We start from the raw sequence: 57,671 nt of genomic DNA, 5'->3' as shown, positions 1-57,671 counted from the left end.
TTTTGTGAGTATTTGAATTCTTTTACGAGGCTCTTTTACTTTTAATACATTTCGAATAGAGGGCTTATTCTTATTAATATGATGTAGAAAACTCTTATATCGTGTTCTTCCTCCTGTATAAATCTGACGCATTAGTTTTTCATTCATGTCTTTAGATATTTCTTCGTTACGGTATAAATAATCATAAAAATTTGTAACTGTAGTAATGGTTAAGTTTACTGTTTTTTCAGTCTTTTTGGATTTCACAGGAGTAATAGACGCTACATTTAAACTAGTATACGGATGACGTAACCAGCCAACAAAATCTGCCAAGTCTTCTAATTTTATTTCTTTGTAATTTTTTTCAGTTTCTCTTAAATATAAAAAATATTGTTTTAGGGCATAACAATATGTCTTTTGAGTATTCCTACTTTTACCTGTACTATCCAAATATTTGAGATATTTTACTACCGGAACAATCGGAATCCCTTTTTCATCAATTAACATGTATTTTTTACTGTTCTCAAGCAAGATCTCTTGTACACGCATAGAATTCCTCCTCTAGATTTTATGCTAAATCTAACAATTATTTTTACACCTACCTTATAGAAGATATCCTCCAGCTACAAAAACTCCTTACATTTTAAACATAACATACTAAATTACTAACATATAGTTAATCATTATATGATGTGATAAAAAAGAACAATAGACTTTTATATTAAACATACTATTCGCTTTTTATTATAGTAGAGTTAACCATTCGCAGCGATGCCAGAGCAATTCGCTGGTATCCGTGAAATTATTAAAGAAAAGACGAAGGTAGAACGACCTACATTAACTCAGGATGAACAAGAACGAATTGAGAACATGCTCTTATGTTCATTAGTATCAGAAGAGGAAATAATGATTACATATTATGAGGATGGTTATTTGCTCTCTAGTTATATGACCGTTGTTGATATTGACCCGTCAAATAGCGCTGTTGTATGTACAGATGCTTTTTATAACAAGATGAAATTGCAATTCGCTAATATAGTAGATGTAAAATAGAATAAAATGCTATACTCACGTTTGGATCATTATTATGAAAATACGTTAGTTTTTCAGAGTGAATTTTAGGTTTTTGTTATACTTAAATTTATATATAACAAAAATAAGATTTGTTGTGTTAAAATGAAATGGATATGAAAAATTGCTGATATATGTATTTAGTGTAAAAGTAGTGTTAGTAAAGTATTGGTGGTTCAAGTCAAAGAAAAAAGACATCCATATGATGTCTTTTTTCTTTATATATATATGAATAGATGTTATTAGGTTAAATAAAATCTTTAATGTAATTAGCTATGTCACTAGAAAACAGTGCCATAATTGTAACAACTATATACATAGCAAATAACGATTTTGCTTTTTTCCTCTCATCTGCTTGTTCTTTTTGAAGAGTGATATAGTAAAGAGATGTTAATAGAGTTCCAATAAAGACAAATATCAGGATTATTCTTTGGAGTATGACAGCTTGTTCTTCAGCTATTTGCATAAGAGTTTCAACGTCAGCTTTTAATAATATGTTCAGTCCAACCATTACATATAAAACTAATAAGGCTAATTTAAGAAAAGTTAATTTTTTCATTTTTATAGTGTTCCTCTCTCTTAAATTGTATCGTGAAATACTTTTAATATGGTTTATAACTGTATAAAATAATTCTTACTTTACTAAGTGTTGCTGAATTTCTTTAATTAAAAGTTCAGCCCCTTCAGGACTAAGAACAATTTGTCCATTAGCTAATGACATGTTTTTTTCTGAAATATCACCAGTTATTGTACAAGCATCATATGACTTGTATTTTTGTAGTATTATCTTTTCACCTTCTACAAATATTTCTATAGGATCTTTTTCTGCGATTCCTAATGTTCTTCTCAATTCTTTCGGTAGAACAATACGTCCTAATTCATCTATTTTACGTGTAACACCTGTTGATTTCATGCTTTACCACCCTTTTATTTGTTTTTTAAATCGTTCAGTTCTTTTAATAAATCTTCATGTTTCTCACATAATCTATATACATCTAATAACAATTGTCTACCATTTATTGCTCCCCATTGATTAGATATGTTAACACCATGCAAACATTTGATTAAATCTGGATTCAATATGGCATTTTTTATTTCATCTATACTCATTTTCATTTCTTCTTTAGGCATTTGCTCTTTCTCCTTCGGATCTATCTATCACATATGGACAGACGTACTAAATGATGTATTTTGGGTATCATTTGCATTTAATACTACAATTTTATCGATAAGATTAATTGCTTTATCCAACGAAATGTTTTTTTCATAACATTTATAGCCTAGTTCTAATGTTAAAAGTGTAGCTTCACTTAAAAGTGATTGTTTTTGAATCTCCTCAATTTTTTTCCCTCTTTTACGAAGATTAATATACTGTTCTATCGACATAATTTCATGCTCCTCTCGCTACAATTACATATCTAAATTACTATTATCATCTTTTATTTCGTTTTCTCTCTCTTTAGCTTCTAACATAAAGTTAGCATAAATCATTATCTTTTCTAATCCATCTTTCGTTGCATTATAATCTGTGATATAACGTTCTTTTCTTCCTGGACTCATATATTTGTTATTTTTCATTTCGTTTATTGTTTCTATATTTAAGATTTTTCCCTTTCCTTTTAATTCGTTCACGAGTTTCAAATTAATAGCTAGGCCTATACTCCAAAGAATCAAGCCGATAACGAAAGAAAGTAATAGATGTACTGAAAGAGAATTATCAATGATCATGAAATAGAGAAAATAGATAATTGAGATTGTCCACAAAAATGGATTGTAGTACTTTTGAATTTTTTTATATTTTTTTATATTTATTTCGTGTTGCTTTTTTCTCATTTCAAGATTCTCTAACATGTAAAAGCTCCTTTTAATTAGTTAACTAAGCTTTTTTTCAAGCGTTGAGTATAAACATTACGTTTTCACTCTATTTCTATAATTTTAATTGTAATTAGACTGCTCAGAATTACCTTCTTAGTTTATTGTAGATGTGATTTGCTTAAATTCCTTAAAACCTATAACCCTATCATTTGGATCATATGCGTAAGCTAATTTATAAATCCCTGTATTTGTGGTCACCTTGTAATACTCCGTTTTTGATACTGGTTCTATTAAAATATCTGTAATAGGTAATTTGAGCTTTTCTTTTAGCAGTTCCTCTTGTTTTTTTTCGTTGTACGCTAACCTTTCATTTTTTTGTTTAACCGTTTGATCCTGTTCAATTGTTTGGAAGTACCCGCATACCATTAATCCTATAAAACTCCCTACCATTACAACTGATACAACAATTTTTGCAATCTCAGGTAGATTAGAACCGATAATGATTATAGCAATTGAAACAATACATATAAACAATAATAAAAAAGTTACGAATTGTAATGCTGTCAACTTAACTCAAACCTTTCCATAAGCCACTTTTCTCTAATGCTATTTTTGATTAGTGATTGTTGCAAGTTTAACAAAAAAGCTATTCGCAAATTCATGGAAAAAGTAAATTACACCATAAGCCAATAGCAAGACACCTACCGAAAAACAAATTAATACAATTTGTCCTTTCCAATTGTATTCGCCTAAATGCCTAAATTTAAAAGATACAGCTAGTAAAAGAGGGCTTATAAAAAGTAATGGTATAGTGAATTTATTTAAGGGAATACTCCCTCCAATGAAGCTCCCTAAAACTAATCCACAAAATAAAATTGCTAATATCATTGGTTTTTTTATGCTCATTGCAATCTGTCCTTTCATCTGAATATATTTAATAAATTGATTGTTTTCAAAGTAAATAACAGGAGAACTCTCCTATATTAATTAGTTAGAATCGGGGTAATCTTTTTGATGATCATATTATCATCCATATCACGTGTAAAGATAACTCTAAATACCCCTTTTTCACTGGTTACCTTCGTATAATCCTCATAATCTTCGACTAATAATTTATCGCTAGTCGTTCCCAGTTCATTTTCTAATAGTCTATTTTTATCATCTATTTGCTTTTGTTCAAGGTCTCTCAAGTTTATAGCAAGTACTGCAAGATTATGATCTGCATCTTTACCAGAGTAATATAACGATATGGAAAGAATAGCTACCGTCACTATTATAAATACTGTAGGTAAAGGATTTTCGTGAATAGAACTCAAATCGTTATTTATACCGAATAATAACATTACGCCAGCAGTTATAACGAGTGAAATTGCTAGTATTGCTAGTGTTTGCATACTACGTTACCCTCCCATAATTATTGTATTCGCTCAAAACAACGACATAATTTGATTCAACAACTGGAAAACTGTAAGTAGAAAAAACAAGAATTTTAAATAGAATTAATTTCTTTAATCTTTTCCATCATCATTATTGCTTGTAATAGATGAAAACAAAGCAACACCCATCGCCTTCTTATTACTACTAGAATACCCTCTATATGTTGATTTTCCAAAAATCATCCGTTTCATTAATATCAAAGTAATTAGTAATACAGATACACAACCCACTATCCATAAACAAGACCAAAATAAATTAATCAAATCATTGAAATTATTCATTTAAATCCCCCATTATTAGTTAATTTATGTTCATAGTCTATTTGCTTTAAAAAGAGCAAGCAGCAAGAAGAATCCTAATAAGCATAAAATTGTTATATTCAATGAGATCCCTGTGTAATGACCAATTGTTACCGTCAAATTATTATAAGTAGGTTCAAATTTATCTTTAAACATAAGTAAAATTCCCGAACTAATTAAACAAATAATTGCTCCAGTTAATCTAATTATGTCTGGAGCATAAAGCTGCTTAGTTTTTAGCCAAAGAACAATAATCGTTGCTAGGGTAACTATAGAAAAGATAAAGATTGATATGATAAGAGTTAAAAGTCCCATCGTGGTAACCCCCTTTCGTTTAATTATAGTTCATAATCAATAAATAAAACTTTATATATTGATTATATAATGAACACAGATATTAAACAACAATAAACTTCATGAAGTTTATTGTTGTTTAATTAAATTGATAGAAACTCTATAGTAATGCTATTATATAAATATGAAAAAGTTAAAGGGTGTTCAATATGACTAAAAAGAAACATTATAAAGTAGTGAATAGAAAACAATTATCTACAACATTAGCCAATGATTTGAATGAAAGATTAGAAAAACTTAAAGAGGATACAAATATACCTAAAACAAGACTATTAGACCAGGCAGTTTCACTGTTATTACTCTTTCAGTCTAATTCTACTAATGCTTTCATTAGTGAAATGAACGAATTAAAAGAGCAAAAAGGGCTTAATAGTAGTGAACTCACAGATTATATTTTAAATAGTCTAAAGAAGGACTAACATGGTTTTATCTAGACTGCTAAGAAACAATCTATGGGTATAGTACTAATTGCATCAAAAGTATAGGCACGTTATAATAGTCACCTAATTACATATAACGAGGTGTAGAAAATGAATAAGACTGAATTAACAAAAGTAGTAGCAGAAAAAGCAGAACTTACACAAAAAGATGCAGCTGCAGCAACACAAGCTGTATTAGATACAATTACAACGGCACTAGCAAGTGAGGAGAAAGTTCAGATTCTTGGATTTGGTACATTTGAGGTTCGCGAAAGATCTGCACGTACAGGACGTAACCCACAAACAGGTGAAGAAATGCAAATCGCTGCTTCAAAAGTACCTGCTTTTAAGGCTGGAAAAGAATTAAAAGATGCAGTGAAATAATTACATATAATGAAAAGGGTTTGATATTCATATCAGACCCTAATGAGACTAACTTAGTTTTAGATATAGAAAAATTTAATTTTCCTAATAGTATTTGAGATGACTCTCCTGATTTGATAAAATCTTAATATATGTAAATTTGCATGTATAAATGTTTGTTTTAATGTTATACTAGATTTAACCAAGAAGCATCCAACAAATTATGATTAATCACTACATTTTCTTTCATAGTATGTCAACGTAAAAAAAGACACTTTCTATAGTGTCTTTTTTTACGTTACTAGATGAATAGATGGATTACAACTTATATTTGGCGATTTTTTATCATATATTATATGATGCTATTTATTATATATTTAATAGCATCCACCATGCCTTGCTGAAACTTATCACTTTCGGTTGGAACTTTTATACCAATTGGTGTTAATCCCCTATGAGATAATTGTTTATTCTCACGGGGATGTAAATTAGGCACAATAATAAAGTGCTGACCGCCTATGCTATTGTGAATGTCCCTATATATTTCCTTAAAATATACATCTTTAAAAGAAAATCCAATAAACAACAAGAATTTACCAGACATAATTCCATTTAGGAAGTCTTTTGTTTTTCGATCCGTATACAAATCATTATAATCATTTTTCGTAACAACCATTGTTTTAGGCCTTTCTGCCATACCGTGAAAATGAACAACTTGCTTTTTACCTTTATTTAAATGATTCTGTAGATTTTCTATATCTTCGATTATCTTAGGAGAACTATAACCGTCCTTCTCTTTATTCCTATATACATCTAATGCATTATCATAATTTGTAGTCAGTATAAAACTAGAAGCCAAATTCATAATATCCCTAATGTTATGCTTACTTTCATCTACTTGATTATTAAAATCGCTGTCTATTTTATTCGTTATATATGTTTTTATTTTATCCTCAGTATTTAAAGTTGGTGAATACTCAAGTATTGTATCTACAGCACCTAGGAAATCACCACTATTAATTAAACCTTCACAGTACTCTTTATCTATTGCTGTATGAAGCTTTTCTTTCATACCCCAAATTAATCCATACCAATCCGGAAGACCAAGTGGCTTTGAGACGCCTGCTCCTAAAAATGGGACTATCTTATCGACATTTTCTTTCAATAACAAGTAGTTATCCATATATTCCTCTTGCAAATACTTTGTTAGCATTTCCTCTTGTTTAGAATTTACCATCTGTATAAACTCCTCTCTTAATTCAAATATTTCTTTAATAAAATGGGATGGACTTTCATGGATTTTCTGCTCACAGAACTCACAATCTTCGTTTAAATCTTCTACAACATCATGTTCTTCATGTTTTAGACATTCATAGGCATAACTTTTTTCAAATAAACTTTCTTGTAATAAGTGTTTCACAAGAAAGTTTATTTCTTTTTCGTTTAATTTTGCATGATAAAGATCTTCTTTTGAGAAAGGTTGCATATTAACTGTGTTAATTAAAGTTTCAAGTAAACTTAAAACCTCTTCTTGCGACTTGAGTAATTCCTGTTTAGCGGTAATGATTAAGTTCTCCAATGACATGATATATAAACTCCTTGCCTAGTGATTTTTTCTGTAAAAATACTATTCTAAAGGATGTCTGCTTAGCATAAATTGTAGTCTGTGAAACCAAACAATTATCTGGGTTAGTATTTCTAAAATCTAAAAACCAAGAAATAGACCATTCTTCTAAATCAGATGATTTTTCAAATTCAGTATAGAGGCTATGAAATAAATCTGTATAGGCAACAGGAATTTTAGATCCTCCGGATTGTGCAGCCCCTTTACTAAATTTACTGGAAATAAATTTTATTCTTGTTGGATACCCTTTTAGAGGTATCTGTTTTGCTATTTTTACTATATCCTTTGTTTTATACTTTTTGCTTATAAACGCAGAACATAACATCGATTGTATTTTCATTCCAAGCGGAGCAGTATTAGTTTTAATAAATGCACTATCATTTGGGAATAGTTTTCTAAGAATAGTTTGGACGCTATCCTTTACCTCTTCTTCTGTAGCTTTTAAAACTTCTTCATGGATGTCTCCTAATAGATTATGTAAAAGATTGGAACATAAATTATACATTCCTTTCCTATCTGACTTCACATCTATACTTTCTAAATTAATTAAAGGTTCAACTATCAAATTTTTAACAGTTGAATACAAGCGATTAAAAGATTTTGGATAATCATCATATTGATTATTCTCATCATTTTTTTTAGATTCTGCCTCTTTTTCATTCTCAATATCTTTTATGTCAGTTAAATTTCGAATCATTGTTAAACAAGTACCATTTTCGAAATTAATATCTATTCCCGCTATAAAGTATCCTATCCTTGTTCCTCTAGGTACAACTTGAACAAATATAAATCTAGCAGTTTTCACCTTATCTCCATTAGTAGTATAGTCATAGCCTGCAATAAATTTAGTACCTAAAGCCTTTATGTCTAACATATCCATTAAATAATACTTACCATCATTCATTTTAGAGAGTAGTGCTTGCGGTATTCTTGTTTCGTTATTAAAACTTTCTAGAATTCGCTTTACTTTCATGTTAAAAGTCGAAACCTCTAACGTGTTATCTGTAACATTAAATCTATCTACAAAAATATTTCTTAATCTACTGTACATTATATGCTCAAAAAATATAGTGTTAAGTAAATACCTATCTTTAGGATTATTTCTAATTACTTCTTCAAAATACGTACTCAATTTCTTTTTATCTTCAATTTTTATAGAAGAACTTAATTTTTCATTCGCTTCTTCTATAATCTTAGAAGAGTCTACAAATTCCAAAAACTTGTGGCCAGTAAATACATAATTTGTCGTCACTTAATTCACCTTCTATTTATTGTTATATAAATATCCTTATTTTAAGTACATATCACTAAAGACAGATCCTGTACCAGTTACTTTACATACTATATTTTTTTGTAAACCATCAATTGTTTAATACTCAACGGAAGCATGATATGCATTATAATATTACTTTAATGTTTTTAAATTATTTAAGATAGAAACGAATCCTAAGACTTTTTGTATTCCCAAAATCCTCATTTCAACCGATTCTAGAAATTTTATAAATTCATTCTTAGTAAACTTCCTTTGTATAATTTCTAACTCTTTTAGCTCTTGCAAATTTTCGACCTCATCAAATCCTTTATGTAATGTAAAGTAAAGGACTCCACCATCTTTAAAGATTTCATAAATTGAGTGTAAGGTACTTTCTAAGTGCTTATTATATTTCATGGAATCTTCACTTTTATTTACCATTGTTAGGCAATCAAAGAAGCGTAGTTTATTCACTATCAAGATATCTTCCTCTATTTTTTTATATGCTGGCGTTAAATCGTAGTTAGAATACTTCTGTAATCTTTTTTCTTCAACTTGTTTTTTTCGCATTTCCTCAGCATCCGGTATTATAAATATACCTTTTTTTATTTCTTTAAGTACACCTTGCTTTTTTAAAGCTAACAATCTTTGTTTACTAATTTCAAATCTATCCATAATATCTTTTGAATCCATCGTATATTGTTTAACGATTCTTTCTACAATCTCTGAGCTATTAATTTTTAGGATTAATGCAAGTTCTTCCAGATCAATAAAATTTGTCATTACAGACCCTCCCGTTTACAAAGTAAATAGATGCTTACTGAATTGTACTATGTACTGTTTACTTTGTAAATAGGTTTAAAAATAATATGGTACGTGAAATTTTATAATCTAGTGCTTTTGTTGAAAATTTATATAGTATTTTATATGGATTATATGTTAAAATATAAGTAGAAAATTTGTTTCCATTGTTTATACTCTATTGTACGTAGCGTGAAGGACAAACCTTACGCCCAGTTAACTCGGGCGAGGTTTGTCCTTTTTTTTACTTTAAGGAGGAATTTACTATGAATAAAGTCTACAAAATTGGAGCAATTGTTACTACATTATGCGTTGCTTGTATCGCTATCTTTACTTTAACTAAAAATGAATCTGTTAACCCAGAGACTGTAACACCAAACAAAACAATTGTATCAGCTGCAGAAACAAAAGGATCGCCCGAAAATATTAAAGATATTTCAAAAGAAGAATTAAAGCAAAAAATACAATCCCATGAAGAGTTTATTGCGTACTACTATCAACCAACTTGTCATTATTGTAAAAAGGCAGCACCAGATATCAATAGTATGTCAAAAAAGCATGATAGAACCATCTATCGTATTGATATCTCTACGCCAGAAAATCAAAGTGCCTTTCAAGAGTTCGATATTCCTGGCACTCCAGTTGTTGTAGCTTATAACAGAGGTGAAGAAATTGAACGCCTAGAAGGTGCAGTGTCAGCTGCTACATATGACGGATTCTTTGCGAGACGTAATTCGAGCGCTAGTTAATATAGTGCTCGTTTTTCTTTTTAAGAAAGGGGAATTTACATGCAACAAAACGCCCGTATTTATTCTTTAGACGCAATAAGAGGTATAGCCATACTATGTATCCTATTTTCTAATCTACCTACTATGACGGGACTAGATCCCTTTAACCAGGCCGGTTATTCCGGTACAGATAAAGGGATTCGTTTTTTAATAGATTTGTTTATACAAGCAAAATTCTATACTATTTTTGCATTCTTATTTGGGGTAGGATTTTTTATCTTTATAAAAAACGCGGAAGCAAAAGGATATTCTATATATAAGCTATTTAGCCGTAGATTGTGTATTTTGCTACTCTTTGGTTTACTCCACTTTATCTTTCTATGGTATGGAGATATTCTACACGCATATGCCTTAGCTGGTTTTATCCTATTGTTCTTTTATAAGCGATCTACAAAGCTTATCTTTATAGTTGGCTGCATCTCTCTATTTGTTAGCTATACACTACATGCTATTTTATTTATACAAGCAAGTTCTTCTATTTCTGCCGTACCTAGTTACTATCAATATATGTTTACAGGCAACACTACCAATCACACTGTAAATCTATTTACACATTATTCACAACAAGTAAAAGCTCGTCTGTTCTTTTTAATAATCGAGGAATTTCAACAATTACTAATAGGAATTCCGGAATATATAGGCTTGTTCTTAATTGGTTTATGGGCTGGTAAGAAAGATATTTTTAAAAGGGTACCGGAATTAATAAAGGAAATTAGATTTATCCAGTGGAGTTCGTTATGCATTTCATGTCTTCTCTCTTGTCCTATTATCTACTATTTTATAAAAACGGATGTCTATTACTCTCAGGATATTAAACTATGGATTCTATTTGGAGGGAAAACGCTAGCTATATTCTATGTTTGTACTCTACTTAGGGTTTGTGAGAATAAAAAATATATAGAGCAGCTGCAACCCTTTATGAACGTAGGCAAGTATGCTTTAACGAATTACATTAGCCAAAGTATACTAACTCTTGTCATTCTTTCGTTGAACTTTAAAGATGTCTCACAGGTATATTACTGGCAATTATGTATCTTCGGGATTTTAATTATCTTTGCGCAAATTATATTCAGCAAAATTTGGAGTAAATATTTTCGCTATGGTCCCATTGAATGGATATGGAGAAAAGGCATTTACAAAAAATAACCTATTTTTCACCAGTTTCATGCAATTGACTGAAAAAAATGATAAAATATCATATGAAAGATTAAAGATATATTTGTGATTGTAAAATGATGTTATTAAAATTAAAGTGGTTCAAGTCAGAGGAAGGCACCTTAGGTGTCTTTTCTTTATTAAAATATGTATTTTAACAAAGCTTTAATACTTATGTATTAGATAATAATATTATTTAGTAAACGGCATTTTTGGATATAAGAGCCAATAAAAAAAGCCCTAACAGGGCTAAATAATTTTCTTCATACCACATTGACGACATTCTCTTAGAAAGATGAAATCTTTAACGGAACTCTTGAACGCGGTATTGCCACAGTTATCGCAACGGCCGCTAATCTTATCTGGCAGCTCTTTGTATGTGTATATTTTACTTAGATCGTAGTGTTGTTCAGGTTGTTTATTTTCCATTCGTTTCACCCACATAGCAATTTGAATTAGTATAGCTAAACCATAATAACACGAAGTGTCCGCATAGTGGATGCTTTTTATTTTTTAAAGGATGTTTGTCCCAGCAGAACCCTATAGAAAAAGCTCCCACAATTAAAATGAGAGCTAACTTCATGCAAAAAATGTTTAAAAATAATATAGTACTTTACGAACTATGAAATAAAACTTTCCTTAATCCTTGCTTTAGAACCGTATAGATTTTTTCTTCTCAATAAATCTACCGTTAAGTTTTCCATTAAAACAAATTCTCCATTGATTAGTAATTCTGCTAATTCTATTGGATACTCGTTTGAACCTTCATCTAAAACCAACCCTTTATTTCCCGAAAGAAATATATAACCATAAATATACCCTTCTCTTTTTCCTGATTGAAATTCACTCATTGTAAAATACCTCCTTATATCTATTTATATATCTAAAATTATTATTTTAATGCATTGCTTTATTTTTCGACCAGTGGAATTAAACATCTTTATTGTTACTAATCACCACTTGTTAAAATTTTACCTTCATAAAAAATATTAAAAAATGTTTTCAAGTGCTACATTAAGCAAAGAAGGAAATTTATAATTCGCTTGTGTTTCCTCCAAAGAATCAGCAATTCGAATTGTTCTTGTTCCAGCCTTCTTCCCTGCACATATATCGGTTTCTTGGTCACCAATCATATAACTACTCGCTAAATCAATATCGTGCCTTTGAGCTAACTGCAGCAGCATACCAGCCTCTGGTTTTCTACAGGGACACCCATCTTTTGGCCGATGGATACAGGCAACAAATTCATGTATATGAGCATCGACGTTTTCATTAATTAATTTTTCTTGCATATGTTCATGTATTTCTAAGAGCTCTTCTTGAGTCATATAACCCAATCCGACGCCCGCTTGATTTGTTGTTACTAGGACCATATATCCCTTTCTATTAAATATAGCAATTGCGTCAGCTGCACCAGGTAGCAGGTAAATATCTTCTGGTTTATTTACAAATCTAACACGATCTGTAAGTACTTCATAAATTCTGTTGTCAATATTTAAATTAAATTTGTAAACTATTCAATTGCATAAGCTCTATAATTTTCAAAAGTATAACTAACAAATTTAAACTAAATTGTTTAGGAAGGTTCGTACCCATGTATAGTTACTTTTGAATCATTCACACTAAATTTCATGTGAAATTCAAATGAAAAAGGGAAATAAATTCGTTTCTAAAAACAAATAAAGATTTTTATCAAGACCTCACCCAAACAATTAAACATTTCCAGAAAACATCCAATATATAGCTTTTCATCCTAAAATGCATACTTTTCTAGTTTAAGATTAATTAGAAAATTATATTTCATTACAACTATAAATCCATCGGAAAATTATAAATTACATTCCAATTAAAATACTGATTAATAAGCAAGAATACTATATTCTTCTCAAATTACCTATACCTATATTTTCACTATTTTATTATGATATCAACATTTATTTAAAGAGGTTTATACAAAGTGAATAAGTGGAACTTTTAGAAAGGGAAGACGTGCTTTCGTTTTCTCTTTCTAAATTCACATAATTTTCAAATATTAAAACCTAAATGTTAATGTTTGATATATAATGAAATCAACCCGTAGTTAGAGTGTTTGCTCCGATTCAAATTATGAGATAGTTTGTTTCACTTTTTTATATTATCCACAAAAAAACTTGTAGGGGTTCCTACAAGTTTTTTACAATACTAATATGTCTGCCTCAAAAATCAAATGATTAAGAACATAATTCAATGGTAAAAACCACATTTAAAAATAAACATCCTAAAAAATTACAATAAGTTAGATCTTTCAGTTAATCTTTTATTTATTTGAATCATTTTTTCATCATCTTTCGGTTGCCTTAGCCAATATAACCATTCAGGTATTAATATTGACCTTATTCTATTATAAATAAAAATTGCATCTTGATATTCTCTACATGCACTTGCATTAATCTCAGATAAATTCCCAGTATCAAATTTGTTAATAATACTATTTCCTAATGCCTCTAATTTATTGGATTGCTTCTTCAATTCATCGGATGTTTTAAAACCATAAATTAATATAGACATCGAAGGTAATAATATTTTTATGATATATTCTTGCATTGACATATTCACAAAAAATCCAAATGCAATAGTTAAAATTAGATATAACCCAGAAACTGCAAATAATAAAATTGAAAAATTACGTTTTAATGAAATTGCCCACATCAAATTACTTCGTTGAGCTAAAATTACATTAACATAGAAGTGTTTTGAAGATAATCCCCCATACCAGTTTTTTAGTTTTTCTTCATCTCCTTTAAATTCAGATGAAAAATCCCTAATGTCCTCAGGAGAAATTTGATTACCTACAAGCACATTGTTCCATCTTATATTAAATAGGTTAATATCAAATTTTTCTTGTATCTTAGCTCCTTTTTCAATATAACCACTTTCTAGCTTCTCGATTTGATAAGCAATTAACAACCATATGGAACCTATTACTGAGAACCAGACACCAGCATTCGATGTTCCAGTGCTCCCGCGATTAAATAAATAAATACTTATTGAGAGTATCGGAATAAATATACTAATACATATTCTTACCGCATAAAATGTTTTTGACTTGTTATAGCAATATCTCATTGCTCTCAAGAGCTCTATATTTTCTTCACTGTTTTGCTTCTCTAACACCCTTACACCATCCTAATCTTCATGTGATGGGAACTCATCACCAAAAACTTTTTTCCAACATTCTATAGCTTCTTTATGTTGTCCTAAATTCTCATACCTTATAGCCAAATCTATGTTTTCAAAGCATCCACTAGCTTGGTTACTAATGGAAAACTTAATATTATAATCCAATGTATTTAAATCCCCTTGTATCCCTTTGGGATCGTAATGACTATTGTATATAGAGGTTTTTAAGTATTCGAAAAATCCTCTTAGCTCTTGTTTCATGCCGTTCCAATAAAATTTATTTTGAAAATAATCCAAAACAATATTTTCCATTAAGTAAGAAGATATTTTTTTAGAACAGTTAGTATTCCAGTACTTTATAACACGAATAAGACCTAATACATTCCCATCAAATTTTTGGTTCGTTTCAGTCGCTCTTTCATTATCAATTCTGGGATCAGTTTTTTTCCAGTTTCCACTACCATCTGGTATAATATAATAACTTTTTCCATAAGCATTCTCTGAAGTAATAAAAGCTGGTACAATATCAAAAACCCAATCATAAGTTGAGAGCTCTAAAGTTGTTGCTTCTTGTCTTCTATGAATTTCTGCTTTTTTGTATTGTGGAATTATTGATAAACTACTCTTAATCTTTTCTATTACTCTAATTGAATTTAGTGTACCATCATCATTAACTAACTTCCTTAACTTATCTGCATCCTCCGGGACGTTTAATACTATTTTATCTGCGTATTCCGTATACGTCGTTCCTTCACCTGTAAAAACTAGCATAAGATCGATATCGTCAAGTGGACGTATTTTTGTTCTTCTTCTAAAAGATCCAAAACCAATAATTTCTTTCCCTGCATAAAGCTTTGGGAAATTTTCAACAACTTTAGGAAAATTTTTTAAATTCCCATACAACCAATCTCTACTATTTCTAGCAATTCCAGTTTGTTCGCTATCTAAGTCCACAGAATTTTTAATAAAATTATCGTATGCACTATTTGCTGTTTTTACCAATTGAAAAATCCCCTCTTCTTCATTTATTAAAACTCTCCACTAATATGTATATTGGTATATTCATATTAATTTATTGCTTTCCATTAGTTTACAACTTATTTATAAATTATGAAACTCTATTTATAGTAAGTAATAAAAAGCTTAATTGTAAGAAGAAGTAAATTGCAAACCAGTAAGAATTTTCCCTATAATGCAAAAATTCTTACTATATATCCTACGAATAATTTTTCTATATTGTACTTAATTCTTTAAATAAACATCTTGGAAATACATATTTGCTTATAAAAAGGGATAAAGATTTTGAAAAAGAAGCTGATGCTTATTTTTTGTCTGTCTATTTTATTCATATTATCTGGTTGTCAAAAAGAATACAACGGAAAATAGGTACAATGGAGCGATACTATAGAAAGCTTTAATACCGACAAACTTGAGAGGAATAATATTCCATATAAAATGAAGGGTAATAAGGTGCATATTCCAGAAGATGCATTTGTAATCATGACTAATAAACTCCATATACTTTTCCTTTCCAAACATACCTCTTGTATATAGCTTAATAAATCAGTTTGCATATTGTTTTTCAGATACATGTTTGAGTTCATTAATGTACAGCGCGTATTGATTTTTATAACAAGCTTGAGAGAACTATCTCTATCAACAAAGTTCCATCTAAATTGAAAGTAACTACTTTCACCATTCTTTCCCTTTTATTAAAGAGTACTAAAAAAGGGCCGTATGCCCCTATCTAACAAGTATTATTTATAAAACACATCATTAGCAGTAAAAAAACCTAAGGAAATGTAAAGAGATCTTCCCTATAATCTCATTCGACTATTAAATACAAATTATGTCTCAACTCAGTATCAAATGCTATCTTACTCATTAACGTATTTCCCTATCACGGTTGCTGGGACCATTCCACTCATTTCACTATATTTTCAACAACAATTCTTCGTTACTAAAAATGTAAATATCACCGTCCTCTGAGATTTTAATCGCAATTCCTAAATTTGAGGCATATCTAGCAGCCTTTGTTCCTGTACCAAATGTATCTTTATATACCACATTGTTAGGCATTTCAATAATCTCTCCGAAACTCACTATATTCATATGGCCATCAATTACCATTGCACCATCAACTACTGAAATAGTTTCTAATAAAAATTTATCTATCTCTGTAACACTCAAATGCCTTTTATTATCTCTAATAACATTTAAAAAGTCTCTGTCTAAATTATTTTTCTTAAATTTATTCTTTACCAAAAATTCTTCAGCATCACTATATGTTAGATTAGTGTTATGTTCATTTTGAAGTACAATAATAAAAATTGAACTACTTCCTTTTTTCGATAACATTTCAATAACGTTTACTAATTTTATTATAGAAGCTGTCATTTTCAAATGAAGCTCTTTGTAACAATCGGCCCCTAAAGAATACAATAAATCTAGCGTTTTCGTAAATAAAATCCTCATTAATGAAGCCAACATTAAACCATAATGTTTCAATTTCCAATCCCCATTGTCATAACTAAGAAAAAATTCTTTATTAAGGAATACATCCATTTTTTTGTCTGAAAGTGAAAAATAAATATAGTTTAAACGTTCTTGAGTTCTTAATCCCTTAGTATAAGCTATCAAAAATTCTTCTGATTTACGCATTTCATTTTTTAGGTCCTCATTTAACTCATGTCCCTTTCTTGATTTTTTGAAATCATCAGTTAAATTCAAAAATGTTTTTCTCTTCATCTCATTTATTGTCCAGTTATTAAACTGCGATTTGATTATATCTGACAAGCTTTTCCCTTCATTTTTTTTTCTTATCATTGCAAACACTTCAAAGTTTTTATTAACTGCCACTACTAACGATTTGTTATCTATTAGTCTTAGAAAGGGTTTTTCATCCAGAAAGAATTGTTGAATAGGCTTTCTATTCTCAATAGTTTTGATTTCCACATTTAAATTCTTTATTTCTTCAATTGTTAATTCTTCATCGAGACAATATATTACTCCAATATTCACCGAATTTCCTTCATAAGTTTTAGTTCCAATATTTTTCAATGAATTTATATTTTCCCAAAACTTATACTGCTGTGTGGGACTTAGACTAAGATATTTTTTATCAATTAATATTAGGGATAATTCTCTTTGAATATTTTGCAGTATATTTCCATTAAGCATACCTGTATCACCGACTGATTTTTCTAAAATCTCTTGAACAATTTTAATTATTTCCATTGTTACTCTATTAGTTACCTGAGGTATATTTAACGATAGTTTACCTTTAAGATTGTAAAGTAAATTTTCTTCCTGCTGATTAATTGGAAATTTAATATCCAATCCAGAATATTGACTTATCTTTTCCCCAAGTCCTTGAAAAAAATCCTCAATTTCTTCTACCGAGTTTTTCTCTTCAAAACTTTCCTTTTCATTTTTATCCAATATTGTCCCTCCATTATATAAATTTAATTTAATTACATTATAACCATAAAATGTAATTAACACATCATTTTAAAATATTGATTTGTACATTATTCCCGTCCCAATCTCATTTTTGGCCTTACATTAAATGTAATCGATTTTTAACTCCTTTTTTAATCAGGGCTCCATATACTTCTACTTTTAATCGTATCCATGTGTTAGATTCAAAAATATTTCAAACCTTGAAAATATATCATAGGAACGTATAGCTTTTTCTATATCATTAAATTCCGCACCTATCGGTATACCGAAACCCATGCTACCGTAAGAATTTTTTCTTATTATTTTATTTTCCATAATTAATGGTGATACATAACTATCTTTACTTGTCATGCCCCCATTTTTTACATATTCAATATGATTTCCCAATTTTAATTTTTAAAATTGATTTTATCAATCTAAAATATCAACCTACATCCCTTGTTGAATAGCATCAAACATCAAAATTTTTCTTGATAACTCCATGTCAGTAAATCCCGTTAATTGATATGGTTTATCCCAAAACTTTTTATGATTTTCTTTAGCAATATGGGTAGCCACTTGACTTTGACTATTTTTGAGACTTTCTTAAAACAATCTTCTTCCAACATTTTCACTTAGATCAGTAAGCATTTTTCTTAAATAAAAAAATAAAGTACCCGAAACCGTTACACCGAACATCTTAATTACAATTACAATTTCCATTTCATAGATAATGTGCATGCATCTGTTTTAAATTGCTTATGTTCTAAGGGATGCTTAAGGGCTACATTATTATTATGAACATTATCAATTTCTAACCATTCATCATTATTATCGGCTTCATCAATCCAAAGTAGATAGACGAGGAAAATATACAAGAATTCTGCTTTTCATAGCCAATTCCGTATGTTTCAAATGGGTTTAAAACAAGGTTCCTTAATTCAATATATCGAATACTATATTTATTCAAATCCCATAGCGGGCTTTGAATAAGTACGGTTTCATTTAATTATTAATTAACATTTTTTTATATAAGCCGTACTCCATCAACTTTTTTATTAATTTTCAGTCCGTGACTAAAATTATTCATCTTAAACACTTGAAATGATATTTACTATTTTTTTGTAATTTACCATTTTGATATTAGTGGCCAAATCCTTTTATTATCGTCCTCAGAAAGAGATGCAAATTTGTGAATTCCTAAATAATTAAATACCCTCTCTACTGGTTTAGTATTAGGCGGAATACTGTCTACCTGTACCGCCAGGAATTCTTGAGATGCAGATATGGTACCTTTTATTGAAATAGCTTTAGAAGTTTCAGTTAGACTCTCAAATAAATTAATTTGACTTTTTTTATTTCCAGTCCCATTCTGAAATTTCAATAACCCTGATTTCATACAATATTTAATCGTCATTTTTTTAATCCACATAAACTATCCATCCCAACACACTTTTTTATAAAAATACTTCATCACAAAATATAACAATCAAAAGTACCCGCATCTTAACTACATGCGGATACTTTTGTTACTATATTTTGCTGTAAATAAGAATCATCTTACATACTTCATATGGAAAGAGAAATGCTCATGTAAGAAAGTGGAAATAAAGAAATAGCTATGATCATAGCCCTCCATTTTTTTATAAGTTACCAGTTGACTATTTTTTTGAGCATTCTCTAAGAAAATATGCTCTTCCAATTGTTTTGGATAAAACTCGTCTTGACTACCTTGCATAATAAGAATAGGTGGAATCGTATCTTCTTTAATTAATTCTGAAGCATCCCATTGTTTCCAAGAATCTTTATCTTCACCTAAATAAGAAGTGAAAGCATTGATTCCCCACGGAACTTGACTAGGGGTTAAGATTGGCGAAAAAGCAGAAATTGCTTTGAATCTCTTAGCATTTTTCAAACCAATCACTAAAGCCCCATGTCCTCCCATTGAATGTCCCATTATACTTTCTTCACCTGAAAAATTAGGTACGATAGTCGAAGCAATGGATGTTAATTCATCTACTATATAGGAATACATTTTATACTGCTTTGCCCAAGGCTCCTCGGTAGCATTTACATAAAAACCTGCTCCTTGTCCAAGATCCCATGCTGCAACATCTGAAACGTGTTCTCCACGCGGTGAAGTATCTGGCATGATTACTGCAACTTGATGCTTTTCAGCCAAACGTTGGAATCCACTTTTTTGACTAAAATTATCATCTGTACAAGTTAAACCAGATAACCACCATATAAGCGGGATTTTTTTCTTTTCTTTATTTGATGGTAAGTAGATACTAAATTTCATATCACATTGCAAAACTTTTGAATAATGACTATATTTACGTTGTTCTCCTTCAAAAGAACGATGTTGTTCAATACATTTAAGACTCATTATCTCACTCTCCATATGTTAAAATCGTACGAATGGATTCACCTTTGTGTAATAAATCAAATGCCTCATTGATGTCTTTGAATTCTAAATGATGAGTAATAAACGAATCTAAATCAATATCACCCTCCATATAATCTTCAACCATTTTTGGAAGCTCAGATCTTCCCTTAACCCCACCAAAGGCTGACCCACGCCATACTCGGCCTGTTACTAATTGGAATGGACGGGTATGAATCTCTTTACCAGCACCAGCTACACCGATAATAATACTTTCACCCCAACCCTTATGACATGCTTCAAGAGCGGACTTCATTACTTCAACATTACCAATACACTCGAAGCTATAATCCACGCCTCCATCTGTCATTTCGACTATAACTTCCTGAATTGGGCGATCATAATCCGCAGGATTCACAAAATCAGTCGCTCCCATTTTTTTAGCTAGTTCCCATTTTTCGGGATTTAGATCAACTGCGATAATTCGGCTTGCTTTCGCTTGAACCAGTCCTTGAATAGCGGCTAATCCAATCGCTCCTAAACCAAATACCGCTGCCACAGCTCCTTCTTCCACTTTTGCAGTGTTGTGTACCGCACCAATACCTGTAGTCACACCACAACCTAATAAGGCAACTTTATCTAACGGAGCATTTTCGTCGATTTTCGCTAAGTTAATTTCATTCACAACTGTATATTCACTGAATGTACTAGTCCCCATGTAATGATAAAGTGGCTCTCCGTTATAAGAGAAACGAGTTGTTCCATCAGGCATTAAACCTTTACCTTGTGTTTCTCGTACAGCACTACATAGGTTTGTTTTACCAGAACGACAGAATTTACATTCTCCACATTCAGCTGTATATAGTGGAATCACGTGATCACCAGGCTTTACTGAAGTCACTTCAGCCCCTACAGAAACAACCACACCAGCACCTTCATGACCTAGTACAGCGGGAAATATACCTTCTGGGTCATCACCTGATAAGGTAAAAGCATCTGTATGACAGACAGAGGTGTATAATATTTTTACTAATACCTCTTTTGCTTTTGGCTCTTCTACATCGATTTCTACAATTTGAAGTGGTTCTCCTGGTTTAAACGCAACAGCAGCTCTACTTTTCAACTGAATCCCTACCTTCTTTTTTTATTATTTACATTACTAAGATTACACTTTATATTTTTAATTACAATACTGACAAATCTGTCACTATAAACATTTTTCGTGGTAAAAAGTCGGAAATTATGGTTATTCATTATAAGGACAAAGAATTTTTCAATGGACACGATTTAACTTTATCTGTAGATAGGAGGAAGTTGGAAAATAGCAATTATATGGATTTTGTTACACCGTTCACCTTTAAGATTAAGTGAGATACAAAAAAAATTTCTTGATATGAATCAATGCATGTTAATCCGACGATTAAGAGAGTTAGAGGAAGATAAAATAATTACTAGGTGTGTATATCCTATAGTACCTCCAAAGGTTGAGTATGAACTTAATGAAATAGGTTATTCCTAGAACCCGTAGTAACTGCCATCTGTGATTTGGGAGATGAATTTAGTGATTTTGTAGAAAAAACAACTAATAAACCACTGGGGGAATAGCTCAAGGTATTTAAATCATTGCTACTATCTGATATTTTTGGCATATAAATTGTTCGGTCCTATATTTTTATAGTACCTATAATAGTTAGTATTCCTCTGCAAAGACCAGAAGTTTTATTTCCTAAAAAACTCTTCACATTATAAAATGTTAATTTTGTTGCTTTCATTTTTTTATAAATATTATTCTGGGAATATGGACAATTTAACTATGTAGATGTCTAGAAGAAATTAGAAAATGAATGATTCGGAACACCAAACGAAAATGAGTGCCACTGAACACACTGCGCTATGGGCTTAATATATGGATGATAGCTTGGCGTGTTATATTTTTCGCTATTAAATAATACACAGAACAGCAAATTTAATAATAGTAAAACTAGTTCTACTGGATGGTTAACTAAACGAAGACCTATTAATACAACTGAAATTAGTGGAGTGTACTTAAATATTCAAAAAACAACGTTGAAAATGGTGCTTGAGTTAGGGTTAGTCAAATTAATTGCTCTAAAGAAGTAAGAGATTATATGAGAAAAAGGATGGCTAGAACAGCCTCCAATTGCAGTTGACCGTAATGACTTGACTAAAAATTAAAATGTAGTGGCAACAAGTTTAATAAATTCAATTTGATTAACCATCCTGTGTTTAGAGGTGAAACATTTGATTATAAAAAAAAGTTCGGATAAAAACATAAAAAAAACAGATGAAAAGTCAAGCAGCAATATGCATTCAATAGAAGATTTGCTTGAAAAAGCAAAAAAATCTCATGATTTTTATCAAACGCAGCTAACGAAAACTGAGGGGTATTTACTTATATCGTATTATACTTCAATAATTGATCAGAAAAAATTAGAAGAGCATATTTTCCCGATCTTTAGAGCTCCATTTTACCAAAGCAATAATATTAAGAATATTAATGACATACAAAAAATAATCCCTATCGAAGATATTATAATAACGGATGATATTGGTTGTATTAAATCTAAATTGATGACAGGGTACGCTATCATTCAAATTACTGAAAAAGATAAATGTTGCGCTCTGGTAAATATATCTAATACAAATGCTGGAATGCGTGTTCAAAACAACGTTGAGAATGAGTATAGTGTGATTGGGCCAAGAATTGGTTTTATTGAAGATATTACAACTAATTTAAATTTGTTACGACAAACTGTTAACACGCCAGATTTAATATTTAAAGAAATTCATATTGGTACAATTTCGAACACTAAAGTAGTGGTCGCCTATATTGATGGGGTAACAAATGATGACTACGTTCAAACAATGATACAACGTTTAGAAGCTATAAATTATGATGTAGTTTTTGACTCTTCTCAGCTCCATCAGATAATAGAAGATAATTCCAATTCGCCTTTTCCTCTTTTACTCCCAACAGAGCGTATTGATAAGGCTGCATTTTCTTTAGTTAACGGTCAGGTAGTTGTATTTAATCATGGTTCGTCTTACGCGATTACCGGGCCATCCACATTACTTGATTTTTTCACATCCCCTGAAGACTACTACTTTCCCTGGGTATTAGCTTCATTTTTTCGTGTTATTCGGATATTAAGTGTATTATTCTCAATTTTTGCAACACCAATATATATTGCAGTCTTAACTTATCATTCTGAAATGATACCTAGAGTATTACTTAGCACCCTTGGGTTTTCTCGTCATAATGTTCCTTTCCCTCCAGTGTTAGAAGTGATTTTTTTGGAACTTACAATCGAACTTTTAAGAGAAGCAGGCGCAAGGTTACCAACTAAAGTTGGCCAGACTTTAGGGATAGTAGGTGGTATTGTCATTGGTCAAGCATCTGTGGAAGCTGGATTAACTAGTAATGTATTACTTATTATCGTAGCATTAGCAGCGTTAGCTTCATTTACAACTCCAAATTATAAAATGTCTAATAACATTCGATTTTTAAGATTTCCGTTAATATTTTTTTCAGCTGTTTGGGGTGGATTAGGAATTGTAATAGGTATTTGTTTTATACTTACACATATTACGCGACTAGAATCATTAGGAGCACCCTATACAGTTCCGTTATACCCTTTAAGGGTTAAAGATTATTCAGATACCTTTCTTAGGCTACCATTAAATAAAACCGAAAAAAGAAAAACTTATTTACGTCCAAAGTCTATTTGGAGGTATCATCCTAATCCTGAAAGAAAAAAGAAAAATGATTTTGATGAATGAGTAGTTATTGAGGTGAATAATGAAGAAGTATTTTTTGGGAGTATTTTGTATTAATTTGTTTTTAGTTGGTTGTGTTAATCAAAGAATTATTGATCATGTCCAAATTATTCAAGTCCTAGGCTACGATTTAAAAGAAGAAAAAGTAAAAGGAACAGTTGTGTATCCAACTTTCGAAGAACAAGGAAAAAATATATTTCATACATTGAGCACTGAGGCGGAAACTTTTGATAAAGTACTTATAAATTTAAATTCTAAATCCTCCTACCCGATTGATATAGGGCAACTACGTACAATTTTATTTAGTGAAGATTTTGTTAAGGAACAAAAGATCGATGAAATTATCCAATATTTAAGTAGAGATCCTATTATAGGATCCCGGCTTCAAATGGGGATTACTGAAGGAGATGTCGAGGCAGTTATAAAATCTAGTATGTCAGAAAAGGTCTCTGCTCACTTCTACGACAAAATCAATCAAAACATTAAATATGCGGGATTACCTAAAATGAACCTTCATATATTTTTGAATGATTTTTATAGTGAAGGAAAAGATCCTTATCTACCTTTTTTTATCTTAGAAGATGGGAGAGCTAAAATTGATGGAATTGCATTATTTAAAAAAGGAAAGTATATAAATCATATTAATTTGGAGCAGTCCTATCTATTAAGATTATTAGATTCTCCAATCAAACACGGTAGTTATGAGACGAAAGTGGAAGATGATAATAAAGAAGGGAGAATTTTTTTAAGAAGTTTAGATTCGAAATCGAAATATAAAATCAAAAACGAAAAAAATCCTGTAATAAACATCAAGCTATCTTTAAAAATTCAGGTTAAAAAGGTTCCCAAATGGATTGATTTATCCAAGAAAGCAGATGTTCAAAAGACGGAGAAACTATTGGAGGCACACTTTAATAAACAAATTGAACAGTTGATTTCAATATTTCAAGAATACGAAGTAGACCCGATTGGGCTTGGAGAGAGACTCAAGGCTAAATCAAAAAACTGGAATTATCAACACTATTTAAGTTTTTATCCTCAGATGAACATTTCAGTTGATACAAATGTGGATATAGTTCAGACAGGTTTAGATGAGTGAATGTCCCATAAGGAGGATGACTGTGAAAAACGTTGTTAATGAACGATTTATGGTATCAGATTTTTATGTCTTTTTTTTAATATTCTCTAACGTCATTGGTATTGGAATTTTGAACTTCCAGAGAGAAATAGCAAAGGATGCCGGCTATGATGCTTGGTTATCAATAATCTTAACAAGTATTAGTATACATATGGCAATTTGGTTGATATATAAGATACTAGAGGCAGTTAACAATGATATAATTTTTATTAACCAGTATTGTTTTGGAAAATGGATCGGGTGGCTATTTAATTGCCTTTTTGTTATTTATTTTTTTTCATTGGCCATAATTGTTTATAGAGTATATATTGAAGTTGTACAAGTGTGGATGTTCCCTTTAATGAATACATGGCAAATAGGATTAGTATTTCTAATCTTGATTTATTATATTGTTTCAAGTGGATTCCGCGTGATTGCAGGCATTTGTTTCTGGGGTACAGTCATCCCGCTATTGATCCTTCCCCCTCTTAATTTATTTGCAATTGATTACGCTGACATCAACCATATATTACCATTGTTTAACCATTCCTTAACAGATATATTAGGATCTTCTAAAACCATGTTTTTTCAATATCTTGGCTTTGAAGCAATACTAATGTTTTATCCTTTTCTTAAAAAACCTGAAAAATCAAAAAAATGGGCGCACCTGTGCGTATTTTTCATTACCTTACTATATCTTTATATTGCTTTTCTGACATTTTTGTACTTCAGCGAAGAATATCTTAAGCATACCAATTGGCCTTCAATATCAATAATGAAAATAGCCGAGTTCCCTATAATTGAAAGGTTTGAAATTGTTGTAGTTTCAATTTGGTTCCTATTGGCTCTACCAAATATTTGTATTAAATTATGGGCTGCGTGTAGAGGTGCTAGAAAAATAACAAATATTAAACAAAGAACTTTTTTAATCCTTTTTTTGATTTTAATGTTATGTATAGGGAATCTAATCGAGAATAAAGACCAGATCCAAAGTCTTTCGCAACTATTTTCAAAAGTCGGATTATATCTTATATTTTTATACTTACCTGTACTCTATCTTCTCATTAAAATAAAAAAGAGTACCATCTAAATTGAGTTCTTTCGGTCTAATGACACAAAAGTTCGCATGGATTGAATAAAATTAATTTAGCAACTGGTATAATTATTGGTGTATGTAATCTTATAAATTGTTTAAGCCTAACGGAAGACAATCAAGGAAATACAATACTGGAAGATGGACGTATAATTTTAGATATCGAATATTCCTTAGGAGATTTGTGGTAGAGAACTATATTTGGGAAATTTCCAATAAAGAACTGTTACCCAATTTTAGGATGAAGCTTTTCCCCCTATCATCAAATAAACACTAATAGATGTAAAAAAATCTAGCAGAGGTTTAAGTTTAAAATCCCCTTAGTCATCTCGAGTCCACTCAAACAGATTATATTGGGGTATCGTCTGGAAAATGCGGATTAATAAAAGGCATAACATATTAGTCAATATAAAATGTGTTATGCCTTTGCTTGTTCAACTAAATCACTTTTTCTTAACTTTGTTAGAAGTGCCGGAATCAATTTAGAAATGTGCTTAGCGTTGTAAATTTGAAATTTTAATAGTGGTACCCCTAATTTGACTGATTTTTTAATAATTCGGGGAATAAATAATGTATGATATGCATAGTTAAACGTCGGGACTCTCCTTTATATGGATAGATGTGCATATACATGGATGGATTAAAGTTCGCTTCAATAATTCCGTAAGCATTTTTATTAGTAGCAGGAACTTCGGTATTTTCAATAATTAAATCGATACCACAAATTTCAACTCCAAGTGCGGATACTGCATCCACTGCTATTTTTTTATAATCATCAGGAATGTGATCTGTCACATCAATCGAGTCTCCACCTGTACTAATATTAGAGTTTTCACGTAAATAGACGATTTCATCATTCTCTGGAATTGAATCCGTTCCATATCCTTGAGCTTTAAGCATAAGGTTCTCCAATTCACCTAACTGTATAGTTTCTAAAGGTGTCCTATGGTCTCTTCCTCTTAGCGTGTCACGATTCTTTTGCACGACTAACTCTTCGATTGTATGTTTGCCGTCACCTTTAACATTCGCAGGAATTCTTAATAAAACAGCATAAACTCGATTATTTAATACAAAAAATCGATATTCTGTTCCATTAAGAAATTCTTCTACTAATATAGAAGAGTCTTCTTTAAATGCTAATGTAATGGCTTGTTGATAATCTTTGTAACTGGCGTCTTCTTTGAAAATTGATATTCCTAATCCATAATTTGTTGTTTTCGGTTTCACAACAAAAGGTTTGGTAGCAAAGAAATCATAGGAACGTAAAGCCTGTTCAATCGTCTGAAATTCCTCACCTTTCGGCACACGGAATCCATGTTGTTGAAGAATTTTCTTTGTTACTGTTTTATTTTCCATAATTAAAGTGGATACATAATTGTCTTTACTCGTCATATTCCCATTTTTCACATATTCAACATGATCTTTTAATTTCAGCTTCAAAAATTGATCTTGTCGATCCAAGATTTCTATTTGGATCCCTTGTTGAATCGCATCAAACATTAAAATCTGAGTAGACAACTCCATGTCAGTAAATCCTGCTAATTGATAGGGCTTATCCCATGATTTTTTATAATTTTCTTTAGCAATCGACGTAGCCACTTGACCTTGACTGCTTTTTTCACTTTCTTTATAAAGTCTCCCAGCTAAAGTCTTACTTGGATCCATTAACATTTCTCTCAGTTGCACAAATAACGTCTCTGAAATAGTCAAATTTAAAGTTTCTGCTAACTGTTCCATCTCATTAATCATATTTTTAGCTTCTATTTCAAATTGTGTATGCTCTAATGGGTGCTCAAGAGCCACTATATCAGTGTAAAAGTCGCCCATTTTTACCCACTCATCACAATTTTCTCCTTCATCTTTCCATAGTAAATAAATTAAGAAAAGATGGAGAAATTCCGCTTGTTCATAGCTAAATCCATACGTTTCAAAAGGGTTTAAGTCTATATTTCTTAATTCAATGTAACTAATACCGTGATCCTCTAAATCTGAAGCATGATGTCCGCCTCTTAAACGGACAGGTGAATAAAATTCTCTTTCTGCTGACAGAAGCCCTCTTTTAACCATCAAAGAAAGATCTGATACATAGTTCTGTATACTGCTATATGACACTTGAACATCATTGGAATTGGTATAACCATATTTACTGCTTCTAATGCTTCTTACTACCTCTTTCAACGAATCTTCTTCAAAAAAATTCTTTTCACTACTAGGAGAAGATCCATAAAAATAAGTGAATAACCATCGATGGTGTAAATAGTTTCTTGTGGCTTTTAGATACATCTCTGTTTTAAAATGCTGGTAATCCTTAATCTCCGATTGCGCATTAAATAAAGCCTGAATTAACTCATCGCCAAATTCAAAGTTAAAATGAACACCACAAAGCATTTGTTTACGACGGCCATAAGAATTCGATAAAGTTTGACGATATTGAACATTCTCAGCATTTTTCAATTTTGCAATCACAATATCTTCGTCTTTTTCTGGTAACTGTGGTGGCATGCTTAATGGCCAAAGCATTTCATTCTTACCCATAGAACGATAAGCAACATCATGTATTGCTGCTAGGTAATCAAACAGTTCCTCTAATGTCTCAGTAACAGGTGTAATTATTTCCATCTGTAATTCTGAAAAATCACGCTGAATATATGGATGATCATCTCGCAGCGAAATACTTTTAGGATGATCTGTTTTAGCTAAATTTCCCGATAAATCTACTCGTTTACTTTCTTTTTCAATCCCATAACGGGCTTTTAATAAGTATGGTTTAACACGGTCATTGACTAACATTTTTTTGAAATTCAATTTAACGATACCCCCAATTAGCTTACCCATGCTTCAAATAATTTCTTATTTTATAGATAATAAACTTAAAAATATAACAACATGCAGTTATCGAAAAATACCCACATTCAATTACAATGTGGATATTTTTCGTAAAAAAGAATTATCTTAAGTACTTCATATGAAAAGCAAAATGTTCCTCTAAGAAAGTAGCAATAAAGAAATAGCTATGATCATAACCCTCTATTTTCTTGTAATTTACTACTTGATTATTTTTCTGAGCATTCTTTAGGAAAATTGTTTCATCTAATTGTTTTGGATAAAACTCATCTTGAATTCCTTGCGTAATGAGAACAGGTGGCATACCAGCTTCTTTAACCAGTTCTGACGCATCCCATTCTTTCCAAGAATCTTTGTCTTCACCTAAATAAGAGGAAAAGGCTTTTATGCCCCATGGGACTTGACTAGGACTTACAATAGGAGAAAAGGCAGAAATCGCTTTGAATCTCGCAGCATTTTTCATGCCAATTACTAAAGCACCATGACCTCCCATTGAATGACCCATTATACTTTCTTCTCCTGAAAAATTAGGAATCAATGTTGACGCAATAGCTGTTAATTCATCTACGATATACGTATACATGTGATAATGCTTTGCCCATGGATCTTGTGTTGCATTTAAATAAAAACCTGCCCCTTGTCCAAGGTCCCATCCTGCATCATCAGCAACATATTCCCCACGTGGTGAAGTATCTGGAATCATGACTGCCACTTGATATTTTTCAGCCAATCTTTGAAATCCACTTTTTTGACTGAAATTATCATCTGTACAAGTTAAACCAGATAACCACCATATAAGAGGAATTTTTTTCTCTTCTTTATTTGATGGTAAGTAGATACTAAATGTCATATCACATTGTAAGACTTCTGAATAATGGCGGTACTTACATTGTTCTCCACCGAAAGAGTGATGTTTTTCAATAAGTTTAAGACTCACTTTTTCACTCTCCATATGTTAACATTGTACGAATTGACTCACCCTTATGGAGCAAATCAAATGCCTCATTGATGTCTGTAAAGTTTAAGTGGTGTGTGATAAACGAATCGATATCGATTTTACCATCCATATAATCTTTAACCATTCCTGGAAGCTGCGTTCTACCTTTTACGCCGCCAAAAGCAGAACCACGCCATACTCGACCTGTTACTAATTGGAATGGACGAGTATGAATTTCTTTACCAGAGCCTGCTACACCGATAATCGTGCTTTCACCCCAACCTTTGTGACAACATTCAAGAGCAGACCTCATTACTTCAACATTTCCAATACACTCGAAGCTATAATCTACTCCTCCATCCGTCATTTCAACAATGACTTCTTGAATTGGTTTATCAAATTTAGAAGGGTTTACAAAATCAGTTGCGCCCATTTTTTTAGCTAATTCAAATTTATCCTCATTTAAGTCTACAGCAATAATTCGGCTTGCCTTCGCTTGAACCAGTCCTTGAATAGCGGCTAATCCAATCGCTCCTAAACCAAATACGGCTGCCACAGCCCCTTCTTCTACTTTTGCTGTGTTGTGTACCGCACCAATCCCAGTAGTCACACCGCATCCAAATAGACCAACCTTATCAAGCGGCGCCTCTTGGTCAATTTTTGCCAAAGAGATTTCAGGAACGACTGTATATTCACTAAATGTACTTGTTCCCATGTAATGATAAATAGGCTCTCCATTATAAGAGAAACGAGTTGTTCCATCAGGCATTAAACCTTTACCTTGTGTTTCTCGTACTGCACTACATAGGTTTGTTTTACCAGAACGACAGAATTTACATTCTCCACATTCAGCTGTGTATAGTGGAATCACATGATCACCAGGTTTTACTGAAGTCACTTCATCACCCACTGAAACGACAACACCGGCACCTTCATGACCTAGTACAGCAGGAAATACACCTTCTGGATCGTCGCCTGATAATGTAAAAGCATCTGTATGACAGACAGAAGTATATAGTATTTTTACCAATACTTCTCTTGCTTTTGGCTCTTCTACATCGATTTCTACGATTTGAAGTGGTTCTCCTGGCTTAAATGCAACAGCAGCTCTACTTTTCAATTGAATCCCTTCTTTCTTTTTTCTAATCTTTACTTTTCCCATGATTACATACTATAATTCATCGTACAATACTGACATTTTTGTCACTATAATTTTTAAATAATTATTTATGAAGGAACTTGAATAATATAAAGGGAAGTTGTAAAAAGGTGTCGATGGAACAAAATTTTGATTAATTCAATTTGACTCCAATAAAAAGACTGATGAAAGGAGGTCTAGAGCCATTAGTGACTCGAATGAAAAATTTGCTTGAAAGATCTGGACTATGCACATTATTGTCTTTTAAAAAATTTGAGGATATAAAAGAGGGATTTGCGAAAAGTGAAGCTAAGGCCACCAGCTTTTATTAAAAAAATTACTTAGCGCCGTTCACAGACAAGTATGTTGACATATTTACAACGATCCAAAATTTATCAAAACGCCAACAATGGGCTTTAATAGTCGTAGAAAGGATAATTCCACTAGAAGATTCGCTGGTACGGACTGAAACTTCAATAGGACTGCTTTGACTTCATTTTTATTGGAATCAATTTCCCCCTGGAAACCCTTTACACGATGGGCAGTTTTGATTCGAGGAAGTTAGATTGTATCAGCAGCAAATATTCTTCCTATCACAATTATAATCATGAGTGAAAAAACTCGGAACTCGTCATCGTACTGCTCTCGGTTTAACTATGTTAAGTCACGCTCTAGTTCTTGTTATTTCTGAAGAGACAGGTAAACTTCCTTTTCACTAGGTAGAAAACCGTATCCGATAACTGGTTTTAGATTTAATAACTAATTAACAGAAAGTCAAAAAGCACTTTAGGCCTTTATATTGTAGACTAAGATGTTACTTCAAATCATTATATATAAAAAGACTTTATCATTTCTTGGTGAAGTCTCTTTTACGCGTCTACTAGTATGCTTCGATATAGGGTGAAAATCTGAAATAGGGATAAATCCATGAGTGAAGTATTGTTAAATAGGTATATTGTTGAAGAGATTACTCTAAATACGAATAAAAAAGATGTAAAACCTAACCTTTCTAGAAGATACAAACCGTCATAAGCTTGATATATTTAATTATGACAGTTTGTATATTAGTTTTTTGGTGAGTTCCTTTTGGTTATTCAAATTAACATTTTTGCTCCATTGCTGATGAAGAGCTCATAATATAGTAACCGATAATTAGTACCAGTATGGCCGAAGCGTAAAGAAGTGTATCAATCGGATTTTCATGGTAGACGATGATCAGACGAATCATAGCAGTAATACCAATATAAAGAAAGTATCGTAGTGGAAAGTGATAATGTCCTTGGAAGTATTTTGTAATCATGGCGATAAACTCAAAATATAAAAAGAAAATTAAAATGCGATCCAGAAGCTTGTATTGATTCTCAAAACCTTCGTTAAATATAGAAAACTGAATGAAATATATTATTTCTTTTCCAAGTAAAACAAAAAAAATAAAAGCTAATAAAATCAATGCTATATTTAAAGCAAATTGAAAAATGACGGGAACCGAAAATTTCAATTTTTTGTTTTTAATATATTGTGTCATGATAACACCTCTCTAGATTAATGGAATGTAATTAACTATAAAAATAGTTGCAGTCGCTCCTTCTTAGAACGGCTGCAAAAAAGCGAATTTTATAAACCTTGTTTTAGTTAATTGCTGATCTTTATTTAGAAGGGAACATCTTGTCCATAAAATGAGGTTACATTCAGTTTCTTTCGTTTCTTCTACAGATGTTTCACACGGATTAGTACTTGTACATAGATTCTGTACAGCGTTTTCTGCCTTGTTGACCATACATTAGAATCCTAAAATGCTGGATCAGCACGTGTCCTGATCTAAAAATAATTAGGCAAGCTACCTGTACAAAATTATAAAACAGCCGCCTATTTGATGAAAAATCAATAAACAGGCGGCTATTTATCATGCGTACCAGCAAGATTTACTTTTTACATTTCGGACTTACACTACATTAAAGTATAAATTTTTATTCATTTAATGTGCCATTTAGTTTAGCAGCATTAATAGAAATTAAATCCATTAACTCAGGTGATAGGACATCATAGGTAGGTAATCCAATGTTATTTAAATTTTTTCGTATATCGGCCATTTTTGAAGCGGGAGTACCCGTTTCGATTACCGACGAAACAAATGCAGCAAATTGGGGTGCAGACCACCCTTTATCCTCTGATAATTCTGTATGAACAAAATCCAAACCATAAAATGCATGATCTTTATTTTCTATACGACCAAATAAATGTGCTTTACACTCTTTACAAAAATGTCTTTGAATTGCTGCTGTTTTATCAACAATCTCTAACTTATGGCCGTTACTAATGACATGAACTTTGTCACGAGGTACTACAGCTACTATAGAAAAAATGGATTCTTCTGGTTTCCAGCACTTAGAACAACCACATGCATGGTTGTGCATTGTTTGCGAATCTACCTTGACTTCTACTTTATTTGATTCACAGAGACACTTTAATGTTCCTCCTGCAAAGTCTTTTACTACTGGATAATCATTAATCCCGTTATCTAATCTTGGATGTAATTTAGTGGTAGTCATATGTCGTTATCCTCCTTGAATATACTCATTATTTTTCATATGTTAACATCGTACGGATTGACTCACCCTTATGGAGCAATTCAAATGCCTCATTGATGTCTGTAAAGTTTAAGTGGTGTGTGATAAACGAATCGATATCAATTTTACCATCCATATAATCTTTAACCATTCCTGGAAGCTGCGTTCTACCTTTTACGCCGCCAAAAGCAGAACCACGCCATACTCGACCTGTTACTAATTGGAATGGACGAGTATGAATCTCTTTACCAGAGCCTGCTACACCGATAATTGTACTTTCACCCCAACCTTTGTGACAACATTCAAGAGCGGACCTCATTACTTCAACATTTCCAATACACTCGAAGCTATAATCTACTCCTCCATCTGTCATTTCGACTATAACTTCTTGAATTGGGCGATCATAATCCGCAGGATTCACAAAATCAGTCGCTCCCATTTTTTTAGCTAGTTCCCATTTTTCAGGATTTAGGTCAACAGCAATAATTCGGCTTGCCTTCGCTTGAACCAGTCCTTGAATAGCGGCTAATCCAATCGCTCCTAAACCAAATACAGCTGCCACAGCCCCTTCTTCTACTTTTGCTGTGTTGTGTACCGCACCAATACCTGTAGTCACACCGCATCCAAATAGGCCAACCTTATCAAGCGGCGCCTCTTGGTCAATTTTTGCCAAAGAGATTTCAGGAACGACTGTATATTCACTAAATGTACTTGTTCCCATGTAATGATAAATAGGCTCTCCATTATAAGAGAAACGAGTTGTTCCATCAGGCATTAAACCTTTACCTTGCGTTTCTCGTACGGCACTACATAAATTTGTTTTACCAGAACGACAGAACTTACATTCTCCACATTCAGCCGTATATAGTGGAATCACATGATCACCAGGTTTTACTGAAGTCACTTCATCACCTACTGAAACGACAACACCGGCACCTTCATGACCTAATACAGCAGGAAATACGCCTTCTGGATCGTCACCTGATAATGTAAAAGCATCTGTATGACAGACAGAAGTATACAGTATTTTTACCAATACCTCTTTTGCTTTTGGTTCTTCTACATCGATTTCTACGATTTGAAGTGGTTCTCCTGGCTTAAATGCAACAGCAGCTCTACTTTTCAATTGAATCCCTTCTTTCTTTTGTTTTCTAATTTACTTTTCCATAATTACATATTATAATTCACTAGACAATACTGACGTTTTTGTCACTATAAACAAAACCCTAATAGAAAGAATTGGTGATATATGGTTATTGATTATAAAGAAAAAACTTTTTTCACTAGCAAAGATTTGGCTTTATCCGTTATAGGTGGACGTTGGAAAATAGCGATTATATGGTGTTTGCTCCAACAGGCTCCATTAAGGTTAAGTGAAATACAAAAATACCTTCCCGATGTCAATCAACGCATGTTAATTAGACAATTGAGAGAATTAGAAGAAGATGAAATAATTACTAGAGTTGTATACCCCGTTGTACCTCCTAAAGTAGAGTATCAACTGAGTGAAATTGGTTTACTTCTAGAACCCGTTGTAAACTCTATCTGTGATTGGGGAGATGATTTCAGAGAATTTTTAGAGAAAGATTCTAATAAAAAATCAGTTGAATAAAATCTAAGTTGATTCAAATTGGCAAGAGGATATACAGAGGCTGTAAACAATCCATTTCCATAAAAATCGATACAAATGTTAGGATAACGAAGGAATCGAATAATAATACTCAATTTTCTTATGTATACGATATACACTCAAAAGAAGAAGAAATTCTTAAATGATGTGTTTGAAACATCTAAAAAACCACGAAGCGCTTTCATATCAAGGTGTTTCGTGGTTTTTTCATTTTCTCAACCCTTCTCTTCCCCTTTTCTTTTAAGTGTATTTTTCTATAAATCAATTTTCTTATTGAGCTTTATTCCATAAATAGAAGTGCAAGAGTTTCCAGAAGTACATTAATGCATAAAGAATAAAGGATGTTTTTCGTCATTTTTTAGCTGGAGCAACCTATGAAATCCCTCAGTTTTTTCGTTCATTAGCAGAGAATACGGCAGAAACTTTCATCGCACAATAATACAATTAACAAGTTTATGAGCGTAACATGTGGATGATCCCTAATCCAAAAAAATCTCATTGCAGTACGCTGAAAAAAATTAAATTGAATCAATACAAATGTATATACTTAAATTTACTGGACGATACTATAATGAAATTTCTGAGCAAAACCGACTAGGAGGTAAAGAAATGAAAGCAGTGACGTACCAAGGGGTAAGAGATATGCAGGTTAAAAATGTCCCAGATCCAGTTTTAATAAAAAACGATGACATTATCGTAAGAATCACATCAACTGCGATCTGTGGTTCCGATCTCCACATTTATCAAGGCGCATTACCAGCTCAACAAGATTATGTAGTTGGTCATGAGCCAATGGGAATTGTTGAAGAGGTTGGCCCAGAGGTTACACACGTGAAAAAAGGCGATAGAGTTGTATTACCTTTCAATATTGCTTGTGGTCATTGCCAATATTGCCAACAAGATATGGAAAGTCAATGCGATAATGCCAATACTGACCCTAATCCTTATAATATAGATACGGGCGGGTACTTCGGTTTTACAGACCGCTACGGGGATTACGTCGGAGGTCAAGCGGAATTATTACGTGTACCATATGGGAACAATATTCCCTTCATTATTCCGGAATCATGCGAGCTGCCCGATGAGTCAGTATTGTTCCTATCTGACGTATTACCAACAGCTTATTGGAGCGTCGTACATGGTGGAGTAAAAAAGGGTGATACTGTCGTTATTCTAGGCTGTGGACCAATCGGCTTAATGGCACAAAAGTTTGCTTGGATGCATGGAGCTAAACGTGTTATTGCTGTTGATCGCCTACCATACAGATTACAAAAAGCAAAACAAATGAACAATGTGGAAACAATTAACTTTGAAGAATTCACTGATACCGGACTATATATCCGTGAACTAACACATGGCGGAGCGGATGTGGTTATCGATTGTGTAGGTATGGATGGTAAAAAAACAATGCTTGAATCTATTGAACAAAGTATGATGATGATTGGGGGGACACTAAGCCCTCTCAAAATCGCCTCAGATGCAGTCCGTAAATGTGGTACAATTCAAATCACAGGCGTTTATGGTTCCACATACAATCAATTCCCTCTCGGTAATATATGGGAAAGAAATATCAATTTAAAAATGGGCCAAGCCCCTGTTATACATCTCATGCCAATGTTATTTGAAAAAATTACATCCGGCGAACTAGATCCAACTCAAATTATTAGTCATCAAATCCCATTGGATCAGGCAAGTGAAGCTTATCGAATTTTTAATGACCATGAAGATGAGTGTACTAAGGTTATTCTCAAACCATAAATATAAAGCAAAGTCGTGTTTGAAAGAACACGACTTTGCTTTATATTTCAATGATATTAAAAGAAAGTGGGATTACTTACATGAAGGTACTTTCAATGATTCAACCATGGGCTAGCCTTTTTCTGTCTAATGAAGCTCACTATGAAACAAGGACATGGAATACTAAATATCGTGGTTCATTGGCAATTCACACGAGTAAAAAGATTGATAGTAATGCTTGCAACAATGATATAATTCATTCTATACTCAGCAAACAAGGATTGAACAAAAACAATCTACCAACCGGTAAGATTATTGGTGTATGTAATCTTATAAATTGTTTAAAGGTAATAGAAGACAACCAAACGAGTGCAGTATTGGAAGATGGACGTATAGTTTCAGGAAATGACTACTTTTTAGGGGATTTTAGGGTTGGGAATTATGCTTGGGAAGTTTCTAATAAAGAAATGTTAATAAATTATATACCCGCTAGGGGGAATTTAGGCCTGTGGGATTATGATATTAATTCATTGTAGCCTAACTATAGGATAAACAAGCTACGCATTCTCTACCTGTCCTGATTGTCAAGTGACAATATTGTTGTTTAATAATAAATAAAGCCGTTTACATAACAATTAAGTTGTTATCATTTACAATAATTGCTTAGCTTTTTACAGCTAGTACATCTACCTTCCCTTGCATATTTAGCAAGGGTTTTACAATGTAAATTATATAGTTATTAAAATTCCTACATACAAAAATTAAACAACTTTATTTTTACAAAAAGACTATTATCTAGCATAATAATGCCAATCCATCAAGTAAATATTAAGCATCTTTATTGTCACTGTACACCAATAGAAAATTCACTGTTTAGAGCAACTTCTAAGTACATACCTAATGATTCATAAAAAATATTGAACTTACATTTCTTTTCTCTAAACCTATATTTTTCAACTCTCTTTGTAGTTCCTTGAAAGTTCCCTTTATAATACTTGTAGCAATCCACACTGCTATATTCATTCATGCAAATTTAACACGTGACATGATGTGTTAGTTTCTCTATCCGCTTTACTAATCAAAAAGTCTATTTTTTCTGTCGTTGACTTCAAGAATAGCGAAATCCCTATGCTATTCTTGAATCTCATACTATCTTTCAGGAATGCCAAATTTCTATTTTAACGACTTATACAAAGGGATAACAATGATAAATATATCGCCATAATGGACCACCATTCCATTATTTTGAATGCCTACTCTAAATCAATCGTTTAAAATTCCTTTCAAGCCGATATATCCCTGCATATTACTTATAACGATTTATCGTTTTTGCTGCCCACATAAACGACGATATATATCCATCGTAAATATAACCATAGTGATTTCATTACGGCTAGAGTAATAAGTGTAAATACTCGTTTCCTGATAATCTGCAATAAAGCTTTTAAGACATTATAGCAGCTAGCTCAAATTAAAGGAATTGGAGTAGAATTGCCCTTACAATCTTCCCAATTAAGCATACTTCGATATCCTAGCTATAGATATTCGATTAGCTAAGACATCTATCGCTCCGAACGGTTGTTGATTTGTAAGTCTGTAAAAATGAACTAGGACAGCAGCCACTACATTAATACATATAAAACTTCTACTGTAAATATATCCCAAATAACCAGTCGAAGTTTTTAAAATTATGACCACTAATATGTATTAATTAAGACAAATCCCATTGACCGAAATCCATGTTAAAAGTTTATTAATAACAGATAAGTGTATTGCACTCCTTATAAAAACGTCTTTAAAACACAATATCAATACTACATAAACTTTAATAGATATCGGCCAGTAGAAGTTAGAACGTCTCTTTAAAATAGTCTCAACAAACAAAATTTATATTTTTAATAATATTCATTCGAAAAAGACATAGCTACACGTAACGCTTCGCCAGTACGTGATCCCTTGTTTTGAATAGAATCCGATGGTATTCCCGCGTAACAGATGCGGCCTCCATATTTACCCGCATCTGGACCCATATCAATCAGCCAATCTGCTTGTGAAATAACGGTTAAATTATGCTCAATCAACACTAAAGTATTCCCCTTATTTACCAAATCATTAAATAACCTAAGCAACTTTAATGTATCCTGTAAATGAAGTCCGGAAGTTGGTTCATCCAAAAAATAGATTTGACCAGTATTCTCCAACTGAAATGCTAATTTTAAACGTTGCAACTCGCCACCAGATAAGGTAGTCATTGATTGACTTAGATTTAAATAATCAAGTCCTACCTGTTTTAAATTATCTAGCTTTTTATAGATATTTGGAATGTCTTTAAAAAAATCCAAAGCTTCATAAATCGGTAATGAAAGTACTTCATAAATATTTTTTCCTTGATATTTATATTGGAGAGCTTCTTTGCTATATCGTTTTCCGTTGCAAAGTTCACATGTTTGAGTCACAGGATCCATAAAGGCCATTTCTGTAATTGTCACCCCTTTCCCTTTACATTTTGGACAAGCCCCTTTTCCATTAAAACTAAATAGTTGTATGGATACATTATTATCCTTCCCAAAGAGTTTTCTAATTGGAGATAATATATTTAAATAAGTTGCTGGTGTCGACCTTATATTTATACCTATGGAGTCTTGTTTTAAATCAATATAAAGGTTCGGAGAAACCTGCCGTTTCACGGCGTTAACTAAAGTACTTTTTCCCGAACCTGCAGGACCTGATATTACTGTCATAATTCCAACTGGAATTTTAACATCAACATCATGGACATTATGAGATTCAATATGATTCACCTGAATATATTCAGAAAAAGATCTTGTTTTTTTGAATTTTATGGGTTGTTGAAGCATTCTCCCTGTTATGGTATCCGATTCTAATAACTCTTGATAACTTCCAGTAAATGTTATATAACCTCCGTAAGTCCCAGCTTTTGGTCCCATTTCTACAATATAGTCAGCCATTTCTATGATGCTAGGATTATGTTCAACTAATATAACTGTATTACCTTGTTCTTTTAGTTTAGTTAGTGCTTGTTTAATAAGGATAATATCATGTGGGTGTAACCCAACACTAGGTTCATCAAAAATATAAACTAAATCAGATAATGAGCTGCTTAAATATTTTGCAATTTTTATTCGCTGAGCCTCGCCGCCTGATAAAGTGTCTGTTCCACGATTTAGGGATAGATATCCTAAACCAATATCAATTAATGCGTTTACTTTTGATAATATTTCACGCGTTACACCCTTGGCTATTGGTTCTGTGATTTTCTGAATAAATCCAACAAGATGAATTAAATCCATGGAACAGACCTCTGCAATATTATATCCATTAATTCGGCTTGTTAATGTTTTTGAATTTAACCTTGCCCCCTTACAATTCGGACAGTTTTTTTTAGTAACAACAGCTTCAATTGCTGCTTTGTGATGTCGACCTTCAGCGCTTTGAATAATGGAACGTTTTATCCTAGGTACCAAGCCTTCATATAACGCAGTTTTCCCCCATTCTTTAGGAGGGTTTTCTAATTTTTGACGCGGGGCATGCATAAACATTTCAAATTCTTCTGGAGTATAGTCTTTAAGTGGTTTGTCCAAATCAAATAAACCACTATTGGCGTATCCTTCCCATCGCCAAGTTCCTGGTCCAAAACTAACGAAAGTAATAGCTCCTTCATTAAGTGACTTGTTCTTGTCAATTAATAGGTCTTCGTGAATCTCATCGATATATCCTAATCCTTGACAGGTAGGACACATCCCTTGAGGTAAATTAAAAGAATAATGTTCAGAATATCCAATGAAAGGTTTGCCAATCCTAGAAAACATTAATCTTATTAACGAATAAATTCCAGTATAGGTTGCTAAAGTGGATCTAGCACTTTTTCCAATCGGTTGTTGTTCGACCACAATTGCTACTGGTAAATGTTTAATATTTTCCACATGAGGTTGACCATATTTCGGTAAATATTGTTGTGTAAAACTTGGAAATGTTTCATTTAACTCCCTCCTTGATACTGCAGCTAGTGTATCAAAGACAAGTGATGATTTCCCCGATCCTGAAAGACCAACAAACACTGTCGTCTTTTTCTTTGGTATCTTTAAATGAATATTTTTCAGATTATTTTCTGTAGCATTAATTATTTCAATAAAATTATTTTCGAAAGCATTTAACATGATATACCCCCTTTTTATCCACCAATATAAGTAAGTAGAAATGTCTCTTTTTTAGTATCAATATTAGCATTAGCTTTTTTAGTTAGTGTACGCTTTCTTATCTTTTGTAAACAACATTTTTTTACAAAAATAAAATATTTATGTAACATCATTATCCATTCTAAGCCCTCTCTTCTTTTAAAGTGGCACTCATTATTAATTCACTAAATGGTTCTTATTTCAAATAAATACATCTGTAATGGATGGAATATACTCTTATCTAAAATACTACCGATCATCTGCGCTAGAAATACTAATATGATCCCCTTTAAAATCTATATGATTGCATTTCTTGATAATTAAATTGATAGCTTGGAATTATTAATGATTTATTTATTATATATAAGAAAATAGATTATTTGTGTTATTATATTTACCTCTCGTCTTTTATTAAATTTACGATTTTATAGAAACTTAAGTATATAAGACAATTTGTATTAATCTCCTGTGTATATGTCATGCTTTCTAAATAACAAACTAAAAATATTCTTCAACATATATTTTTTAAACGACTTCTTGATATGAGGAATGCCTTCCCAATACTCTTTCTCTTTCTACAATTGACTCTCAACAAAATTCCATTCGCCTTTAAGATCAATAACATGCATTGAAAAACAAATTCTTATTTCTTTAACTTAGGACTTCCAATCCTCCTATTGCAACAAATAATGGTATTGTAATAGGAGGATTTACAATTTTCCCATTATCAAACTGATAAAATAGCCAGTACAAAGAGTCACCTCTCTTTTTCAAAAATAAAGATTTTATTGGATTCCATCACCATTAGGCAAAAGTCACATATATTATCATGGATTGTTATTCATAGTTATGGTCGGAGCACCCTGGTCAGGTGCTCTTTTTTTACCCATTTAATAAAATCGTTATTTCAAATGAACACTTACTTATCAATTAATCACCTCTTTTTTCAAAAATAAAGATTTTATTGGATTCCATCACGATTGGGCAAAAGTCACATATATTATTATGGATTGTTATTCATAGTTATGGGCGGGGCACCCTGGTCAGGTGCTCTTTTTTTACCTATTTAATAAAATCGTTATTTCAAATGAACATTTACTTATCAGTTAAAATCTTTCTATAAATTGTATAGAGTTCCATGGGGAATTGTTGATATATATAACCCATCTGCTGAAATCACTATAGGATTGTAATATCCAGTAGATGCATAATGTTGTTGCATATGAGGATACATATAAGGATACGTGTGTTGTTGCATATGAGGATGCATTTGTTGTTGCATTTGTTGTTGCATTTGCATTGCATGATGAACAGCGTGAAGAGTACCTTGCGCTGCACTATATGATATAGCCGTGGTACCTGCTTGAGGACGATACCTTCTAATTAAGCCATTAATACCAGGATAATCCATAAATATCCAACCCTCTTTCATTTGAATTACTACAATTTATGTTATGACGATGGTTTTCTAAGTGTTAAATATAGAATCTAATTTATTTTTTTATTACCTACCTAGTAAGGGTTTTATTTAAACTCGTACATACAATACAATCGTAGTCACCTATTTTCATCATTAGCCTTGGCCATAGAGCGCCTCTCTCCCAAGGTACTCTTTAATTTTAAATAAGGATTTTGAAGAATATATTTTACCTCAAGACAAATAGATGACTTTTCTAATTCTATTTTCTGCTTCAAACCACTATAAACATATATGTATAACTATTTTCTATAGAAAACCAACTCAACTTTGACAGAGGCTCCCAAAATAGACATGGTAAAATTTTATCGGAATATTTATTTTCTAAAATACATGTAGTTCCTGGAAATGATATTATTACTGCACTTAATTCTTTACTATCACGAAATCTTTTATTGTGTCCCATCTTTATCGCTTTCCTTCCAATTCCCTCACTAATACTATGAGATTCGAATACAGGAGCTTCTATCCATAAAACGCACGACATATTTCCTTGGAAGTAAATCTACCTCTAAATGTTCATAGTGGATGCACATTTTCTTTACCAAGCCCTAAACGGAAAAATTGAGTTTTGATAACACCGAAGTTCAGTTTTATCGTTTAGAAAAGGATCTACTTTCTTGAATTGATGGACATGGAGTACCAGAAAGTGGCCATCATCCAAAAAACGAAAATGAGTTCATCTTCTCATAGGTAGCCATGAAAAATGAACTCATTTTATATCTATCAATATTTTTTATTGATTAACTGAGAACCTGCCTGATAATATACTTTCATTACCTCTTTTGGAACCATACTCCCTCCAGTTCCCCATACTATATGAATACCTTGGTTCAATTTTTTTGTTAAGTCATTATTTGTTATATATCTTTGTCCTTCTTTAAACAATTTGATTGGCCCAATCATACCCGCTAATGCTGATGGTTCCAACTCTATACCCTCTGTATCTACTAACCCTTTTAGTAACTTATATAGGTGATTATCGCTAATTGTATATATACCACTTAAAAATGGCTCTATTGTTTTACCTACAAATCCAGATGCTCTTCCCACCGCAAGTCCATCTGCATCTGTTTTATTGTCAATTCCAAAATCTTGCACGGAGATTCCATCATGCAATCCTGTCATCATACCTAATAGCATACAAGGAGAATGAGTAGGTTCTGCAAAAAATACATGCGCATTATCACCATACATTAACTTTAAACCAAACGAAACACCACCTGGACCTCCACCTACTCCACATGGCAGATAAACAAATAGAGGACAAGACTCGCCGATTTTTATTTGAAATTTCTCTAATTGTGTATGTAAGCGCGCAGCGGCTACAGCATAGCCTAAAAATAAATGCCTTGAATTTTCATCATCGATAAAATAACACATCGGATTCTTATCAGCTTGTTTTCTTCCTTCTTCTACGGCTTTACTATAGTCCGCTGTATATTCTATAACATTAACTCCTTTACCTCGAAGTAAATCTTTTTTCCACTTTTTCGCATCTGCTGACATATGAACAGTCACATTAAAGCCTAACTTCGCACTCATAATACCAATACTTAAACCTAAATTTCCAGTGGAACCCACAGTAATAGAATAGTTTGAAAAGAAATCCTTGAACTTTTCACTATCTAGTATAGAATAATTATCTTCTTCGTGTAACAATTGATGTTCAAATGCTAAATTTTCAGCGTATTTTAATACCTCATATACACCTCCTCTTGCTTTAATAGACCCTGAAATTGGAAGATGGCTATCACATTTTAGTAATAATTGTCCTGGTATTTCCTCGTTATATTCTACTTGCAGATACTGCTGCATAGCATTAATTTTCACTAATGGAGATTCAATAATCCCATTCATCTCTTGAGTTTCCGGGAAAACTTTTGCAATATATGGAGCAAATCTTTTTAACCTATCTTCTGCATCAATAACATCTTCTTTAGTTAAAGCACTATTTTGAATAGCAGATTTAAAATCTGTCTTATTTGGATTACTCCAAAACATTTCCTCTGTCGCAATTAACTTTTGAATTAAAGGATACTTCTTTTTTAAATCCTCTTTTATTTGTATTGAAATCTCACTCATTTTTAAACCCCCTGTTAACTATTATCAACTTAAATTAAGTGATGAATTTTATAATAAACTCTTAAATAAAAACCAAAAAGATGCATATAAAAATATCATCATATTATTTACCATTCTTTCGCTTAAATAAATGTTTATAAATTAATCAAAGTTTATTATAATCAAGTTCATATTAGCACTTAATTAAATAAAGGTAAATTAAATTAAATTAAATTAAATTCCATTCACCTAAAAGAGGTTACTCGCACGAAGTATTTATACATTTCTAAATATTCAGTTACCGATAAAGGAATCTAGATTAACTAGTAAAGGTTTAGCAGAGTTAGCTAATATCCCTCATTCAATGTTTAGTTAAATCGAGAAAGGGATAACCAATACACAAGAATTAATTTTGAGATCTAATCAAAAAAATAAACCTCCCTAAAAGTGGGAATGTTTCATACAAATAATGATTAACAAATTATATATATAATTTAAATATTTGAAAATACTAAAAAGTAAAACATCAACTCTCCTTTAAAAAGAGTTGATGTTTCATCTTATTGGTTAGGTTCTTAATACAATTGGAAGGGACAATAATTCTATCTATTTATAAAAGTATTAATTTAATATGTCTATATCTTTTTTACATCAATACTATATTACTTTTATACATGATAATACACTCACTTATTTAAATCGCGTATTAATTTACACTAATATTTTCTTCTTCAAAATCCGTAATTTCAATTCCCCTTGAATGTAAACCTCTTAACAAGACTAAATGTTTATATAACAATTTTTCATTTTCTTTCTTTTGCTCCTCATATTCAATTTTAAAGACTTTACTTCTCATTTTTTCATTGTCTAATTGCTTCTTGACCTTACTAATTTTAACCTCTTGAGATAACAGATCCTTTTTTAATTGGCAAATAGTTTGTTGTAATTCTTCAATCTGTTTATTAAAAGCGAAATTTTCTCTAGAATCAGATTTTTCTTTTTGAATTTTTACCCATTTAACATCCCAAAGCTTTCTTAAATGTGGCTTGTACAATGCAGTCCTACTCAAGCCAGTCATTTCAGCAAGCTTTTCAGCTTTCATTTTTGTGTGGTTCCCCTCAAGATCACGCAGTGTTTGAATAGCCCATTGAACCCTCTGAATAGAATCTTGTTTCTTTTCATCTTGATATTTAGCTAGACCCAGACTCTTCATCTTTACTCCCATCTATGCACATTTTCATCTTTCATTTTGTTCTTAATACTCCCTTCATACTCCACTATTCCTGATTGACATACTTCAATAATCCTTTCCAGGTAACTTACATTTCGAATTGCATTTTCTAAATGTGCAGCTCTTCTTTCATCATTGGCCGTCCTCTCGATAACATCTAGCCAATATCGATGCTCTTTTTTGTAATCTTCAAGATAGTCGGCTTTAGGTATAAACCAATCACACGCATAACATTCAAAATGAATGGAAGTACCTTTTGGATTACATCCTATGATATCCCCGCATATTCCAACACCTTTTTTCCCATTAACTTCCCATGTCAAATATTTGTTAATATCCTTTGATAGATATTTAATAGTATTTTCATCTAAATTCATAATACGCCCTCTAAAAGACACAGCACTATCTCGTGCATTTTTCAAATTACCAATATTAAGATGTACCTCTTTATGTTTTTCTTTAATTTGCTCAATATAATTAGCGAGCATATTTGTATTTTTGTGTTTTGTAAGCTTAATAATTTGTTCAACTGTATAACCAACTTGATACAATCTATCTGTAATAGCGTTATGTCTGAATTGATGTGTAGTAGGGCAGTAAATATTCCCTTTAGTATCTTTGATACCAGAAATCAATACTAATTCTTTAATTAATTTATTTATCTTTTCTACATCCCATATTCTAAGATTTTTATGTTGCTTATTATAAACATACGAAATTTTATTATTATCATCACGAAAATTCCAATGTTTTACAACGAATAAATAGTCACTGTTTTTCTTATATCTATCTCCTAATTCGAAATTCTCCAATAAATTTTCAGTTTGTCTTTGAAGCTTTTTTATTAAATCTATTACAAACTTTCCATGCCCCTGATAAATCACAGGTATGATTTTAAGCTCGGCCTGTAAATAACCACCATTTTGTTTAAAAGAAGGGATTGTAATGGTATATTCACTAAAGAAAGTGTTTAAACAAGACCTCTTCATGCTCAAAATTTCTGTAATTCTATTTGGAAAAGAACGCATAAGCCAGTACAGAGTTCGAAACTCTAAGGGAACATTTACACTGAAATCTTTCATCAAAAAATCTAATTTTTTAATTACCTCATTTGGTATAACGCGTTTATTTTTATTTCCTACCTGCTTAAAAGGATTAATCTCTTTTGTTGGAACTATATCTGGAAAAACAGGAAATCCCCTCATAACTTCAAATATGTCCTGAACCGCACTATATATATACGATTTTCTGTTAGTAGAATACTCATGATTCAGTCTAAGTTCATACTCGAATTTATTGATGATACTTCTGTCTACTTCTTTTAGAGTTTTGCCTTGATAATTTGCCTTCAAGAAAACAAGGAATATTCCGAACATATATACTTTTCTTTGGATAGATAGAACTGAATTATTTTTGATTAAAGTATAATATTTTAATGCTTTTTTATATCCATCATCTATAGATAAAAACCTTACCACGTAAGTTCTCTTATGTTGAGCATCTTTGTGTTTTTTATTAAAATACCACACATCGTCTTCAAATTTAAAATCACCTAATTGATTAATTTTACTTTTCAACTCTGTTTTTAACTTTTCATTAAAAATAGCGCTCTTACTTGATACTATTATATTTTGCTCCATTTAATTCTAACCTTTCATACATAAATTTTTCTAATTGTTTAATAGTTTTTTTATAGTATTCTAGCAGATGAAGTTCTGCCTGATATTCTCTATATTCATGCCAATCCTCCATCCCCTCCTCCTGGAATCTTCTCATTATTTCTTCTAAATATCTTTGTTGCTCATCTTTTAACTTTTTCCACATCGGCAATTTTTGTGGACCTGTTATTAGCATTTTACAACCTGTACATTTGCTTTTTTTACAAGGTCCAAAAGATACATGTTTAGCACAAATACCGTGTCCCTGAGGAGTTTCTCTGGAACCTAGCGTTATTTCACGTTTAAGACTTATAAATTCTGCATTAGAGTATGCTTCTTTAATATCTTGATCGAGATTATTAAACATTAACTCAAAGTATTCCATATCAAGTTCAGCAATTTTTTTTAATTGTACATCATGATAATGTTTAGCTGTTGTACTAGTATGCAAATGATCTAGTATATCCCCTACTTCATCCAAATTTGCTCCTTCTGTGAATAGATTTACAGCTACGGTTTTTCTACACTGATGATGAGTATAATGCCATAATTCTCCTCTACTATCTTTAACTTCATATTTTTTTATTAAATTATTAATGAAATATGAAATGTTTCCACTCTCATAAAATCTGATACCTATGTCACTCTCTTTAATAAAAATATTTTTAATTCCATTATGCTCTCTTAAATTTTTTGTGTTTTCAATTTGTTCCTTTATACTATCCACCAAATTCAAACTAATAATAGGGATGGTATGATAATCTTCCAAACCTTTTTTTCTACGAAATTTCAATGTCTTTTGTGGAACAAATTTCAAACACGTAACATTGCTGTGTTCATCGTATATTAAACAATCTTTAGTAAGGGTAAGAACCTCTCCTATTCTCATCCCAGTGTTCATCATGATTAACCAAACTAATTGTACATAGTCCGGTAATTCTTCTAATTTTTCTTCTAATTTCAAAATCACTTCTTCTGGAATATAACTAGCACTTGTAATAAAACTTTCAGAATTGTGCATAGTAATTAATCGAAAAGGATTTACTAAATACTCTTTTTCGTATCTTTCCTTCAACCAATCAAATATTAGTCTACATTCTGAAATACATGATTGAATAACTTTTACTTTATAATTTCCCCCTTTTGCATTCTTCAGCTGTTGAAGTGAAAGTAATATTTGTTCAACTTTATATTGGTTTATATCTAAAAACGAAAAGCCTTTTCCTATTGACATGCTATCTACTGTTTTACCGAACATTTTTACATAAGTATATTTATTTTGTATACTCTGAAAATTCTGCTCAAACGTGATTTGAGAATAAAAGTATTTCTTAATTTCATCTTTTAATTTTCCAGAAAAACCATTCCATTTCAATCGAACAATCTCCAGATAATCTAATTTCTTTTTCATTAAGATATACTCATCTTCTGTTATTTTATAACTATAACTACCCATATTTTTATAAAACTTTTTTTTAATATTATCTACTATTCTACTTACAAAAACCTGGAATTCTGGTATATCTTCATATCGGTGAGAGCTTATCAATTTTAGCCCTAATGAATATTCCCCTAACTGTTTCTTAGTTATATTAAATTCTTGCTCTATTAACTTTGTACCACAAACAAACAAGTAATTCTCAAATTCTTCTTTAAACTTCAAAAATATACTGGAGAAAACCTCCCCCTTCGGAAACGCATTCAAAATTTCAATAACTCTTTCTCTATTTATTTGAATTAACGCCGTTCTAATCTCCGTTAACTTTTGTTGATAATATTCCTGTAAAATTTCATAACAAATTTTAATTCCTCGTAGTTCTTTATTAAACATTATGAATTGATTAATTATTGTATCTTTGACTATTTTATTTGGATTAATTATTTCTCCGACAACTTCTCCAATACGCAAACATCCACCTTTTACATATATTCTTTCACAAGCAATACTAACCATTGTTATAAATTCTTTTCGGAATACTTCAGCTGCTATAATGAAAACTAAATTCTTACTATCTTCCCTAGGATAATTTAAAATCAATTCACTGAAATCATCCAATTTTGACCTTTTCATAATTCCTTCAATTTCATTAACGAATTTCTTTAAATTTTCCATTCCACAATTGTTCCATTTGGAACTATACTTCTCGAACGACCATTTTAGTTCAACTTCGATATCATTAATTAAATATACATAAAAAAGATGCTTGGATTTTTTCAAAAACTTCACATTTGCCATTTTAGTCAGTCCCTTAATTTTAAACTTTTCTAAACATCAAATTTAGCACCTATTTCCCTAATCTTCTCCATAATTTTCTTTCGTTGTTTCTTTGAATACCCTTTTTCATAGACTTTTAGAGTATTAATGCTTGTCCATCCCATTTCTTCCTTAATTAATGTCTCTGTTACTCCTACTTCTGGTTTATCTCTCATTATTTCAACTAATTCCTGAGCTCTTGTACTTCTACCACTGTGTGTTCTAATTTCTTTTCGATCAAGACCTGCTTTTTCAGCCGCATCTTTTAATATGTTTAAAAAGTTCCTTGTTTTCAATGGTCTGCCTTTATACCTTCCTTTATAATTTAAAAACAAATAATTACTGTATTCAACATCTGCCTCTCGTCTGTCATTTTCTTTATAAATTTGTATATTATCAACTAAATTCTCATGAATCGGAATTTCTCTTTCCACAGTTTTTGCTCTAGCTTGATTCTCAATATTTGTTTCTTTAATAACTTTCAACCAATTATCAAAGGGATCGAAATGTTCTAATTTTAATCCTAATATTTCGCCTATTCTCATTCCAGTTTCTATACTAATACGAAAAACCAATTGATCCCTTAATGTTGGAAGTTGATTTATTATTGCTTTGACTTCTTGTTGAGTGTACCATTTAAGATGATTTCTATTTTCCTTATGTTTAATTTTGTTTAAAATTGTTTTTTCGGTATCCATTTCCCAAATTTGCCCATATAAAAATTTTGTCTCTACAACTTCTCTATTATTAATTTTCTTCCTACCATACACAATTGGATTCCTTTCAATTTTTTCATTATCTTCTAACCAATAATAAAAACTTTTTAAAACACCTATATTTAATTTCAATGCAGAAAAAGTTATCGGACTTTCGATTGAAACTACTACTCCTCTCATTCCAAGTAGATTCTTAACATATTCCTCAATAACTCCTTTTTTTGTTACTTCTTTATAGTGAATCCCAATTTCTTTTAAGTATCGTAAGTATCTCAACATGGAATAAGCATATCTTTCTCCAGTTAAGTAACTATTCATTGACATTAAATCAAGCCATAAACAAACATCTGGAATAGGTATTCCATCCTCCACAATTAAATACCTTAAACTTTTTCCATTTGAGGCTTTCTTTACCCTTAGCCCATTCATAATTCGTCCACACCCCCTCTCAATAACCACCTATATTCTAAAATATCATTTATAGTTTACAAATACCTTAAAAGTAAACTATTCTAATCCACTTATTTTATTAAGATAATGCAAAAAAGTTAACCATTCCCTATGGTTAACTTTAATGTAACAGAAGATTAATGACCCCATCACGGTCTAAAAATATTGCCTTTTTTTTAGCCAAGTTACTCTCTCCTTACCTACAAATTTTCTATTAAAAAATCTGAAGTATAACAATTATTAAGTTCATAGTAGCATGAACGACAAATGATACTAGTAACCTATTAGTACGTACATATATTGCCGCAAGTACAAGTCCAATTAGAAAATATCCAAATACAAAAGGAAAATCAAAATGCATGATAGAGAAAAACAATGCACTAACTAATATACACACAATTTTATTGAATTTACGGCTTAATATATTTATGGCCGCGTAACGAAATACAAGCTCCTCAACTAGTGGAGCAAGAATTACAATTGATAAAAGAGCAAGAGGAGAAATTGCTACAGATTCAATATTACTTGATGTATTTACTGATTGTGTAGTTAAGTGAAATATACTCGTATCCAAAATACTACCAATTGTCTGTGCAAAGAATACTGCAACTATTCCTATTAAAATCCAACCGAATAATACTCTTGATAATTTAATCGATAACTTTGAATCATTCATCGTTTCTTTCTTATATATAAGATAAATGAATATTAATATGAGTGAAAACCCTATTAGTTCCCAATGAACAAGTAGTTGCTGAATTGCTTGCTGTTGATTTCCCTTAATATCATACCAACCTGTCTTAGCTAGCAATTGTACTCCTATAATCCCAACAAGTTGAGTCATTACAAAGTAGATGAGTATAACATAACCTGATTTATGTAAATTACTATGATTCATTTTACTATATTCACCTTTCATTTACCTGCAAATTTTATATTATTCGAATTTTAAATCGAAATAGTATTATCTACTCTTCTTTAAGAATTTTATTTATACCTGTAGGTTTATACATAACAAAATCCCCTTCACTATTGCTGACTCTTTTTGTTTCAAAGTAGATTCGGTATTCTTCCCCATCTTTTTTTATTTCTGATACTAACTCTTTAGTTATCCAGTAATTTCGATTCAGCAGATCTCCTGGTACAGCAGTCATTCGAGAATATTTATTATCTGTATTTAATTTTTTCGCAACCATTTCCTCTGCAACTTTCACGTTACTCCTAGTTTGTTCCATCCTTATCTCATGATTCTTATCTTGTTCCGCCCTAAATTCCTGAGCAAATCTAGCACCGATACTGAGTATTAAGATTATGCCAATAAATATAAAGAATGCTTTTGCATTGAACTTTTCCATTTCCATAACATCAAATCCTTTCACTTCCTAATAATACGAAACCATTTTATTATTGTTTAAGGTGCGATAACCGAGAGAAACAATATATAACTACTGCTATATATAGAAAAATCGTTAAATTACTAATAGCCATTAACGTTTCTTCTACTGTAAAACCTTTAGTCATTGTCATTCTCCCTACCATCTTTAAATGTTTTTTTATTGTAAATTGTTCATTTCCTTAACAATTCGTTTCGTTCTTGCAACTAACCAAAATTCTAATACCATGAAAATAAAAGGAACTACATAACATGCTATAATATATAGCCACACAGAGACATTAGTATCAAACAAATCCTTAGTTACATTACCAAAAATAATACTGATAATTGCACCAATTAAAATAAGAAACGAAGATAAAACATTGCTCCCAAATTCTTCTTTCAAGTCTTTCATAGTTTGAAATTTATTCATAATTCATCCCTCCATTTTTTCTTCTCAAATAATGCTTTTTTAAACTTCTTTTAAATCCTCGTACAGAGGAATATGATCACTTTTCTTCACCTCCCTTTCTACACAAAACTCAAATTGTATTAAATTGAATTTATTCTGTGGAAATTCCAATAAACATTGATAAATTACCGGTAATCCTTTCACCTACTCTTAAAAATAATCCCGCTGGTTCTCCACCAATTAAATGTGACCCTATTAATAATTTACCTGTATAATCTCCATCCCACGTATCTATAGTGCAGTCCGGCATTTCAATATACTTTTGATAAATTTTATGTTGTTGCTCGTAGTAAGGCGTTTTATCTGCAGCTACTTCTTTCCCTTCATTGATGATGGAAACCCCACCGCCTTCCCTTCCAAATGTCGCTTTTTTCACATAATCTATATCATTTTCTTCAAATTTGTCCTTTGAGAAATAAGTTGGTAAAAAGTACTTTTCGATAATTTTATGTTCTTTTTCTGTAAACCATTTATTTTGCTCGTGAAGTTGCCATATAAGAGCTAGTACACCTTTATTTTGAATTAAGAATGCTGAAGGAGGATTAATAATTTTCACTCTCCCCTGTGCAATATGGTCTAAAAACATAAGGCCAATTGATTTTCCGCTATAGTCCTTATCTTCTAATAAGTACTCTAGTGGATATAATCGATACAAATATTCTATTTTAACGCCATCTGGTGTATATAACCCATCGTCTGCAACGATAATACTTTGTATCCCCACATAATCACTTGGCTGCGGACAATATTGTTGAATAAATTTTACCGTTTGATAATCTTCTTCATGCCAATCATAACTAGTGAAATGTATAACATCATGAGGATTCAATTCATAATCAGAAATGATTTTATGCCACGTTGTTTCTAGCTTCTCTTCTATGCAGTTTGGATTTATAACTTGATGATGATCACATAAAACTTGATTAGCTACAGATGGCTCCAAATAGCCGGTGGGTGTGTCTGCATTAATTTCTATTAGTTTGATTTCATCGTTTGCAACAATGAAATCAAACCTAGTGAAATATGAAAATAAAACATCATAATTTGTTCTAGTCACTTCCCATAATTCGGTGGGTAATTTTAATTGTAAAAAACCCTCGTGACTTTCTAGTAAATATTTATAAACCTTTTGAAAAATGATTTTTACTAATTCAGTTGCTTCTATAATATTATTATATTCCTCTTTTCTGATTCTTTTGATACCAGTAGACATATACTGACACCATTCATTATTCTCTAATAAGCTTGACCAAGTAAAACCACGTGTACAAGCTTGCTCAGATAAAGCAAACCATTTTTTCATATATTCTTGTTGCTGTTGATTGTCTAACATTTTTTCTCCTCCTATAAATTAAGATCCAGCTGGTGCTTTTGCATTTCCGATGCCACTAGATCCACTGGTAACCTTACTTGTTGAAGATGGTTTTGATGATTGTGTTGGATTACTTGTTTTCGGAGATGGTACGTTACTTTTATTCGAGTCACTTTTATTTAAATTAACTTTATCTTTTGATTCATTTTTATTTGTAGAAGCAGAATTATTTGTTTGCTTATTTGCACCTCCACCACTTGTGGTAGTAGTACTTGTACTTGTCCCTCTCCCTTTTTCCTTCTCTTTTTCTTTTGGAACTTCTGGTAACGGTCTTTGTGTCATTGGTGGTCTATATGTATGGTTGGTATTATTATTAATTTGTCCTGGATTTTTCTTATTTAATGAATTAATCAACATCATGCCAGCTGCCCCTGCAGCAAACGGAACTAAAGCCGAACTCCAACCATTATCATGCTCTACACTTGGATTATCCTGTTTGTCTTCGTGCTTAATTGGTCCTGTAGTTGGCATCTCTTCAAAACACTCATTATCATTTATTTGATTAGAAGTACATTGTTTTTGCGTCTCCTCTTTATCAGTTGTGTCTTGGTCAATTGCTAGTGAATTATCTTCTTCGAGATCTCCTACACATCCCGTTAATAAAACTGTTGAAATTCCAAGGTTTGCCGCGATTTTCATAAATTTTTTATTACTCATTTTCATAACTAAAGAGCCTCCTATATTTTTCATCCGTATGGTGAGTTCAAAATCAATTACAGTAGCACCTTTGCTTTTCAAGATTCTCTGCTGCCATCATTATCACTAACCATATATAGTTATAAATACATTAAATCTTGTCCTATACTTGTTTAACTTATAAAGGATTAATTAAATCCCATTCATGTTGAACTTCCCAAAATTTTTTATCAGGATGTTTCCAATTACAATCACTATAAAACCCCTTTTTTATTACTAAGTATTCGTCAAAAAACTCATCATAAAAGTAGGCTAGTATATTATCTTTATTAACAGGATAGTAAATCCCCTCGACAGAAAACATATAGAGAGCAACTTGTGATTCTTTCGTATCTAATTCTAATTGTCCATTTAAATCAGCATTCAAAAAGCATTTAACACTTTGTTCTGGTATTGATAGCATTTCGATTCCTCCAATATCAACTTTATAATTTTATATAAGGATTATATGATTATACAATCTAAATAAATCCCTATACCACTTAAACTTATGCTACTTGCAAATGCTTTAACCCAATCTCTAACGCGCCTGTTCCTCCAAAACCCTGATTAAATAAAAGCGGGACATCATACTTCTTTGCGTACTCTTTTGCTACATCAATAGACACATGACCACATGCACCTTTCTGCACTACAATAACATCACATTTTTTTATAACACTACGAAATGTTTTCTTTACACCACCATGATTTTTTCCGTCGTGAAAAATCACCTGACAATCTCTTTTTTTCGCTAACTTCTCTAATGTTCTACCATTTGAACCACCTAAAACTAGAATTGTACTCATTTCCATTCACTCTCCACATCTTTATTTTTTTTATATGTACTTGGTGATACTAATAATACAATTGTACAAATGACAATATTCAGGAATACCACACCCACTATTAATACAATTGCAAAGACTGGTAACAATAGCATGAAAATAAAACCACTTACAAGCAAGCAGATGAATATAAATCCATTGCTCATGTCTTCATAACCATCTAATCCTGTTACAATATCTAAACTGTGCATCCAAACTGTGATACTATCCCAATTTGTTATCAACAGGTATCCACTACCTACTAATAAAGCCCACCCAAATATTGTCCCTAAAAGTCCCGAGCCTCTTCCAGAAGAATATCCTGCAAAATAGTTTGCTGCGGTTCCAAATAATAATCTCATTCTTTTTACCTCCACATCTATATCATTTCACTAATATATACAAATTCCATTTAACCATAACTTTATTATATCAGAAAATTAAGAATATTCAATAAATATTTTTAGGTACTCTTTATATTTTTTAATAAGGGCTGTGATTTTTATTCACAACCCTTATCTTTCAGTTAATCCACAGGAACTTCTTCTTGTCCATGCGGTATTTGTTCAATTGGTGTTACAATTTGCGCATATTGATTTACCTGAATTTTAAATTGTCGTGGTTCCAAGAAGTTTACCTGTTGTATTAAAACCTCTATATGAAATGTATCTACTTTTTTCCCGCGGTCAATTTTGGTAATACGTGCATTGTAAAACTTATCTCCATTTAGGAAATATCTTTGAACAGCTTCTGTAGCAAGCATACGTTCATTACTTGTCATTTTCATTGGTTCAATACCAAATCCAGCCTTTGTAAACAAATATGGAACATCATAACTACTATTAGAAATTTTTCGTAGTAAATCCTCTACTGTTTTTGTTTTTGCAATATATTCTTCTTCTTTTGTATCAAATCTCTTTGGTTTATCTCCAAGCATCTCGATTTCATCTTGATTTACTTGCTCTTCCTCTTGCACTTGTGATTTCAGCATATAATCATGAATGGTATTATAGGTGGCAACACCTGCCACTAGTACGATAATCCCCAATATGACCAAGTATTTACGAGGCATATTAGATAAAATGTTGATTATTTTCTGCATCTACTCTCATCCCTTATCAGTCTATAACATTACGGATTTGTGTCATATGTTGTCCTCTTGCCGTATAGTTTAGACCTGTAATTTGTACACCCTTATTATCACCAATATGAATCATTTTTTGATTCCCCATATAAATCGCAACATGCCCTGGATTTTCATAGAAAATTAGATCCCCTGGTTGCGCATGATTGATGTCTGGCACTTGTTTTCCTTGTCCGACTTGAGCACCAGTCCAATCTCCAAGTTGTACACCTATACTTGTTCTAAATACATACTGAGTAAATCCTGAGCAATCTGAAGTACCTCCTGGCGGATTACGATCCCCTAAGACATATCTCACTTTTCCTTGACCAAGCCATTTTTTCGCTTCTGCTAATACTTTTTGTCGTTTGTCATTCGTCATAATAGGAGAACCACCAGATGATAGTCCTGGATCATCATTTTTCTTAAAGAATTTCATTGGATCCGTTGGTTGGTCGTTAATACGAATTTGGAAATCTAAATGAACAGCGTAGCCATTCATATTAAGGAAACCAGTGTTTTTATCATAGTTAGAACCACCCATCTCTCCAATAATTTGTCCTTTCGTCACCATGGT

58 protein-coding genes and 3 pseudogenes (2 of these 61 running past the window's edge) are annotated in these 57,671 nt (G+C 31.6%); 13 read left to right on the top strand and 48 right to left on the bottom strand.

What is annotated here, in order from left to right:
- Positions 1-528, bottom strand: the 5' end (the start) of a protein-coding gene (locus tag MHB74_RS28625) for a tyrosine-type recombinase/integrase (protein WP_001265871.1). 591 nt of this gene lie to the left of the window's left edge; only the first 528 of its 1,119 coding nucleotides appear in the window; it begins with the start codon at positions 526-528; its stop codon lies off the left edge, out of view.
- 222 nt (positions 529-750) lie between these two features.
- Between MHB74_RS28625 and MHB74_RS28620 the strand changes: the two genes are divergently transcribed.
- Positions 751-1,032 carry a YolD-like family protein gene (locus MHB74_RS28620; protein ID WP_001114979.1) on the top strand — a complete coding sequence of 94 codons (282 nt, stop codon included), beginning with the start codon at positions 751-753 and terminating at the stop codon, positions 1,030-1,032.
- 265 nt (positions 1,033-1,297) lie between these two features.
- Here MHB74_RS28620 and MHB74_RS28615 read toward each other — a convergent pair whose 3' ends face one another.
- The 10 genes from MHB74_RS28615 to MHB74_RS28570 form a co-directional block, all read right to left on the bottom strand.
- The gene (locus tag MHB74_RS28615) at positions 1,298-1,609 is read right to left on the bottom strand and encodes a hypothetical protein (RefSeq protein WP_000736944.1); all 312 of its coding nucleotides are present in this window, start codon (positions 1,607-1,609) and stop codon (positions 1,298-1,300) included.
- Positions 1,610-1,684: 75 nt separating this feature from the next.
- A complete protein-coding gene (locus MHB74_RS28610; protein ID WP_000843050.1) occupies positions 1,685-1,963 on the bottom strand; it encodes an AbrB/MazE/SpoVT family DNA-binding domain-containing protein in 279 nt (92 codons plus the stop codon).
- A 14-nt stretch (positions 1,964-1,977) separates the two neighbouring features.
- Positions 1,978-2,181: a hypothetical protein gene (locus MHB74_RS28605; RefSeq protein WP_001123650.1), complete on the bottom strand. Its 204-nt coding sequence runs from the start codon at positions 2,179-2,181 to the stop codon at positions 1,978-1,980.
- A 27-nt stretch (positions 2,182-2,208) separates the two neighbouring features.
- On the bottom strand, positions 2,209-2,436 hold the full coding sequence (locus MHB74_RS28600) for a hypothetical protein (protein ID WP_000021288.1): 228 nt from the start codon (positions 2,434-2,436) through the stop codon (positions 2,209-2,211).
- Positions 2,437-2,460: 24 nt separating this feature from the next.
- The gene (locus MHB74_RS28595) at positions 2,461-2,901 is read right to left on the bottom strand and encodes a hypothetical protein (protein WP_000892314.1); all 441 of its coding nucleotides are present in this window, start codon (positions 2,899-2,901) and stop codon (positions 2,461-2,463) included.
- Between the two features lie 117 nt (positions 2,902-3,018).
- The gene (locus tag MHB74_RS28590) at positions 3,019-3,432 is read right to left on the bottom strand and encodes a hypothetical protein (RefSeq protein WP_000126133.1); all 414 of its coding nucleotides are present in this window, start codon (positions 3,430-3,432) and stop codon (positions 3,019-3,021) included.
- Positions 3,433-3,471: 39 nt separating this feature from the next.
- Positions 3,472-3,771, bottom strand: a complete 300-nt coding sequence (locus tag MHB74_RS28585; protein ID WP_000023422.1) for a hypothetical protein — start codon at positions 3,769-3,771, stop codon at positions 3,472-3,474.
- 77 nt (positions 3,772-3,848) lie between these two features.
- A complete protein-coding gene (locus MHB74_RS28580) occupies positions 3,849-4,259 on the bottom strand; it encodes a hypothetical protein (protein ID WP_001193820.1) in 411 nt (136 codons plus the stop codon).
- Between the two features lie 114 nt (positions 4,260-4,373).
- Positions 4,374-4,583 (bottom strand): hypothetical protein, encoded by a 210-nt coding sequence (locus tag MHB74_RS28575; RefSeq protein ID WP_001058763.1) that lies wholly within the window; start codon positions 4,581-4,583, stop codon positions 4,374-4,376.
- Positions 4,584-4,613: 30 nt separating this feature from the next.
- Positions 4,614-4,916 (bottom strand): hypothetical protein, encoded by a 303-nt coding sequence (locus tag MHB74_RS28570; RefSeq protein WP_000523775.1) that lies wholly within the window; start codon positions 4,914-4,916, stop codon positions 4,614-4,616.
- A 188-nt stretch (positions 4,917-5,104) separates the two neighbouring features.
- Here MHB74_RS28570 and MHB74_RS28565 point away from each other — a divergent pair, with 188 nt between their 5' ends.
- Both MHB74_RS28565 and MHB74_RS28560 read left to right on the top strand, forming a co-directional pair.
- The gene (locus MHB74_RS28565; RefSeq protein WP_000162598.1) at positions 5,105-5,374 is read left to right on the top strand and encodes a ribbon-helix-helix domain-containing protein; all 270 of its coding nucleotides are present in this window, start codon (positions 5,105-5,107) and stop codon (positions 5,372-5,374) included.
- Between the two features lie 111 nt (positions 5,375-5,485).
- Complete coding sequence (locus MHB74_RS28560) at positions 5,486-5,758, top strand: HU family DNA-binding protein (protein WP_001043947.1); 273 nt, start codon at positions 5,486-5,488, stop codon at positions 5,756-5,758.
- 331 nt (positions 5,759-6,089) lie between these two features.
- Here MHB74_RS28560 and MHB74_RS28555 read toward each other — a convergent pair whose 3' ends face one another.
- The 3 genes from MHB74_RS28555 to MHB74_RS28545 form a co-directional block, all read right to left on the bottom strand.
- A complete protein-coding gene (locus MHB74_RS28555) occupies positions 6,090-7,322 on the bottom strand; it encodes an SIR2 family NAD-dependent protein deacylase (RefSeq protein WP_000051204.1) in 1,233 nt (410 codons plus the stop codon).
- The gene (locus tag MHB74_RS28550; RefSeq protein ID WP_000210898.1) at positions 7,291-8,613 is read right to left on the bottom strand and encodes a hypothetical protein; all 1,323 of its coding nucleotides are present in this window, start codon (positions 8,611-8,613) and stop codon (positions 7,291-7,293) included. The genes MHB74_RS28555 and MHB74_RS28550 overlap by 32 nt, the downstream gene beginning before the upstream one ends.
- A gap of 153 nt (positions 8,614-8,766) precedes the next feature.
- Positions 8,767-9,396 (bottom strand): hypothetical protein, encoded by a 630-nt coding sequence (locus tag MHB74_RS28545; protein ID WP_000181006.1) that lies wholly within the window; start codon positions 9,394-9,396, stop codon positions 8,767-8,769.
- Between the two features lie 284 nt (positions 9,397-9,680).
- Between MHB74_RS28545 and MHB74_RS28540 the strand changes: the two genes are divergently transcribed.
- Together MHB74_RS28540 and MHB74_RS28535 are read left to right on the top strand one after the other, a co-directional pair.
- Complete coding sequence (locus MHB74_RS28540) at positions 9,681-10,163, top strand: thioredoxin family protein (RefSeq protein WP_001045585.1); 483 nt, start codon at positions 9,681-9,683, stop codon at positions 10,161-10,163.
- Between the two features lie 39 nt (positions 10,164-10,202).
- Entirely contained in the window at positions 10,203-11,348 is a 1,146-nt protein-coding gene (locus tag MHB74_RS28535) for a DUF418 domain-containing protein (RefSeq protein ID WP_001186864.1), read from the top strand.
- A 258-nt stretch (positions 11,349-11,606) separates the two neighbouring features.
- Here MHB74_RS28535 and MHB74_RS28530 read toward each other — a convergent pair whose 3' ends face one another.
- The 10 genes and pseudogenes from MHB74_RS28530 to MHB74_RS28480 all read right to left on the bottom strand — a co-directional run bounded on the left by MHB74_RS28530 (position 11,607) and on the right by MHB74_RS28480 (position 21,466).
- Positions 11,607-11,786 (bottom strand): hypothetical protein, encoded by a 180-nt coding sequence (locus MHB74_RS28530; protein WP_000428650.1) that lies wholly within the window; start codon positions 11,784-11,786, stop codon positions 11,607-11,609.
- A gap of 191 nt (positions 11,787-11,977) precedes the next feature.
- Entirely contained in the window at positions 11,978-12,208 is a 231-nt protein-coding gene (locus tag MHB74_RS28525; protein ID WP_001288776.1) for a hypothetical protein, read from the bottom strand.
- Positions 12,209-12,346: 138 nt separating this feature from the next.
- The gene (locus tag MHB74_RS28520) at positions 12,347-12,874 is read right to left on the bottom strand and encodes a D-glycero-alpha-D-manno-heptose-1,7-bisphosphate 7-phosphatase (RefSeq protein ID WP_061680237.1); all 528 of its coding nucleotides are present in this window, start codon (positions 12,872-12,874) and stop codon (positions 12,347-12,349) included.
- A gap of 748 nt (positions 12,875-13,622) precedes the next feature.
- A complete protein-coding gene (locus tag MHB74_RS28515) occupies positions 13,623-14,510 on the bottom strand; it encodes an S-4TM family putative pore-forming effector (RefSeq protein WP_061680238.1) in 888 nt (295 codons plus the stop codon).
- Positions 14,511-14,522: 12 nt separating this feature from the next.
- Positions 14,523-15,518: a hypothetical protein gene (locus MHB74_RS28510; protein WP_061680239.1), complete on the bottom strand. Its 996-nt coding sequence runs from the start codon at positions 15,516-15,518 to the stop codon at positions 14,523-14,525.
- 930 nt (positions 15,519-16,448) lie between these two features.
- The gene (locus tag MHB74_RS28500; RefSeq protein ID WP_061680240.1) at positions 16,449-17,957 is read right to left on the bottom strand and encodes a hypothetical protein; all 1,509 of its coding nucleotides are present in this window, start codon (positions 17,955-17,957) and stop codon (positions 16,449-16,451) included.
- A 222-nt stretch (positions 17,958-18,179) separates the two neighbouring features.
- Positions 18,180-18,930, bottom strand: a pseudogene (locus MHB74_RS28495) (bifunctional glutamate--cysteine ligase/glutathione synthetase); the annotation flags it as partial.
- Positions 18,931-19,086: 156 nt separating this feature from the next.
- The gene (locus tag MHB74_RS28490; protein WP_000264858.1) at positions 19,087-19,389 is read right to left on the bottom strand and encodes a hypothetical protein; all 303 of its coding nucleotides are present in this window, start codon (positions 19,387-19,389) and stop codon (positions 19,087-19,089) included.
- 123 nt (positions 19,390-19,512) lie between these two features.
- Positions 19,513-20,346 (bottom strand): S-formylglutathione hydrolase, encoded by an 834-nt coding sequence (gene fghA, locus MHB74_RS28485; RefSeq protein ID WP_061680242.1) that lies wholly within the window; start codon positions 20,344-20,346, stop codon positions 19,513-19,515.
- Positions 20,347-20,350: 4 nt separating this feature from the next.
- The gene (locus MHB74_RS28480) at positions 20,351-21,466 is read right to left on the bottom strand and encodes an S-(hydroxymethyl)glutathione dehydrogenase/class III alcohol dehydrogenase (RefSeq protein ID WP_061680243.1); all 1,116 of its coding nucleotides are present in this window, start codon (positions 21,464-21,466) and stop codon (positions 20,351-20,353) included.
- A 119-nt stretch (positions 21,467-21,585) separates the two neighbouring features.
- On the opposite strand from MHB74_RS28480, the pseudogene MHB74_RS28475 reads away from it, so the two are divergent.
- The 4 genes and pseudogenes from MHB74_RS28475 to MHB74_RS28460 all read left to right on the top strand — a co-directional run bounded on the left by MHB74_RS28475 (position 21,586) and on the right by MHB74_RS28460 (position 26,348).
- Positions 21,586-21,948 (top strand): annotated as a pseudogene (locus MHB74_RS28475) (winged helix-turn-helix transcriptional regulator).
- A gap of 720 nt (positions 21,949-22,668) precedes the next feature.
- Positions 22,669-24,144 (top strand): spore germination protein, encoded by a 1,476-nt coding sequence (locus tag MHB74_RS28470; protein ID WP_046199532.1) that lies wholly within the window; start codon positions 22,669-22,671, stop codon positions 24,142-24,144.
- A 19-nt stretch (positions 24,145-24,163) separates the two neighbouring features.
- On the top strand, positions 24,164-25,240 hold the full coding sequence (locus MHB74_RS28465) for a Ger(x)C family spore germination protein (RefSeq protein ID WP_071727116.1): 1,077 nt from the start codon (positions 24,164-24,166) through the stop codon (positions 25,238-25,240).
- Positions 25,241-25,256: 16 nt separating this feature from the next.
- Positions 25,257-26,348 (top strand): GerAB/ArcD/ProY family transporter, encoded by a 1,092-nt coding sequence (locus MHB74_RS28460; RefSeq protein ID WP_061680244.1) that lies wholly within the window; start codon positions 25,257-25,259, stop codon positions 26,346-26,348.
- Positions 26,349-26,882: 534 nt separating this feature from the next.
- On the opposite strand, the gene gshAB is transcribed toward MHB74_RS28460, so the two are convergent.
- The 3 genes from gshAB to MHB74_RS28445 all read right to left on the bottom strand — a co-directional run bounded on the left by gshAB (position 26,883) and on the right by MHB74_RS28445 (position 31,252).
- The gene (gshAB, locus tag MHB74_RS28455) at positions 26,883-29,156 is read right to left on the bottom strand and encodes a bifunctional glutamate--cysteine ligase GshA/glutathione synthetase GshB (protein WP_175543878.1); all 2,274 of its coding nucleotides are present in this window, start codon (positions 29,154-29,156) and stop codon (positions 26,883-26,885) included.
- A 142-nt stretch (positions 29,157-29,298) separates the two neighbouring features.
- Entirely contained in the window at positions 29,299-30,132 is an 834-nt protein-coding gene (fghA, locus tag MHB74_RS28450) for an S-formylglutathione hydrolase (protein WP_000053812.1), read from the bottom strand.
- A 4-nt stretch (positions 30,133-30,136) separates the two neighbouring features.
- Complete coding sequence (locus tag MHB74_RS28445; protein ID WP_033657046.1) at positions 30,137-31,252, bottom strand: S-(hydroxymethyl)glutathione dehydrogenase/class III alcohol dehydrogenase; 1,116 nt, start codon at positions 31,250-31,252, stop codon at positions 30,137-30,139.
- 674 nt (positions 31,253-31,926) lie between these two features.
- Here MHB74_RS28445 and MHB74_RS28440 point away from each other — a divergent pair.
- Positions 31,927-31,989 (top strand): hypothetical protein, encoded by a 63-nt coding sequence (locus tag MHB74_RS28440; protein WP_231691668.1) that lies wholly within the window; start codon positions 31,927-31,929, stop codon positions 31,987-31,989.
- 380 nt (positions 31,990-32,369) lie between these two features.
- Here MHB74_RS28440 and psiE read toward each other — a convergent pair whose 3' ends face one another.
- The 3 genes from psiE to MHB74_RS28425 all read right to left on the bottom strand — a co-directional run bounded on the left by psiE (position 32,370) and on the right by MHB74_RS28425 (position 34,963).
- Positions 32,370-32,795, bottom strand: coding sequence for a phosphate-starvation-inducible protein PsiE (gene psiE / locus MHB74_RS28435; protein WP_000195740.1), 426 nt, complete (start codon positions 32,793-32,795; stop codon positions 32,370-32,372).
- A 442-nt stretch (positions 32,796-33,237) separates the two neighbouring features.
- Positions 33,238-33,819, bottom strand: a complete 582-nt coding sequence (gfa, locus tag MHB74_RS28430) for an S-(hydroxymethyl)glutathione synthase (protein WP_000214001.1) — start codon at positions 33,817-33,819, stop codon at positions 33,238-33,240.
- A gap of 28 nt (positions 33,820-33,847) precedes the next feature.
- The gene (locus MHB74_RS28425) at positions 33,848-34,963 is read right to left on the bottom strand and encodes an S-(hydroxymethyl)glutathione dehydrogenase/class III alcohol dehydrogenase (protein WP_076868150.1); all 1,116 of its coding nucleotides are present in this window, start codon (positions 34,961-34,963) and stop codon (positions 33,848-33,850) included.
- A gap of 123 nt (positions 34,964-35,086) precedes the next feature.
- Between MHB74_RS28425 and MHB74_RS28420 the strand changes: the two genes are divergently transcribed.
- The 3 genes from MHB74_RS28420 (at position 35,087) to MHB74_RS28410 (ending at position 37,740) form a co-directional block, all read left to right on the top strand.
- Positions 35,087-35,449, top strand: a complete 363-nt coding sequence (locus MHB74_RS28420; protein WP_061680247.1) for a winged helix-turn-helix transcriptional regulator — start codon at positions 35,087-35,089, stop codon at positions 35,447-35,449.
- Between the two features lie 627 nt (positions 35,450-36,076).
- Entirely contained in the window at positions 36,077-37,225 is a 1,149-nt protein-coding gene (locus tag MHB74_RS28415) for a zinc-dependent alcohol dehydrogenase (protein ID WP_061680248.1), read from the top strand.
- An 80-nt stretch (positions 37,226-37,305) separates the two neighbouring features.
- Positions 37,306-37,740, top strand: a complete 435-nt coding sequence (locus MHB74_RS28410) for an ASCH domain-containing protein (RefSeq protein ID WP_061680249.1) — start codon at positions 37,306-37,308, stop codon at positions 37,738-37,740.
- Between the two features lie 1,359 nt (positions 37,741-39,099).
- On the opposite strand, the gene MHB74_RS28405 is transcribed toward MHB74_RS28410, so the two are convergent.
- The 18 genes and pseudogenes from MHB74_RS28405 to MHB74_RS28320 form a co-directional block, all read right to left on the bottom strand.
- Positions 39,100-41,382, bottom strand: a complete 2,283-nt coding sequence (locus MHB74_RS28405; protein WP_061680250.1) for an ATP-binding cassette domain-containing protein — start codon at positions 41,380-41,382, stop codon at positions 39,100-39,102.
- Between the two features lie 245 nt (positions 41,383-41,627).
- Positions 41,628-41,780: pseudogene (locus tag MHB74_RS28400) on the bottom strand (CPBP family intramembrane glutamic endopeptidase); the annotation flags it as partial.
- 737 nt (positions 41,781-42,517) lie between these two features.
- Positions 42,518-42,811 carry a DUF3947 family protein gene (locus MHB74_RS28395; protein ID WP_061680251.1) on the bottom strand — a complete coding sequence of 98 codons (294 nt, stop codon included), beginning with the start codon at positions 42,809-42,811 and terminating at the stop codon, positions 42,518-42,520.
- A 792-nt stretch (positions 42,812-43,603) separates the two neighbouring features.
- Entirely contained in the window at positions 43,604-44,962 is a 1,359-nt protein-coding gene (locus MHB74_RS28390; protein ID WP_061680253.1) for a D-serine ammonia-lyase, read from the bottom strand.
- Between the two features lie 685 nt (positions 44,963-45,647).
- Complete coding sequence (locus MHB74_RS28385) at positions 45,648-46,154, bottom strand: DUF6262 family protein (protein ID WP_061680254.1); 507 nt, start codon at positions 46,152-46,154, stop codon at positions 45,648-45,650.
- Positions 46,155-46,156: 2 nt separating this feature from the next.
- Positions 46,157-47,812 carry a tyrosine-type recombinase/integrase gene (locus tag MHB74_RS28380; protein ID WP_061680255.1) on the bottom strand — a complete coding sequence of 552 codons (1,656 nt, stop codon included), beginning with the start codon at positions 47,810-47,812 and terminating at the stop codon, positions 46,157-46,159.
- Positions 47,784-50,066, bottom strand: coding sequence for a site-specific integrase (locus MHB74_RS28375; protein WP_068987174.1), 2,283 nt, complete (start codon positions 50,064-50,066; stop codon positions 47,784-47,786). The genes MHB74_RS28380 and MHB74_RS28375 overlap by 29 nt, the downstream gene beginning before the upstream one ends.
- Before the next feature lie 29 nt (positions 50,067-50,095).
- Complete coding sequence (locus MHB74_RS28370) at positions 50,096-51,229, bottom strand: tyrosine-type recombinase/integrase (protein ID WP_061680256.1); 1,134 nt, start codon at positions 51,227-51,229, stop codon at positions 50,096-50,098.
- A gap of 235 nt (positions 51,230-51,464) precedes the next feature.
- Positions 51,465-52,169 (bottom strand): CPBP family intramembrane glutamic endopeptidase, encoded by a 705-nt coding sequence (locus tag MHB74_RS28365; RefSeq protein WP_002020067.1) that lies wholly within the window; start codon positions 52,167-52,169, stop codon positions 51,465-51,467.
- Positions 52,170-52,218: 49 nt separating this feature from the next.
- Positions 52,219-52,611 (bottom strand): hypothetical protein, encoded by a 393-nt coding sequence (locus MHB74_RS28360; RefSeq protein WP_000425107.1) that lies wholly within the window; start codon positions 52,609-52,611, stop codon positions 52,219-52,221.
- Between the two features lie 192 nt (positions 52,612-52,803).
- Positions 52,804-53,058, bottom strand: a complete 255-nt coding sequence (locus MHB74_RS28355; RefSeq protein WP_001032086.1) for a hypothetical protein — start codon at positions 53,056-53,058, stop codon at positions 52,804-52,806.
- A gap of 130 nt (positions 53,059-53,188) precedes the next feature.
- Positions 53,189-54,430: a glutathionylspermidine synthase family protein gene (locus tag MHB74_RS28350; protein ID WP_000886566.1), complete on the bottom strand. Its 1,242-nt coding sequence runs from the start codon at positions 54,428-54,430 to the stop codon at positions 53,189-53,191.
- 18 nt (positions 54,431-54,448) lie between these two features.
- The gene (locus tag MHB74_RS28345; RefSeq protein WP_000784097.1) at positions 54,449-55,132 is read right to left on the bottom strand and encodes a hypothetical protein; all 684 of its coding nucleotides are present in this window, start codon (positions 55,130-55,132) and stop codon (positions 54,449-54,451) included.
- A gap of 151 nt (positions 55,133-55,283) precedes the next feature.
- On the bottom strand, positions 55,284-55,568 hold the full coding sequence (locus MHB74_RS28340; protein ID WP_000949089.1) for a hypothetical protein: 285 nt from the start codon (positions 55,566-55,568) through the stop codon (positions 55,284-55,286).
- A gap of 85 nt (positions 55,569-55,653) precedes the next feature.
- Positions 55,654-55,959 carry a DUF2325 domain-containing protein gene (locus MHB74_RS28335; protein WP_000426065.1) on the bottom strand — a complete coding sequence of 102 codons (306 nt, stop codon included), beginning with the start codon at positions 55,957-55,959 and terminating at the stop codon, positions 55,654-55,656.
- Positions 55,950-56,333 (bottom strand): hypothetical protein, encoded by a 384-nt coding sequence (locus tag MHB74_RS28330; protein ID WP_001237722.1) that lies wholly within the window; start codon positions 56,331-56,333, stop codon positions 55,950-55,952. The genes MHB74_RS28335 and MHB74_RS28330 overlap by 10 nt, the downstream gene beginning before the upstream one ends.
- 164 nt (positions 56,334-56,497) lie before the next feature.
- Positions 56,498-57,073, bottom strand: coding sequence for a hypothetical protein (locus MHB74_RS28325; protein WP_002163382.1), 576 nt, complete (start codon positions 57,071-57,073; stop codon positions 56,498-56,500).
- A 16-nt stretch (positions 57,074-57,089) separates the two neighbouring features.
- On the bottom strand, positions 57,090-57,671 hold the final stretch of the coding sequence (locus tag MHB74_RS28320) for a lysozyme family protein (protein WP_000081398.1). Its footprint extends 1,626 nt past the window's final position; the window shows 582 of its 2,208 coding nt (coding positions 1,627-2,208); its start codon lies off the right edge, out of view — the gene reads right to left on this strand; the stop codon is at positions 57,090-57,092.

The organism is Bacillus sp. FSL K6-0069 (genome assembly GCF_038007785.1).
GTDB classification, from domain to species: domain Bacteria; phylum Bacillota; class Bacilli; order Bacillales; family Bacillaceae_G; genus Bacillus_A; species Bacillus_A mobilis.
This window is presented reverse-complemented; position numbering and strand designations above follow the sequence as displayed.

Bases quoted from the DNA above. Each gene is read 5' to 3' on its own strand.
- fghA (WP_061680242.1), bottom strand. From the start codon at position 20,346: ATGAGTCTTAAATGTATTGAACAACATCGTTCTTTTGAAGGAGAACAA.
- MHB74_RS28570 (WP_000523775.1), bottom strand. From the start codon at position 4,916: ATGGGACTTTTAACTCTTATCATATCAATCTTTATCTTTTCTATAGTT.
- MHB74_RS28580 (WP_001193820.1), bottom strand. From the start codon at position 4,259: ATGCAAACACTAGCAATACTAGCAATTTCACTCGTTATAACTGCTGGC.
- MHB74_RS28490 (WP_000264858.1), bottom strand. From the start codon at position 19,389: ATGTGGATTAAAAAAATGACGATTAAATATTGTATGAAATCAGGGTTA.
- MHB74_RS28390 (WP_061680253.1), bottom strand. From the start codon at position 44,962: ATGAGTGAGATTTCAATACAAATAAAAGAGGATTTAAAAAAGAAGTAT.
- MHB74_RS28335 (WP_000426065.1), bottom strand. From the start codon at position 55,959: ATGGAAATGAGTACAATTCTAGTTTTAGGTGGTTCAAATGGTAGAACA.
- MHB74_RS28620 (WP_001114979.1), top strand. From the start codon at position 751: ATGCCAGAGCAATTCGCTGGTATCCGTGAAATTATTAAAGAAAAGACG.
- MHB74_RS28465 (WP_071727116.1), top strand. From the start codon at position 24,164: ATGAAGAAGTATTTTTTGGGAGTATTTTGTATTAATTTGTTTTTAGTT.
- MHB74_RS28345 (WP_000784097.1), bottom strand. From the start codon at position 55,132: ATGAAAATGAGTAATAAAAAATTTATGAAAATCGCGGCAAACCTTGGA.
- MHB74_RS28355 (WP_001032086.1), bottom strand. From the start codon at position 53,058: ATGAATAAATTTCAAACTATGAAAGACTTGAAAGAAGAATTTGGGAGC.
- MHB74_RS28395 (WP_061680251.1), bottom strand. From the start codon at position 42,811: ATGGATTATCCTGGTATTAATGGCTTAATTAGAAGGTATCGTCCTCAA.
- MHB74_RS28600 (WP_000021288.1), bottom strand. From the start codon at position 2,436: ATGTCGATAGAACAGTATATTAATCTTCGTAAAAGAGGGAAAAAAATT.
- MHB74_RS28330 (WP_001237722.1), bottom strand. From the start codon at position 56,333: ATGAGATTATTATTTGGAACCGCAGCAAACTATTTTGCAGGATATTCT.
- MHB74_RS28415 (WP_061680248.1), top strand. From the start codon at position 36,077: ATGAAAGCAGTGACGTACCAAGGGGTAAGAGATATGCAGGTTAAAAAT.
- MHB74_RS28325 (WP_002163382.1), bottom strand. From the start codon at position 57,073: ATGCAGAAAATAATCAACATTTTATCTAATATGCCTCGTAAATACTTG.
- MHB74_RS28405 (WP_061680250.1), bottom strand. From the start codon at position 41,382: ATGTTAAATGCTTTCGAAAATAATTTTATTGAAATAATTAATGCTACA.
- MHB74_RS28560 (WP_001043947.1), top strand. From the start codon at position 5,486: ATGAATAAGACTGAATTAACAAAAGTAGTAGCAGAAAAAGCAGAACTT.
- MHB74_RS28370 (WP_061680256.1), bottom strand. From the start codon at position 51,229: ATGAATGGGCTAAGGGTAAAGAAAGCCTCAAATGGAAAAAGTTTAAGG.
- MHB74_RS28555 (WP_000051204.1), bottom strand. From the start codon at position 7,322: ATGTCATTGGAGAACTTAATCATTACCGCTAAACAGGAATTACTCAAG.
- MHB74_RS28365 (WP_002020067.1), bottom strand. From the start codon at position 52,169: ATGAAAGGTGAATATAGTAAAATGAATCATAGTAATTTACATAAATCA.
- MHB74_RS28535 (WP_001186864.1), top strand. From the start codon at position 10,203: ATGCAACAAAACGCCCGTATTTATTCTTTAGACGCAATAAGAGGTATA.
- MHB74_RS28385 (WP_061680254.1), bottom strand. From the start codon at position 46,154: ATGAAGAGTCTGGGTCTAGCTAAATATCAAGATGAAAAGAAACAAGAT.
- MHB74_RS28420 (WP_061680247.1), top strand. From the start codon at position 35,087: ATGGTTATTGATTATAAAGAAAAAACTTTTTTCACTAGCAAAGATTTG.
- MHB74_RS28595 (WP_000892314.1), bottom strand. From the start codon at position 2,901: ATGTTAGAGAATCTTGAAATGAGAAAAAAGCAACACGAAATAAATATA.
- MHB74_RS28470 (WP_046199532.1), top strand. From the start codon at position 22,669: ATGCATTCAATAGAAGATTTGCTTGAAAAAGCAAAAAAATCTCATGAT.
- MHB74_RS28605 (WP_001123650.1), bottom strand. From the start codon at position 2,181: ATGCCTAAAGAAGAAATGAAAATGAGTATAGATGAAATAAAAAATGCC.
- MHB74_RS28360 (WP_000425107.1), bottom strand. From the start codon at position 52,611: ATGGAAATGGAAAAGTTCAATGCAAAAGCATTCTTTATATTTATTGGC.
- MHB74_RS28340 (WP_000949089.1), bottom strand. From the start codon at position 55,568: ATGCTATCAATACCAGAACAAAGTGTTAAATGCTTTTTGAATGCTGAT.
- MHB74_RS28460 (WP_061680244.1), top strand. From the start codon at position 25,257: ATGACTGTGAAAAACGTTGTTAATGAACGATTTATGGTATCAGATTTT.
- MHB74_RS28575 (WP_001058763.1), bottom strand. From the start codon at position 4,583: ATGAATAATTTCAATGATTTGATTAATTTATTTTGGTCTTGTTTATGG.
- MHB74_RS28375 (WP_068987174.1), bottom strand. From the start codon at position 50,066: ATGGCAAATGTGAAGTTTTTGAAAAAATCCAAGCATCTTTTTTATGTA.
- MHB74_RS28410 (WP_061680249.1), top strand. From the start codon at position 37,306: ATGAAGGTACTTTCAATGATTCAACCATGGGCTAGCCTTTTTCTGTCT.
- MHB74_RS28530 (WP_000428650.1), bottom strand. From the start codon at position 11,786: ATGGAAAATAAACAACCTGAACAACACTACGATCTAAGTAAAATATAC.
- MHB74_RS28565 (WP_000162598.1), top strand. From the start codon at position 5,105: ATGACTAAAAAGAAACATTATAAAGTAGTGAATAGAAAACAATTATCT.
- psiE (WP_000195740.1), bottom strand. From the start codon at position 32,795: ATGACACAATATATTAAAAACAAAAAATTGAAATTTTCGGTTCCCGTC.
- MHB74_RS28585 (WP_000023422.1), bottom strand. From the start codon at position 3,771: ATGAGCATAAAAAAACCAATGATATTAGCAATTTTATTTTGTGGATTA.
- MHB74_RS28610 (WP_000843050.1), bottom strand. From the start codon at position 1,963: ATGAAATCAACAGGTGTTACACGTAAAATAGATGAATTAGGACGTATT.
- gfa (WP_000214001.1), bottom strand. From the start codon at position 33,819: ATGACTACCACTAAATTACATCCAAGATTAGATAACGGGATTAATGAT.
- MHB74_RS28350 (WP_000886566.1), bottom strand. From the start codon at position 54,430: ATGTTAGACAATCAACAGCAACAAGAATATATGAAAAAATGGTTTGCT.
- MHB74_RS28540 (WP_001045585.1), top strand. From the start codon at position 9,681: ATGAATAAAGTCTACAAAATTGGAGCAATTGTTACTACATTATGCGTT.
- MHB74_RS28525 (WP_001288776.1), bottom strand. From the start codon at position 12,208: ATGAGTGAATTTCAATCAGGAAAAAGAGAAGGGTATATTTATGGTTAT.
- MHB74_RS28545 (WP_000181006.1), bottom strand. From the start codon at position 9,396: ATGACAAATTTTATTGATCTGGAAGAACTTGCATTAATCCTAAAAATT.
- MHB74_RS28380 (WP_061680255.1), bottom strand. From the start codon at position 47,812: ATGGAGCAAAATATAATAGTATCAAGTAAGAGCGCTATTTTTAATGAA.
- MHB74_RS28615 (WP_000736944.1), bottom strand. From the start codon at position 1,609: ATGAAAAAATTAACTTTTCTTAAATTAGCCTTATTAGTTTTATATGTA.